We start from the raw sequence: 56402 nt of genomic DNA, 5'->3' as shown, positions 1-56402 counted from the left end.
CGCCGCCGGGGCGGGCGGCGACTGGTCGTGCCCGGCGGTGTAGCGGCGGGTCCCCTCCGCGGCGCCCTGCCGCTGTTGCTGCGGTGTCGTGGTGCGTTGCGGTTCGACCCAGTCGGCCCTGTTCCATCCCCCGCGGAGCCATTTCATGCCGCCAGGGTAAGTGCTCGCGGGCCGCTCGGCCCCCGTCGGTGGCGGATCTCCGGGGCGGCTGGGGGAGGAGTCAGGGCCTCCCCGGAGATCCGCGGACTCCCTCAACCCCGCAGCACGAGGGCGTCGCCCTGGCCGCCGCCCCCGCAGAGCGCGGCCGCGCCGACGCCCCCGCCGCGGCGCTGCAGCTCGAGCGCCAGGTGCAGCGCGAGCCGGGCGCCGGACATGCCGATCGGGTGCCCCAGGGCGATCGCGCCGCCGTTGACGTTCACCCGCTCCTCGTCGAGGCCGAGCGCCCGGCCGGAGACCAGGCCGACGGAGGCGAAGGCCTCGTTGATCTCCACGAGGTCGAGCGCGGACGGGTCCGCACCGCCCTGGCGGGAGCACGCCGCCCTGATCGCGTTGGCCGGCTGCTCGTGCAGGCTCGCGTCCGGGCCGGCGACCACGCCGTGCGGGCCGATCTCGGCGATCCAGGGCAGGCCGAGCGCCTCGGCGCGGTCGCGGCGCATCACCACGACCGCGGCCGCGCCGTCGGAGATCTGCGAGGCCGTGCCCGCGGTGATCGTGCCGTCCGCGCCGAAGGCGGGCGGGAGCTTGGCCAAGCTCTCCTCCGTCGTCTCCGGGCGGATGCCCTCGTCCGCCTCGACCGTTTCGGTGGCGCCCTTGCGCTTGGGCACCTCGACCGGGGTGATCTCGGCGTCGAACAGGCCGTTCTTCGCCGCGGCGGCCGCGCGCTGGTGCGAGCGCGCGGCGAACGCGTCCTGCTCGGCGCGGGTGAGGCCGTGCCGCTCGTTGTACTCGTCGGTGGCCGCGCCCATCGCCTTGTTGTCGAAGGCGCAGAACAGCCCGTCGTAGGCCATGTGGTCGAGCAGCTGGGCCTCGCCGTACTTCACGCCTTCGCGGGACTTCGGCATGAGGTGCGGGGCCTGCGTCATCGACTCCTGGCCCCCCGCGACGACCGTGTCGAACTCGCCCGCGCGGATGAGCTGGTCGGCCAGCGCGATCGAGTCCAGGCCGGACAGGCACACCTTGTTGACGGTCAGCGCGGGCACGTCCATGCCGATGCCCGCTGCCACGGCGGCCTGCCGCGCGGGGATCTGCCCGGCCCCTGCGGTGAGCACCTGCCCCATGATCGTGTACTGCACCTGCTCGGGGGAGACGCCTGCGCGCTCCAGGGCCGAGCGGATGGCGGCGCCGCCGAGCTGCGCGCCGGAGAAGTCCTTGAGGGATCCCAGCAGGCGCCCCATCGGAGTGCGGGCGCCCGCGAGAATCACGGAGGTGCTCACTGCTGCCTCCCGTGTCGGTGTTGCGGGTCGGATGGTCCTGCCGCGGCGCCGCGCGCCGCGCTCGCCGTCCATCCTCGCCGCCCGGGGGCGGTCTTGGCCAGGTTCGGCGGAAGGGAGCGGTGTTCCTCGCCTTCCCCGCGAGAGCCGCGCAGGAGAACCCACCGGTGGTCCCGCCTTGCCCGAGTGGTTCCTGCGACGCTGCAGCGTCGGAATGAGGAAGTTTACGGGTACACCTGCGGCGAGCGGCGGTGGCTGAGCGGAGTCCTCTAGGATGCTCGTATGCGCGAGGAACTGGGCGGCTTGGTCACGGCGGTCGACCACGTCGGCATCGCGGTGCCCGACCTGGACGAGGCGATCGAGTTCCACCGGAGCACGTTCGGGCTGGAACTGGCCCACCGCGAGCTCAACGAGGAGCAGCGGGTGCACGAGGCGATGCTGCGCGCCCCGGGGGACGCCTCCGGCGCCGCGCAGGTGCAGCTGCTGGCTCCGGCCGACGAGACCTCCACCATCGCGAAGTTCCTCGACCGCAGCGGCCCGGGGCTGCAGCAGCTGGCCTACCGGGTCACCGATGTCGCCGAGGCGGCGCGGGTGCTGCGCGACGAGGGGCTGCGCATGCTCTACGACGAGCCGCGCCGCGGCACCGCGGGCAGCCGGGTGAACTTCGTGCACCCGAAGGACGCGGGCGGGGTGCTCGTCGAGCTCGTCCAACCGGCCGGCTGACGACCGCGGACCGACCGCTCACCCCCGCCGACCGGCGTGGGCCGCGGGCACCGCGGGCAGCGCGGCGAGCCCCAGCGCCACGGTGAGCACGCCGATCACCCAGGACGTCCACGCCACCCCGCTGAAGGCCGCGTAACCGAGCGGCCAGGGGGCCACGAACAGGATCACCCCGAGCAGGATGTGGGCGTACTCGCTGGTCATGGACCGCGGATCGGCCAGGGACCACAGGCTGGCCAGGATCAGCAGGATTCCCAGGATGAGCGAGGCGGAGAGGGCCGGCGCCGTCGTCGTCGTCCACAGCGGTGTCAGCACGAGGACGACCCCCAGGAGCACGGCCACCCAGTCCTGCCACCGCACCCACCGCTGCGCGCGGGCGGTTCGGCTCCCCGCGCCGTTCGCACCGGTCATGTCCTTCACCCCCGCTCCCCGTTGCACTCGAACGGACCTCGGTCCGAGGTGCCCGGAATGCGAGTACCCGGTCCCCGGACGTCTCACACAGGTCATCCCACACCCGGTGCGGACCGGCGGCACGCTCGACGCGATCGACCGATCGGCCGAGATGCGGGCGGCCTCCCCCCGCGGGGGCAGGACCAAGATCACCTCGGGAAATTTGGCTCCCGCCGTCGCCACACGTCGCACACGAACCGGGCGTTGCGGGTAGCTTGGAGAGCATGGGCCTTGCCGATGATCGCGATCTGCTGCCGATGGGATCAGGTTTCGACCTGGCGCGGAAGAACGGGTACGACCGTGCGCAGGTGGACGAGCACCTGGAGCGGCTGGACTCGGAGATCAAGCTGCTCACGTCCGACCGCGACGCTGCCGTGTCGCAGGCCAACGATCTGTCCAAGCAGTTGGAGGCGGCTCGCTCCGAAGTGGAGTCCCTGCGCGGTCAGGTGGAGCGGCTCGGGAAGCCGCCGACCACGATGGAGGGGCTCAGCGAGCGGCTGCAGCGCATGCTGCGCCTGGCGCAGGACGAGGCCGCCGACATCCGCTCCCGCGCCGAGCAGGACGCCTCCGCCACCCGCGAGCGCGCGGAGGCCGAGGCGACCGAGCTGCGCAACCGCTACGAGTCGCTGATCAGCGAGACGGACAACCGGCGCACCGAGATGGAAACCGAGCACCGCTCGGTCATGGAGGCGGCCAAGGCCGAGGCCGAGCGCATCACCCGCGAGGCCGAGGAAAACCGGCAGCGGGCGGACGAGGAGTCCGAGGCGCGGCGCACGCAGATCGAAGAGGACTTCGAGATCGCCATGGCCGCCCGGCGCAGCGAGGCGATGCGCGCGCTCGCCGAGCAGGAGGCCGAGAGCAAGGCCGAGGCCGAGCGCCGGGTGCGCGAGGCCAACGACGAGGCCAACCGCCGCCTCCGCGAAGGCACCAACGAGGCCCACCGGCGCGTGCGGGAGGCCACCGACGAGTCGAACCGGATGGTCAACGAGGCCACCGAGAAGGCCCGGGAGCTCGAGCGCGAGTCCACCGCGGCGGCCGAGAAGCGCGAGGCCGACAGCAGGGCCGAGGCCGAGCGGATCGTCTCCGAAGCGCACGAGAAGGCCACCCGCATGGTTCGCGAGGCCACCGAGGAGGCCACGCGGCTCATCGACGACGGCACCCGCGAGCGCAGCCGGCTCATCACCACCGCCCGCGAGGACGCGAACGAGCGGCTGCGCGCCACCTCCGAGGAGGTGCAGCGCCGGCTGGACAAGGCCGACGAGCAGGTGCACGCGGTGACCCGGCTGCGCGACACCGTCGCGGGCAAGCTGCGCGACGTGGCGGATCTGCTCGGCCAGACCACGCCGCTGTTGGAGCGGCTCTCCGACGAGGACACCGAGGAGGAGCAGCTGCAGCAGGCCGCGGCCGAGGCCCGGGAGCAGGCGCACCGGCAGGCCGAGGCCGCCCTGGCCGAGGACCGCTCCGAGGGCACGTCCGCGGAAGCCGCCCGGAGCGCGGAGGCGGACGCGGCCAGTGCGGACGGGGGTGCCGGGGCGAGCGCCGCCGGGGCCGAGGACACCGGGCACGCCGAGGACACCGCGGTGCACGCGCCCGCGGGCGGCCCCGGGATCGACGCCCCGACCGAGCGGATCGCGCGGGCGGACCTCGCCGCGTCGAACGGGCAGTCCGGCCGCTCCGGGCAGTCCGAGCAGGGCACCTCGCAGGAGGAGCACCAGGCCGCGGCCCGCAGCGGTGCCGCGGACGAGGGTGGATCCGAGCGGCCCGCCGCGAGCGGGGCCTCCGCCGACGGGCCCGCCGAGGACGAGCCCGCCGAGGACGGGTACGCCGACGGGTCCGCCGAGGACGGGCCCGCCGCGACGCGGACGAAGCAGTTCAGCGCCACCCGGGCGGACATCGCCGACACCAACTGACCGCGGGGACCGGCCGGCGGTGCCCGCACCCGAGCCGCGCCCTCACCCGAGCCGCTGCAACCAGGGAGCGACGACGTCGGCGAACCCGTCGGGGTCCTCCAGCGGGGACAGGTGCCCCGCGCCGGGGACCGAGCGGAACTCGCCGTTCGGCAGCTGCTCGGCGAGCGCGGCGGTGTCGTCCGGGGGGATGAGCGCGTCCTCGGTCCCGGAGACGAGGAGCACCGGTCCGGTGTGCGCGCGCAGCAGCTCGGTGTTGTCCGGCCGCGCCGCCATGGCCCGCTGCGCCCAGGCGACCCCGGCGCCCGACTGCGAGTCGATGATCGCGCGAGCGCGCTCCACCACGGCCGAGCGCGTTTCGTGCGTCGTCGTCCCCAGCAGGTTCGGCAGCGAGTCCCCCGCGAGCCAGCCGCCGACACCGCTGCTCTCCGCCCGCTCGGCGACGGACAACCGGTTCGCGCGCGCCTGCTCGTCATCGGCGGCGGCCTTGGTGTCCACCAGCAGCAGGCCGCGCACGCGCTCCGGGGCCGCGCGCAGCACGGCCATCGCCGCGTAGCCCCCCATCGAGCAACCGCCGAGCACCACGCGGTCCAGCCCGAGGTCGTCGAGCAGCGCGAGCACGTCGGCGGCCACGGTGTCCAGGCTCGGTCCGGCCCCTGAGGTGTCCGGGTCATCCGCACCGGCCAGCGGGCTCTCACCCAGCCCGCGCTGGTCCGGGGTGATCACGCGCGCCTGATGCTCCAGCCGGGCGCGAGCGCCGTTCCACATCCGGGCGTCCACGGGGAACGCGTGCAGGAGGACCAGCGGTCGGCCCGTTCCCGATTCGACGTAGTGCATCATTTCATCGTGCCGGACCGGCCGGGACCGCGCCGAGCACCGGGTGGCGGTGCCGTGCGGGGCCCGCTCAGCGCAGCTGCGCCCACGCGTAGTGCGTCATCGCGTCCCGCAGGTAGGAGGCCATGCCCTGGGGCTTCTTCCGCTCGATGCGCCTGCGGAACTTCGGCTGGTTGACGTACATCTCGGCCAGCCGCAGGTACGACTCCCGGTCGGGCACCCAGAAGTGGCAGATCCACCGGTAGTGCTCGTGCACGGTCTGCTGGGTCCGCGGGTCGTTCGCGCCGACGCCGGTGGCGAACAGCTCGGCGATCCGCGAGCTGATGCGCTTCCAGTCCTCGCCGATGCGCTGGGCGAGAGCGCGCTGTTCCGGGTCGAGGGCGCGGGTGTCGGACGGCGCGGGCTGTCCGAGCAGCGCGGTGCCGTCCTCAGTGGCCTCGTCGTTGTCGAGTCCGGAGTTCTGGATACCCGTGTCCGGCTGCACAGCCGCCCTTCCTCAGCCGCCGCGGCGAGCTCCGGGAGAACCCCGCATCTCGCCTGATCGTGTCACTTCCGCGGGGACCGTAGCTGAGAGAACCGGCCATCGGGGGCGGTATGGAGCAATTCGCGATCTCGCCGTGATGCGCTGCTGCGGGCAGCGGCCCGCAGCAGCCCGGCGCGGCGCGGACGCGGGTCGGGTGCGCAGGGATCCGGGCTACTCGGCGGCGTCCTCCGCCGCGGTGTCCGTGCCGGAGTCGTGCGGAGGCGCGTCCTCGCGCTCCGGCGGAGCGAGGTAGACCACACCGCTGTCGAGGTCCAGCGGGCCGCCCGGGTCGTGCTTCCGGCCGGCGCCGTCCTGATCCCCCTCGTGCTGCAGCTTGCGACCGGGGAAGAGTTCGCCAAGTCGGGCCATGCCGCCACCGTAGTCGTTCACGAGGCCCGTGTCCGTTGAGGCCGCGCGGGTGCGTCCCGCGGACCTCCGGAGCGTCGCGCGGGCCGCTCAGTTCAGCGTGCGCAGCACGTAGCCGACGCGTCCCCAGAAGGTGGGGTCGGGCGAGTCGCTGCGCTCCAGCAGCCTCCGGCGCATCGCCCAGCGTTCGAACCACACGGTCGCCAGCGGCGGCACCGAGGCGATCAACGCCAGCACGAGCACGCTGAACTTCCAGCGCAGCGGGCTGAACACGACGAGGCAGCAGAGGACGTAGGCGGTGAAGACCAACCCGTGGATCCAACCGAACACGGTCACGCCCTGCGGCATGTCCAGGCCGTACTTGAACGCCATCGACACCAGCAGGCCGAGCCACGAGAACGCCTCGGCGATCGCCACGATGCGGAACCAGCCGCCGTAGGTGCGCAGCACGGCACCCCACCTCCTCACGTCGTCCCACCCGAGTCTGCCCATGTGACCGGGAGCACAGATGCGCAGGGTGTCTCCTGCGGGAAGGGCCGCGGGTGGCGGCGCAGCGTGCGGGCACCGCGCTCAGTCCCCAGCGCTCAGCTCCCAGCCCCTCGACCGGCCGGTGCTGCCGGACCCGGCGCGGGTGCTCATCCGGTCTCCTCGTCGACCCAGGCGAGGTAGTCCTCGCTGCCACCGGTGACGGGCAGCGCGATGATCTCCGGCACGTCGTAGTTGTGCTCGGAGCGCAGGTGCGCGACCAGGTCGTCCAGCCGCTTGGCGGAGGTCTTGACCTGCAGCTGCCACTCGGGGTCGTCCTGGGCTTCGCCGTCCCAGACGTAGAAGCTGCGCACCGGGACGACCTGCACGCACGCGCCCAGACCGGCCCGCACGACGCCGCGCGCGAGCTCCGCCGCGGTCTCCTCGGAGTCGGTGGTGGTCACTACCTGAAGGTGATCGGCCATGCCCGCAGCCTATCGGGGGCGCCCACCGCTCAGGTTCCGGCGCCGGGGCCGTTCAGAAGTCCCCGCTGGAGTGCCGGACCTTGCCCAGCAGCGCGGCGAGCTGCTCGGTCTCCTCCTGGTCGAGCCCGTGCAGCCCGAAGTCGATGTCGATGACCGCCTCGGTCGCCTGCTTCATCCGGTCCTGGCCCTCCTCGGTGATCTCGACCAGGGTGGTGCGCCGGTCCGTCGGGTGCGGCAGCCGGCGCACCAGGCCGTCCTGCTCCAGCCGGTCCACGATGTTGGTGACGCTCGTGGGGTGCAGCTGCAGCCGATCGCCCATGACCCGCATCGGCAGGCTCCCCCGGCTGGAGAAGGTCAGCAGCACCAGGGCCTCGTACCGGGCGAACGTGAGGTTGTGCGGGCGCAGCGCGGTGTCCACGGCGGACTGGAGGATCTGCTGCACGCGCATCACGCTGGTGACCGCTGCCATCGTCGAGGACGGTCCTATCCGCTCGGCCCAGTTCTCGGCCGCGCGGGCGATGGGGTCGAACGGCAGCGGGCGGTGCGGGCTCATGACAGTCGACGCTAGCAGCGCGCACGACCGCGGGGGGTTGCCGAGGTGGTCGAAGCTGGGGAAGGCGTACCCCACGGTGCGGAGCGGACGAGGAGAGGAGCACTGACGATGCTGGTCGCGTTCAGCGTGGCGCCGAGCGGCGCCGGGGAGACGGACAGCGTCAGCGAGGCCGTCGCGGCGGCGGTGCGGATCGTGCGCGAGTCCGGCCTGCCGCACGAGACGACGGCGATGTTCACCACGATCGAAGGCGAGTGGGAGGAGGTCATGGACGTCGTCAAGCGCGCGACGGAAGCGGTCTCGGCGGTGGCACCGCGGACGAGCCTCGTGCTCAAGGCCGACATCCGGCGCGGCCACGACACCGGTCAGCTGGAGGAGAAGGTGCGGCGCGTCGAGGAGCACCTCGACGAGCAGTGACGGCGCGCGGGTGCCGGACGCGGTTCGGGGGCGACCACGGCAGCCGTGGTCGCCCCCGAGAGCGCTCGGTCCGCTGCGGACCCGGTGGTGCGGGAGTCCCGATCCGCCGCTCCGGGCGGCCGGGGCGGGGCCGGCACCACCGTGCGCGGGGCTTCCCGCCGGGTTCCCGGGCGGCAGGTCAGCCCTGCTGCGAGGGGTGGTCCACCACCGGCGCGTTGGTGCAGCTGGCGGTCTGCGGCGAGAGGATCGGCGCGGTGACGCCGATCGCGGCGGCAACGTTGTTGTTGCACAGGTTGACCGGAACCGCGCTGATGTTGTCGTCGTTGAGCAGGCCGACGCCGTCGTTGTCGGCACTGTCGGCGAACGCGGTCGCACCGAAGGCCATCACGCCGAGGGCTGTGGCGCCGGCGACACCGGCAACACGAGTAGCGATACGCACTGTTGTACCTCTCATCGGTTCGGGTCCGGAGGCCGCGGAGGGCCTCGTCTCAGGCCGCGTGGAGACAGTTGCCCCCTCGCGGATCCGTTGTTGTTTTCGTCGGGGTGATCGCGGGAACTGAAGAGTGCTCGGCATGTGCCACCTGATCGAGTGCGCTGAGATCGCACCTTCCGGAGTTGTTCGAGCCGCTCTCGGCGTGTCGCGTTGTTCGTGCCGACCGCGGGGGCTCGTCGGTGCGGCCGTGCGGCTCGGCGGGCCTGCGGTGGAGCTCGTCGGACCGGGGGGAATCGGCGCTCGCCCGGGCGGCCAACACGGGGCGCCGGCGTGTCACGATGGGGGTGTGACGAGCCCGGAGCAGAACGCAGGGATGCCCGCCGCCATGGCGGGCGCGGTTGATCTGTCGAACCTGAAGAACAGGGCCGAGTCCGCCGGGAGCGCCCAGGCGCGCGGCGGGGAGGCCGCGGGCGGGCAGGGCGGCCCGAGCGCGGCGGTCGTGGACGTCACCGAGTCCACCTTCCAGGACGAGGTGGTCGAGCGGTCCAAGCAGGTCCCGGTGATCGTGGACCTGTGGGCCGAGTGGTGCGGTCCGTGCAAGCAGCTCTCGCCCGTGCTGGAGAAGCTCGCCGGCGAGTACGGCGGCGCGTGGGTGCTGGCCAAGATCGACGTGGACCAGAACCAGCGCATCGCGCAGCTCTTCCAGGCCCAGTCGATCCCCATGGTCATCGCGATCGCCGGCGGGCAGCCCGTCGACGCCTTCCAGGGGGTCCAGCCCGAGCCGCAGCTGCGCCAGTGGATCGACCAGCTGCTCGACCAGCTGCGCGAGCAGCTGCCCGGCATCGCCGCGGCCGAGCAGGGCGGCGGTGCCGCCGAGGAGGCGGAGGACACCCGCTTCACCGCTGCCGAGGACGCGCTGGAACGCGGCGACTACCAGCAGGCGGCCCAGGCCTACCAGGCGATCCTGGACGCCGAGCCGAACAACGAGCAGGCCCAGGCCGCGCTGGCGCAGGTGTGGTTCCTCGAGCGCGCCGAGTCGGCCGACCCGTCCGCCATCGAACGCGCGGACGCCTCCCCGGACGACGTGGACCTCCAGCTGTCCGCGGCCGACGCCGAGCTCGCCGCGGGCAAGGTCCCCGAGGGCTTCGACCGGCTGATCGGCACCGTGCGCCGCACCTCGGGCGACGAGCGGGACCGGGTGCGCCGGTACCTGCTGGAGATGTTCGACCTGTTCCCGGAGTCCGACGAGCGGGTGCTCAAGGCGCGGCGCTCGCTGGCCAGCGCGCTGTTCTGACTGACCAGCGCTCTGCTCTGAAGCCGCGCGCCGACCCGAGCACGGGTGGCCCGGCGGTTCCCGCGGCCCGGTGCGCCTCGCGCACCGGGCCGCTTCCGCGCGGAGGCCCCCTCAGGCGCGGTACTTGGCGCCGCAGGCGCTGAACCCGCCCTGGAAACCGGTGCGGAAGGCCTCCACGCGGGCGAAACCCGCCGTGGCCTGCTCCCCGTCGGCGTCCGCGGCGATCAGGCCGTCGCGGCTGAGCAGCGCCGCCACGCCCTCGTCGATGTCACCGGGAGCCACGCGCAGCCGTCCGACCGGGTTGCGCTGCCCGATCGGGTCCTCCATGAGCAGACCGCTCCAGCCGCCCACGAAGCAGGCCGTGCGCAGCCCGGCCCGCTCGCCGCGCACCGGCATCCCGGCGGCCTGCTGCACGGACAGCGCGTACCGGGAGGCCACTTGGGCGTAGGCGGCGAAATCGCCGTAGCCGGCGGTCCCGGCGTTCCCGTCGGGCTGCTGGGCGAGCGCGCCGAGGCGCTCGAGGTCCACCGCGACGACGTCGTCACCCGGGCAGTACGCGGCGGCTGCGTCGGAGGTGGCCGGGGCGCACTCGGCCAGGTCCGTGGTCAGCTGCGGCGGGCGGGCGGCCGTGTCGTGGAAGACCGCCTGCAGGCTGTCCCAGACGCGCTGCAGGGACCTGCGGTCGACCGGCAGGTCCTCGTCCTGGCCGTCCTTCCAGTTCGCGAACTGCGTGGTGCGCTCGCGGACGCTCCGCTCGTCCATCGCGGCGCACCGCTCGGGCCCGCCGGTGAAGCCCTGCTGGAAAGCCGTGATGCGGTCGAACGCGCTGCCGTGCGCCTGTCCGTCGGTGAAGTTCCGCTGCCCCGGGGCGTCGCGGATGTAGTTCAGCACCCCGAGCACCTGGTTGAGGCCGTCCCCCGTGGACATCCGGAAGCGGCGGGAGTCCCCCTCGGCGACCCAGCGGAAGTACGAACCGGTGAAGCAGTCGGCCTGCTGCTCCCGCACGATCATCGGGGTGCCGCGTTCGGTCGTGCCCGCGCGCCGCTGCACCGCGTGCCCGGTCTCGTGCGCGAGCACGGCCACCACGCCCATCGGTCCGAAGCTGTTGCGCAACCCGGGCAGCAGTTCACCGCGGTCCCAGGCGATGCGGTCCTCGGCGGCGCAGTAGAAGGCGTTGGGGGTGCGCATGTGCTTGCCGCAGAACGGGACGCCGCGCCCGGTCGCGTCGAAGGAGACGAACCCGCGCATGGGGGTGAACCCCGCCCCGTCGAACGTCTCGGGGAACTGCTCGGCCCAGTACTCCTGCACGTCCTCCACGGCCCGCGCGGCCAGGCGGTCCGCCGGTCTCCCGTCCGCGCCGCGCACCGGCACCGTCGGCTCGGGGGCCTCCGCGCGGGTACCGCTCGGGCCGTCGACCGCGGGCAAGCCCGCCACCTCCGCGCTCGGGTCGCCGCCGGACACGGTGGGGACTCCGCTGATCGGCGGCGCGCACCCGGCCAGCGTGACGCAGGTGAGCGCGGCGCCGACGGCGCTCAGCAGCCGCCGCGGTCCCGGCCTGCCGGCGCGCGCCGGTCCGCTCCGGTCCGGTCCGGCCGGACGTGAACGTGGCAACCCCAACACTGGCGTCATCCCCACAAGTGCCGCAGCGGTCGTGTGCCCGCGCGTGCGCGGACCGGGGAAAGCCTAACGGTTCGGATCAGGGGCGTTGCGCGAGATCGGCGAGCCGGTGCGGGGGCGGGGAGCAGGACCTCAGCGGCACGCGGACTCCCCGCCGCGCACGCCGGCGCGGAAGGCGTCGAAACGCGCGGAGGCGGTGAGACCTCCCCCCTGCTGCGCGCGGCCGAACACCTCCGCGTCGAGCACCGCCTCGACCGCCTCGTCGGCGTCCGAACGGGTGAGCTCGCCGCGCTCGGCCAGGCCAGCGGTGTACGCCCCGGTCAGGCACATCTCCGGCCGGGTGGGGGAGGCCGGTCCCGGCGCGTCCGCCTCCGGGCCGGACTTCGCCCCCGGCTCGGCGGCCCGCAGCGCGCCCCGCGCGTAGCGGGCGGCGAGCACGGTCTCCACGGCCTGGTCGCCGATGTCGTAGTGCAGGCGCTCCAGCATCGGCCGCCGCATCACCACGTGCGGGGCCTCGGTGCAGTAGCCGCTGGGGCCGGGGGCGACGCAGTCGGACCGGTCCGCGGACAGCGGCCGCGGCGGCGCGGCCCGGTACCGCCCGCCGGTCACCTCGCCGAAGAACTCCGCGAGGCGCGAGGCCCGCAGCACCTCGCGCAGCGGGCGCGGCGGGCGCTCCCCGCTGCCGAGATCGCGCGGTTGCGGACCGCCGCAGGCGTCCGGCCCCTGCCGGTACCCCGTGCGCAGCGCCGCGACCCGGGTGAAGGAGTCCCCGTGCAGGTTCTCCTCGGCGGGCTGCGCGCCCGTGGAGTCGCGGAACACCAGCAGCGCGCGCGGCGCGGCGTCCAGCTGCTCGTCGGTGAGGCGCAGTCGAGAGCTGCCGCCGTCGTGCACCCACCGCAGGAACGCCCCGGCCTGGCAGTCGGCCATGGTCTCCAGCGAGCTGCGCGGCAGGTCGGCCCCGTCGAGGTCCAGGCCCGCGCGCCGCTGCACCGCGTGCCCCACCTCGTGGGCGAGCACGACCGCCACGGCCGCCTCGCCGTAGCGCTCGCGCAGCACCGGCAGCAGCGCCGAGCGGTCCCACACCACCGTGTCGGCATCGGCGCAGTAGTAGGCGTTGCCCTCCACCTGGCCCAGGTCCCCGGCGCACGGCGGGAGCTGCTGGCCGCTGCCGGTGGTGGTGACCGCGCGGAAACCGCGCAGGTCGCGCCACGGTCCGCCGTGGACCTCGCCGAACCGCTGCGACCAGTACCGCTGGGCCTCGGCCGCGACCGTGGCCGCCAGCGCATCGGTGTCCCCGGCCTCGCCGGGCCCGCTGCGCACGAAACCCGGGTCGACCGGATCGGTGACCATCGAGTCCGGTTGCGGGCCCCGGGCGCACGCGCTCAGCAGCCCGAGCACCGTCAGCAGCACCAGCAGTCCGCGCACCCGGGCAGCTTCTCAGAGGCGCCGGGCGGGCGCGTGCGCGGCCTCGCGGACGGGGCTTCCGAGCTCGCGGGGACGAGATATGGTCCCCTCGCGTGAGAGCAGTCCACCGATTCACCGTGCGCGCCCACCTGCCCGAGGCGCTGCGCGCCCTGCGCACGTTGGCGACGAACTTCCGCTGGACCTGGCACCCGCCCACGCAGGACCTGTTCGCCGCGGTCGACCCGCGGGTGTGGAACGAGGTGGGCGGCGACCCGCTGCGGCTGCTGGCGGAGGTGCCGGCCGAGCGGCTCATCCAGCTCTCGCACGACGAGGACTTCCTCGCGCGCACCCGCGCGGTCGACGACGACCTGCGCCGGTACCTGTCGGTGCCGCGCTGGTACCAGCAGCGCCTCGACGAGGGCGCGGCGCTGCCCCGGTCGGTGGCCTACTTCTCGATGGAGTTCGGCCTGCACGAGACGCTGCCGAACTACTCCGGCGGGCTCGGCGTGCTCGCCGCCGACCACCTCAAGTCGGCCTCGGACCTCGGCGTGCCGCTGATCGGGGTGGGGCTGCTCTACCGCTCCGGGTACTTCCGGCAGACCCTCTCGGCGGAGGGCTGGCAGGTCGAGCACTACCCGGTGATCGACCCGCGCGGGCTGCCGCTGGAGCCGCTGACCGCCGAGGACGGCGAGCCGATGCGCGTGCGCGTGGCCATCCCCGCCGGGCGGGTGCTGCACGCGCGCGTGTGGAAGGCCAGCGTCGGGCGGGTCCCGCTGCTGCTGCTGGACAGCGACGTCCCGGAGAACGACGAGGACCTGCGCGGCACCACCGACCGGCTCTACGGAGGGGACGCCGAGCACCGCATCCGGCAGCAGATCCTCGCGGGCATCGGCGGTGTGCGCGCCGTGCGGGAGTACTGCGCCGCCACCGGGCACCCGCACCCCGAGGTGTTTCACACCAACGAGGGGCACGCCGGGTTCCTCGGCCTGGAGCGCGTCCGGGAGCTCGCCGGCGACCCGGGGCTCCGGTTCGACGAGGCGGTCGCAGCCGTGCGCGCGGGGACCGTGTTCACCACGCACACCCCCGTCGCCGCGGGCATCGACCGGTTCCCCGTGGAGCTGGTGCGCCGCTACTTCGACGACCGGGCGGAGGACCCGCTGCTGCCCGGGGTGTCCACCGACCGCGTGCTGCAGCTCGGTGCGGAGGAGAAGGAGGGCATGTTCAACATGGCGCACATGGGCCTGCGGCTGGCCCAGCGCGCCAACGGCGTGTCCGAACTGCACGGCCAGGTCACGCGGAAGATGTTCCACGGCCTGTGGCCGGGCTTCGGCGTGGAGGAGATCCCGATCCGCTCGGTGACCAACGGGGTGCACGGTCCGACCTGGTCCGCGCGGGAGCTCGGCAAGCTCCTCGGCGAGTCCGAAATGGACAGCGGTGCGGGGCTGCGCGGCGTGGAACCGGTCAGCGACTCGCTGCTGTGGGAGCTGCGGTGCTCGCTGCGCCAGCGCATGATCGAGGAGGTGCGCCGCAGGCTGCGCCAGTCGTGGCTGGAGCGGGGCGCCTCGCACCTGGAACTGGGCTGGTGCGACTCGGTCTTCGACCCGGACGTGCTCACCATCGGCTTCGCCCGCCGCGTGCCGACGTACAAGCGCCTGACGCTGATGCTGCGCGACACCGACCGGCTGCGGCGGCTGCTGCTCGATCAGCAGCGCCCGGTGCAGGTCGTCGTCGCCGGCAAGTCGCACCCCGCGGACGAGGGCGGCAAGGCGATGATCCAGAAGATCGCCCGGTTCGCCGACGAGGCCGACGTGCGCCACCGCATCGTGTTCCTGCCCGACTACGACATGTCGCTGGCCCGCTACCTCGTGTCCGGCTGCGACGTCTGGCTGAACAACCCCGTGCGCCCGCTGGAGGCCTGCGGCACCTCCGGCATGAAAGCAGCGCTGAACGGGGTGCTCAACCTGTCCGTGCGCGACGGGTGGTGGGACGAGATGTTCGACGGGCACAACGGCTGGGCCATCCCGAACGCCGACGGGGTCACCGACCCCAACCGGCGCGACGACCTCGAGGCCGAGGCGCTGTACGAACTCGTCTCCGAGCACGTGGCCCCGATGTTCTACGAGCGCAACTCCGACGGCGTGCCCGGCAAGTGGATGTCGATGGTGCGGCACACGCTCGGTTCGCTCGGCCCGCGCGTGCAGTCCTCCCGGATGGTGCGCGAGTACGTCGACCACCACTACGGGCCGGCGATCCGCTCCGTGCGCGCGATGTCGGCCGACGGCTACCGCGGGGCGAAGGAGCTCGCGGAGTACCGCGCGAAGCTCGCCCGCTCCTGGGAGTCCGTGCGGGTGCGCGACACCGAGATGATCCTCGCCGACGGCGAAGCGCCCCTGCTCGGCGGCCAGGTGACCGTGCGCGCCCAGGTGGACCTCGCGGGGCTCGAGCCCTCCGACGTGGACGTCGAGGTCGTCGTCGGCAGGGTCGACGACGAGGACGGGCTGCACGACTTCGTCACCGAATCCATGCGCTGCACCGGGGATGGCCGCTACGAGGCGGAGGTGACGCTGCCGCACGCCGGCCCCGCCGGGTACACGGTGCGGGTGCTGCCGAAGCACGAACTGCTGTCCGGCTCCGCCGAGCTCGGCAAGGTCGTCCTCGCCTAGCGCGGTGCGCATTTCGCGCGAAATGCGCACCGCGCCGCTCGCTCAGGTGATGTCGAGGCGTTCGCGGGTGCGCCGCACGCGCGGCCACCAGGCGGCGCTCTCCTCGGCCAGCCGCAGCGCTTCCCGCGCTGCCGCGTGGTCGCGCCGCGCCATGCGGGCGCGCGCCAGCGTGGCGCAGTCGTCGGCGCGGGTCAGCGGCGAGGTCGTGAACTCGGCGCCGATCCGGGCCAGCCGCTCCGCCTCGTCGGGGTCCCCGTCGAGCAGCGCGAACACCGCGCGCGTGCCGCACAGCTGCAACTCCGGGTAGCCCAGGCGGACCGCGTCGCGCAGCGCCTCCCGCGCGGTCGGCAGCAGCTGCTCGGCCGGGACCGCCCCGGCCTCCACCGCCGATGCGCCGGCGCCCGCGAGCCCGGCCAGCAGCTGCGACATCTCCCGCGGCGGTTTGTCCTCTTCGGACAGGCGGCCGAGCAGGAGCATCGCGGCCCGGGCCGGTTCACCGCGCGCCTCGGCGAGCGCGACGCGGCACCACAGGGCGGTGTCGAGGTCCGGGTGCTCCGCGGCGAGCCGTTCCACCTGCCGCTGCGCCTCGTCGAGCTCGCCGGACTGCAGCGCGTCGTGCACCGCAGCCGCCAGCGGGGAGGCGCGGAACTCGGAACGCCGGGGCTCGGGCATCCGCGGCAGGCCGACGAGCAGCCACCCGGTGGACGTGACGAGGGCACCGCGCCGCGGGACGAGCTTCGCCACCATCATCGCCGCGCCCGCCACCGCGAACCCGCGTCCGAGCGGCGCGCCGAGGCCCCACCAGGACGCGACCACCACGGCAGCACCGGCCAGCGCCGACAGCAACCCCGCCAACCAGCTGCGCAGGACGACCGGTGGGCGCCACGGCCCGATCTCGGACTCCACGGAGACCGGCAGCGCCCGCACGGTCAGCGTCGTGCGTCCGATCCGGCGCCGCAGCAGGGCGCGCCGCGCGCCGATCGCGACGTGCCGCACGCGCAGCCCGAACAGCCCGGCGCCGAGCAGCAGGCCGAGCTGCGCGGCGAGCGGAACGGCGAGCACGCCGAGCAGCGCACCGGCCAGCGTCGTGGCCACGCCCGCGGCCCCGGTGCCCAGCACGAGCTCAGCGCAGGACAGCGCGGCCGCTGTGAGCAGTGGCACGGTCGCTCGGAGTGGTGCTCGCAATCGCAGGAGGCGCACGGAACGGGGACGGTACGCGACCGCCGCGCCGCCGTGTGCTGGTTCCGGCGAACGGCCGGCGGCGCCTCCGGGGGCGCGGCCCCGTGGACGCCGTGCCGGCACCGGAAGCGACAATGGCCCGCGGGAATGCGGCGGCGGTCGGGCACCGGCCGAGACCGAGGACGCGTCGGCACGGGCGCCGCGTGGCCGAGCACACGGGGAGGTTGACGTGGACGACCTGGTCATCCGAATGGACGGCGTCGGCGTGCGCCGGGGTGGTGCCGATCTGCTGTCGGACGTGAACTGGTCGGTGGAGCTGGACGAGCGCTGGGTCGTGCTCGGTCCGAACGGCGCCGGCAAGACCACGCTGCTGAACCTGGCCAGCGCCGGGACGCATCCGAGCACCGGCACCGTGGACCTGCTCGACGAGCGGCTCGGTCGCACCAACGTCTTCGAGCTGCGCCCGCGCATCGGACTGTCCTCGGCCGCGCTGGCGGGGCGCATCCCCACCGACGAGGTGGTGCGCGACGTGGTGCAGAGCGCCGGCTACGCGGTGATCGGGCGCTGGCGCGAGGAGTACGAGGACGTCGACACCGGACGCGCCCGCGAGCTGCTGGAGATGCTCGGCATCGGGCACCTGGCCGAGCGCACCTTCGGCACCCTCTCGGAGGGGGAGCGCAAGCGCGCCAGCATCGCGCGGGCGCTGATGACCGACCCGGAGGTGCTGCTGCTCGACGAGCCGACGGCCGGGCTCGACCTCGGCGGCCGCGAGGACCTCGTGGCCCGGTTGAGCGCGCTCGCCCAGGACCCGGACGCCCCCGCCTCGGTGCTGGTCACGCACCACGTCGAGGAGATCCCGCCCGGTTTCACGCACGCCCTGCTGCTGCGCGAGGGCGGCGTCGTCGCCCAGGGCCTGCTCGACGACGTGCTCACCGAGGACAACCTCTCGAAGGCCTTCGACCAGGACCTGCGGCTGCAGCGCGCCGGGGACCGGTTCTTCGCCTGGCGCCGGTGAGCGGCGTTCTCCTGCGCACGGTTCTGCTCGGGTCGTTTGGCGGAACCTCCTGCACTCCCAGCTGCCCCCGACCACCCTCCCCGGGCAGCGGGGCAGGCGCTCTGCCTCGCCTTCCTCGCGAGATCTGCCCAGGAGAAACCGCGGGTGGGCCGGTGACGCAGGTGGTATTCGGCACGTCACGTCAGAACGACTCCCTTCGCTGGAGCCGGGGCGGAGGACGGGAGCGCCGACCGCGCGAGGCCTCCCGGAGGCGTGGCTCGCGCGGTAGCGTTCCGCCGGAACTGTGTCACGGCGACGAGGAGGAAACCCCGTGGGCGAGCTCGTCAACCTCGAGGTGGAGGGCGCGGTCGCGACGCTGCGCCTGAACCGCCCCCCGATGAACGCGCTGAACCGGCAGATCGAAGGGGAGCTCCGCGAGGCAGCGGAGGAAGCCGCCGAGCGCGCGGACGTGCGCTCGGTCGTCGTCTACGGCGGGGAGAAGGTGTTCGCCGCCGGCGCCGACATCAAGGAGATGGCCGCCATGTCCTACGCGGACATGGCGGAGAAGGAGACCTCCGGCCTCTCGCGCGCGGTCGCGGCCGTGGCGCGGATCCCGAAGCCGACGGTGGCCGCGCTGACCGGCTACGCCCTGGGCGGCGGTCTCGAACTGGCGCTGGCCTGCGACCGCCGCGTCGCGGCCGACGACGTCCAAGTCGGACAGCCCGAGATCCTGCTCGGGGTGATCCCCGGCGCCGGCGGGACGCAGCGCCTCGCGCGGCTGATCGGACCGAGCAAGGCCAAGGACATCATCTACACTGGACGCTTCGTCGGGGCGGACGAGGCGCTGTCGCTGGGCGTGGTGGACCAGCTGGTCCCCTCCGGGGAGGTGCACAGCACCGCGCACGCGTGGGCCGGGCAGTTCGGCAACGGGCCCGCGCGCGCGTTGGCCGCGGCGAAGCAGGCCGTCGACGGGGGCCTCGACGTCGACCTGGACAACGGCCTGCGACTGGAAACGCAGTTGTTCGCCGGGACGTTCGCGACCGAGGACCAGAGCATCGGGATGCGCTCGTTCCTGGAGCACGGTCCGGGCAAGGCCGAGTTCCGCGGGCGGTGACGAGAACGTGCGGGTGAGTGGGCAGTGGCGTACGAGTTCGACCTGAGCGATGTGCACTACCTGCGCACCGCCGAGGGGCGGCGTGCCGTCGCCGGACTCGACGCCCGCCCGCTGACCGCCGCCTCCCGCATGGACGACGTGGCCGCCGCGCGGCAGCTGGCCGGCGAACACGCCGGGGCGGCGCTGGAAACGGCCGTGCTGCGGCGCCGCGCCGCCGACAAGCTCGACCACCCGCAGCGCTGGCTGCTCACCGACGCCGCGCTGCAGCAGGCCACGCCGAGCGCGGTGGCGCGGCACCGCGCCCGGCGGCTGGCCGGGCGGGACGTGCACGACGTGACCTGCTCGGTCGGCGCCGACCTGGTGGAGGTGGCGGCCGCGGCGCGGCGCTGCCTCGGCTCCGACCTCGACCCGGTGCGGTTGGCCATGGCCGCGCACAACCTGGCCGCGCACGAACAGACCGGGCACGATCCGGCCGCGCACGAACAGACCGGGCACGATCCGGCCGGGCACGACCCGGTCGGGCGCGGTGCCACCGCCGGCCTCGCCCGCGCCGACGCGCTGCGCCCGGTCAGCACCGGCACCACGGTCCTCGCCGATCCGGGACGCCGGGACGGCGCCGGGCGGCGCACCTGGGACCCGGCCGCGCTGCAACCACCGCTGGACGAGCTGCTGTCCGCTTATGCGGGACGTGACCTGGTCGTCAAGGCGTCGCCCGGCATGGATTTCGCCGCCGTGCCGGGAACGGCGGAGATCGAGGTCGTCTCCTGGCGCGGTCAGGCGCGCGAAGCGACCGTGTGGCTGGGCGGTGCGGCCGAGACCGGTGTGCGCCGCCGCGCGAGCGTGCTCGCGCCGAAGACCGCCGCGGGCACCGGTGCGGACTGGGAGATCACCGACGCCGAGGACGACGACTGCCCGGTGCGCGAGGTGGGCGAGTGGATCGTCGAGCCCGATCCGGCCGTGGTGCGCGCCGGACTGGTCCGCCAGTACGCCGCACGCGCGGGGATGGGCCAGTTGGATCCGCGGATCGCCTTCCTCACCGGCGACGCCCCCGCCCGGGCCACGCGCGCGTTCCGCGTGCTCGACCACGGCCCGTACCGGGAGAAGAGCCTGCGCTCCGCGTTGCGCGAGCACGGGGTGGGCAGCTTGGAGATCCTCGTGCGCGGGGTGGACGTGGACCCCGACGCGCTGCGAAAACGCTTGAAACCGCGGGGCGACCGCCCCGCGACGGTGGTGCTCGCGCGCATCGGGGACGCCGCCACGGCTTACGTCTGCCGGGCCGAGTGGACGTGAGAGCTGCGCCGCGAGTGGCGCGCGGGTGCTCGGCGGCTGGGGCGGAGGAGTGCCCGAGCACCTGCGGCGCTGCCGCCAGGCAGGTCCGCGGTCCGTGGTCGCCGCGGACTGTGGCGCCCGCCACGCCGGTGCCCGTGCGCTCGGCCGGGTGCCCGGTGTCCGTGGGCACGCGGTTGCGGTACGCCTATCCTGGGGCCCGGTATGGAAACCTCGGCTGCCACCACCCCCTCCCTGCCCGAGCTGCGCGAACGCGTCGGCGAACTGATGACGCGGGACCAGCAGCGGTTGCGCAAGCGGTTGGACGGCGCGCGCAAGATCCGCGACGAGCGGAAGCTGCGCGCCGTCCTCGACGAGATCGCCGCGGACGTGGCCGAGTCGGAGCAGCGGCTGGCGCAGCGGCGGGCGCGCGTGCCCGAGCCGGACTACCCGGAGGAGCTGCCGGTCAGCCACCGCCGGGAGGACCTGCTCGAGGCGATCCGGGACAACCAGGTCGTCATCGTCGCCGGTGAGACCGGTTCGGGCAAGACGACGCAACTGCCGAAGATGTGCCTGGAGCTCGGGCGCGGCGTGCACGGGATGATCGGGCACACCCAGCCGCGGCGGATCGCCGCGCGCACCGTGGCGCAGCGCGTGGCCGATGAGGTGGGCAGCGACCTCGGCGACGCCGTCGGGTACCAGGTGCGGTTCACCGAGCGCGCCGACGAGGGCACGCTGGTCAAGCTCATGACCGACGGGATCCTGCTGGCCGAGATCCAGCACGACCGCATGCTGCGCCGCTACGACACGATCATCATCGACGAGGCGCACGAGCGCGGGCTCAACGTCGACTTCCTGCTCGGCTACCTCAAGCAGCTGCTGCCGAAGCGTCCCGACCTGAAGGTCATCATCACCTCGGCGACGATCGACCCGGAGCGATTCTCCCGCCACTTCGGTGACGCCCCGGTCGTCGAGGTGTCCGGGCGCACCTACCCGGTGGAGGTGCGCTACCGGCCGCTGGTGGACGACTCGGACGCCGACGAGGACGTCATGCGGGACCAGGCGCAGGCGATCAGCGACGCCGTCGACGAGCTCACCGCCGAAGGCCCCGGCGACATCCTGGTGTTCCTCAGCGGCGAGCGGGAGATCCGCGACACGGCGGAAGTGCTGCGCGGTCGGGAACTGCCGAACACCGAGGTCCTGCCGCTGTACGCGCGGTTGTCGATGGACGAGCAGCGCCGGGCTTTCGCCCCGCACTCCGGGCGGCGCATCGTGCTGGCGACCAACGTGGCCGAGACCTCGCTGACCGTCCCGGGGATCAAGTACGTCATCGACCCCGGAACGGCGCGGATCTCCCGCTACAGCCACCGCACCAAGGTGCAGCGCCTGCCGGTGGAACCGATCTCGCAGGCCTCGGCGAACCAGCGCAAGGGGCGCTGCGGCCGCGTCTCCGAAGGCGTCTGCATCCGGCTGTACTCGGAGGAGGACTTCCTGGCCCGGCCGGAGTTCACCGACCCGGAGATCCTGCGCACCAACCTCGCGTCGGTGATCCTGCGCATGACGTCGCTGGGGCTGGGCGATGTGGAGTCCTTCCCGTTCGTCGAACCGCCGGACCGGCGGCAGATCGCCGACGGCGTGCAGCTGCTCAACGAGCTGGGCGCGCTGCGGCAGACCAACAGCGGCGGTCGGAAGCTCACCGACGTGGGCCGCCGGGTCGCCGAACTGCCCGTGGACCCGCGGCTGGCGCGGATGGTGCTCGAGGGCGAGAGCAACGGGTGCCTGCACGAGGTCCTCGTCATCACCACCGCTCTGTCCATTCAGGATCCGCGGGAGCGCCCGGCGGAACAGCAGGAGGCCGCCGACTCCCAGCACGGGCGGTTCAACGACGCGGAGTCCGACTTCCTGTCCTACGTGCACCTGTGGCGGTACCTGCGCCAGCGGCAGCGGGAGCTGTCCGGCAACCAGTTCCGCAAGCGGTGCCAGGCGGAGTTCCTCAACCACCTGCGCGTGCGCGAGTGGCAGGACCTGTACGGGCAGCTGCGCCAGCTGGTCAAGGGCATGGACATGTCGCTGAACGACCAGGCCGCCGATGCCGACCGGGTGCACCAGTCGCTGCTGGCCGGTCTGCTCTCGCACGTCGGCGTGCAGGACGTGGAGAAGAAGGGCGCGCAGCGCAAGCGCGGTCCCCGCGAGTTCCAGGGTGCGCGCAACACGCGGTTCGCGATCTTCCCCGGATCGGTGCTGGCGAAGAAACCGCCGCAGTGGGTGATGGCGGCGGAACTGGTCGAGACCACGCGGCTGTGGGCGCGCACGTGCGCGCGCATCGAACCGGAGTGGGTCGAGCGGATCGCCGGGCACCTGGTCAAGCGCAACTACAGCGAGCCGCACTGGGAGAAGAGCCAGGCCGCGGTCCTCGCCTACGAGAAGGTCACGCTGTTCGGACTGCCGCTCGTCGTCGACCGCAAGGTGAACTACGGCAGGATCGACCCGCCCGTGGCGCGGGAGCTGTTCATCCGGCACGCCTTGGTGGAGGGCGACTGGGACACCCGGCACGAGTTCTTCCGCCGCAACCGGGAGACCCTGCGGTCCGTGGCGGAGCTGGAGGATCGCGCGCGGCGCCGCGACATCGTCGTCGACGACGAGACGCTGTTCGAGTTCTACGACCGCCGCGTCGGTGCGGAGGTCGTCTCGGGGAGGCACTTCGACACATGGTGGAAGAAGACCCGGCGCAGCCAGCCGGACCTGCTCACCTTCGACAGGTCGATGCTCATCAACGCCGGCTCGCCGGAGATCACCGAGTACGAGTACCCCAGCGCGTGGCGGCGGGACGGGCACGAGTTCCGGCTGACCTACCAGTTCGAACCGGGCGCCGACGCCGACGGCGTCACCGCGCACATCCCGCTGGCCGCGTTGAACCAGGTCGACGGCAGCGGGTTCGACTGGCAGATCCCGGGTCTGCGCGAGGATCTCGTGGTCGCGCTGCTCAAGGCGCTGCCGAAGGAGCTGCGCCGCAACTTCGTCCCGGCGTCGGACTACGCGCGGGCGCTGCTGGACCGGATGCGCCCGTTCGACGGTGCGCTGGTGGATGCGCTGAGCTCGTGGCTGCGGCAGATGACCGGGGTGCTCGTGCCGCGCGAGGCGTGGGACTTCGACCGCGTGCCGGACCACCTGAAGATGACCTTCCGCATCGTCGACGAGAACGGCGCGGCCGTCGTCGAGGGCGGGGACCTCGCCGCACTGCGGCGGGAACTGGCCCCCGCGGTCTCCGCCGAGTTGTCCGCGGCCGCCGACGAGGTCCAGCGCAGCGGACTGTCCAGTTGGGACTTCGGAGAACTGCCGGGAACTTTCGAGCAGCAGCGGGACGGGCACCGGGTGCGGGCCTACCCGGCACTGGTCGACGAGGGCGAGACCGTCGGGGTGCGCACGTTCGGCACGGAGGCCGAGCAGCGGCGGGCGCACGCCCTGGGGCTGCGCAGGCTCGTTCTGCTGAACGTGCCCTCACCGGTGAAGTCCCTGCAGAAGGGGATGTCGCCCGCGCAGCGGTTGGCGCTCTCCGGCGGTCCGCACGACGGCCTCGGCGAACTGCTCGCCGACTGCGTGCGCTGCGCGGCCGACCGGATCGTCGCCGAGCACCGCGAGCCCGTTGCCGACGAGGAGTCGTTCAACCGCCTCGTCGGCGTGGCGCGCTCCCAGCTCGGCCCCGTCACCGCGGGCATCATGTCCACAGTGGAGAAGGTGCTGACCGTTTTCGGCCGGGTTTCCTCGCAGTTGGACAGCGCTCCGGCGGGGGCGCGGCGGGAATCGCTGGACGACGTCCGGGAGCAGCTGGACTCGTTGGTCCACCCGGGATTCATCGCCGAAACCGGTGCGGCGCGGTTGAACGACCTGGTGCGGTACCTGCTCGCGGTGGAGCAGCGGTTGGAGAAGCTGCGCCACCACCCGCTGCGCGATCTGGAGCGGATGGACGAGATCGACCCGGTCCGCGAGCGGTACGAGGACCTGCTGGACGCGGCGCAGCGCGGGGAGCAGGTGTGGGAGTCCGTGGTGCCGATCGGCTGGATGCTGCAGGAACTGCGGGTGGGCGTGTTCGCGCAGAACCTCGGCACGGCGCACTCGGTGTCGGTCAAGCGGTTGCACCGGGCCATGGACGGGCTCGCGGGATGAGCTGAGCGGTGCGGGTGGTGCGCTGCGCCGGTCGCAGGGCTTCCGGAGCGGGACCTCCCGCCAGCTGCTGCGCGGCGGAGATGGTGGCTGGACGTCGACCGGTCAGCGTTCGGCGGGGGAGACGGTCACGCCGATGGCACCCGGCCCGGTGTGGGCTCCGAGCACAGCGCTGGTCTCGGCGATGCTGACGCGGCGCGCGAGCGGGATCTCCCGCTGGATCCGGTGCAGCAGTTCCTGGGCGTCCTCCGGGCTGGTGAAGTGCTCGACGCCGATGTCGACCGGGCGCCCGCCCGCGTGCTCCACGGCCGTGCGCACCATCTTGCGCAGCGCGCGGTCGCGGCCCATGGCCTGGAGGTGCTTGTCGATCACGCCCTCGTTGACGGCGAGCACCGGTTTCACCGACAGGGCCCCGCCCAGCCAGGCCTGGGCGCGCCCGATGCGGCCGCCGCGCCGGAGGTGCTCGAGCGTGTCGACGTACAGCAGCTGCATCGAGTTGCGCATCCGGTGGTCGAGCACGTCCATGACCTGCGCTGCGCCGCAACCGCTGTGGGCAGCCTCGGCGGCGGCGATGACGCTGCAGCCGAGGCTCATGCCGACCAGCTGCGAGTCGACCACGTACACCGGCACGCCCACCTCCTCGGCCGCGACGCGGGCGGACGCGCAGGTGCGTGAGAGCTGTTCGGAGATGTGCACCGACAGCACCGCTTCGGCGCCGGCGGCCTGGGCGTCCGAGTAGTTCCAGAAGAACGCGGGCGGCGGGGGTTCCGACGTGTCCACGGGAACGCCGTCGGTCATGGCGCGCGCGAGGTCGGCGTGCGGCACGCGGCGCTCGTCGTTGGTTTCCCCGCCCACCGTGAGTTCCAGCTGCACCGGGAAGATGCCGAGCTGCTCGGACACTTTCGGCGGGATGGAGGCGGTCGAGTCGGTGACGACGGCGACGCGGTGGTTCATACCAACAGGTTAGACGTGCGCGGGCGCTCCCGTGCTGGGCCGGGTGGAGGCACTTCCGCGAGCGCGGCGCGGTGAGGTAGGAAACGGGGTGAACGATCGTTAGCCGGGGTGCGGTGCCGGCCTTTTCCCTGGGAGGGTGAGTACCGTCACTCCCGCCACCTGCTGGCGGATGTGCTACTGGTAAGTAACATCCGGGGTGGTTGACAGCACCGGCGCTTCGCCCCGGCGGAGCGGCGGTTCATCGTCCCGGCCGCGTCGCCGGGACCACGCAGAGCAGCGTCGGTAGTCCGCGGGAGGTCGAAGAGGGCCCATGAACATTGTTGTCCTGGTCAAGCAGGTGCCCGACACGTATTCCGAGCGGAGGCTGTCCGCGGATCACACGTTGGATCGGGAGTCCGCGGACGCCGTTCTGGACGAGATCAACGAGCGCGCCGTCGAGGAGGCCCTGCAGGTGAAGGAGGCGCACGGCGGGGAGGTCACCGCGGTGTGCATGGGGCCGGATCGGGCCACCGACGCGATCCGCAAGGCGTTGTCGATGGGTGCGGACAAGGCGGTGCACGTCTCGGACGAGGCGCTGCACGGCAGCGACGCGCCGGCCACGGCGCGGGTGCTGGCCGCGGCGGTCGGCACGGTCGAGGGCGTGGACATGGTCATCGCGGGCAACGAGGCCACCGACGGTCGCGTGGGCGCGGTGCCGGCGATGCTGGCCGAGCTGCTGGGCTGGCCGCAGCTGACGTTCGCGCGGTCGGTGGCCATCGACGGTGCGCAGGCCACCATCGAGCGCGAGACCGACGCCGGGGTGAGCACGGTGCGGGCGAACCTGCCGGCCGTGGTGTCGGTGACGGAGAAGATCAACGAGCCGCGGTACCCGTCGTTCAAGGGGATCATGGCGGCGAAGAAGAAGCCGGTGCAGACCCTGTCGCTGGCCGAGGTGGGCATCGACGCCGGTGCGGTCGGACTGGCCGGGGCGGCCTCGACGGTGGTCTCCTCCGCGCCGAAGCCGCCGAAGCAGGCGGGGGAGAAGGTCACCGACGAGGGCGACGGCGGTGTGCGGCTGGTCGAGTTCCTGGCCGGTCAGAAGCTGGTCTGAGTCGTCCGCGGGTTGTGTGAGGAGGCAGTGATTCATGGCTGAGGTGTTGGTCCTCGTCGACCACGTGGACGGTGAGGTCAAGAAGTCCACGGCGGAGTTGCTGAGCGCTGCGCGGCGCATCGGCACGCCGGCGGCGGTGGTCGTCGGCGAGTCGGGCGCGGCCGGCAAGGTGCAGGGCGCGCTGGCGGAGTTCGGTGCGGAGAAGGTTTACGTCGGCGAGTCCGCGGAGGCGAACCAGTACCTGGTCACCCCGCAGGTGGACGTGCTGGCCGCGCTGGTCGAGCGCATCAGCCCGGCGGCGGTGCTGCTGCCGGCGTCGATCGACGGCAAGGAGATCGCCGGCCGGCTGGCGATCCGCACCGGCTCGGGGCTGGTCTCCGAGGCGGTCGACCTGGACGGCCAGGGCGTGGCCGCGCACTCGCTGTTCGGCGGCACCTACGACGCGACCTCGCAGGTCGCGGTGGGCACGCCGATCGTGACGCTGCAGCCGGGCGCCGTCGACCCCGACGGTGTGGCCGGTGCGGCGACCGAGGAGCCGGTGGAGGTGCCGGCGCAGGAGGCGGGCGCCGCCGCGGAGATCACCGGGCGGCAGCCGGTCGAGGCCGGTGACCGGCCGGAGCTGACCGAGGCGAACGTCGTCGTCTCCGGCGGGCGCGGTGTCGGCTCGTCCGAGAGCTTCGCCGTGGTGGAGCAGCTGGCCGACGCGCTCGGTGCCGCGGTGGGCGCCTCGCGCGCGGCGGTGGACTCGGGCTACTACCCGCACCAGTTCCAGGTGGGCCAGACCGGCAAGACGGTCTCGCCGCAGCTGTACGTCGCGCTGGGCATCTCGGGTGCGATCCAGCACCGCGCGGGCATGCAGACGTCGAAGACGATCGTGGCGGTCAACAAGGACGCAGAGGCGCCGATCTTCGAGGTCGCCGATTACGGCGTCGTCGGCGACCTGTTCAAGGTCGCACCGCAGCTGGCCGAGGAGGTCACCAAGCGCAAGGGCTGACGCTCCCCGCGCGGTTCCGCCGGCGCTCCGGCGGAACCGCGCGGGGCCGGCGGTCGTACCGCCGTGACCCCCGCGCGAACGGGCGGGTGCCGCGCGCACCCGCCCGTTTTCGCGTGTCGTGCCGGGGCGCGGCTCGGGCGTCCGCGGCCGGTCCTCGTTGCGCCTCCGCGGTTCTGTCGGTGACTGCTGGCAGACTCCGCCTCGTGGAAGGTGCGGATCAGCACGCGGTTCCCCGCGACGACGACAGCGACGAAGTCCTGGTCGACTGCGACTTCTCCGGGCGCGACCTGCGGGAGATGTTCGACCGCGGGGCGGAAGTGCCGCGGCGTGCGGAGGCCGCGTCCCGCCCTGCTCGGGTGTTCCGCCGGTGCGATCTCTCGGTGGCGGACCTGCGCGGCGCGGAACTCGCGGACGTGGTGTTCGAGCAGTGCACCCTCGCGGAAGCACGCCTGCGCGGAGCGAGGCTCGACGGTGCGCGCCTCGCGGGCGCCCGGTGCGCCGGCGTCGATCTCACCGATGCGGACCTGACCGATGCCGTCTTCGACAGCACCGACCTCGCCCACGCCCGGCTGCGCGGAGCCCTGCTGGCGGACGTGCGTTTCCGTGGTTGCCGCATGATCGGGGTCGACCTGACGGCGGCGCGCGGGATCGCGGTCTCGTTCGACATCGCCGACTGCAATCTGCAGTTGGCGAACCTGTCCGAACTCCCGCTGCGGGGGGTCCACGTGACCGGCAGCGACCTCAGCGAGGCCGACCTGCGGGGGACCGATCTGCGCGACGCCGTGTTCGCCGGTTGCCGTCTCCGCGACCTCGACCTGTCCACCACCCGGTTGGACGGTGCCGACCTGCGCGGCAGCGACCTCGGCGAACTCACCGCCGACGCGCCGCGGCAGTTGCGCGGCGCGGTCGTCTCGTCGGCGCAGGCAGCGGAGATCTGCGCCGCCCTGGGCATCACCGTGCTCGAATGAGCGGTTTCCGCGGCGCGACGCCGCGCGCCCGTCCGCAGGCGGGGCGGCACGTCGGGAGGGGGGCGGTCCGGAGGCTGGACTTCCACCTGGGGTGAAGTTGCAGTGTGGAGCGCGTGAGTTCTTCGGAGCCCGAGCCGCACCCCGCGCAGGAGAGCCCCGACGCAGGCTTCCCGAGCGGGCCGGAACCCCCGCGCCGGCCGGCCGGCGCCGAGGACGCTGCCGCCGAGGCGGTTCCCGCCGATCCGCGGCGCGACAGCGCCCTGTTCAGCCCCGAGCGGCGCACCTTCACCTTCGGCCTGGTGCTGGTGATCACCCTCATCGCCTTCGAAGCGATGGGGCTGGCCACGGCGCTGCCCACGATCGTGGCCGACCTGGACGCGCAGCGCTGGTACTCCTGGCCCTACACCGTGTTCATGGCCACCAGCGCGCTCGGCACCGTCCTCGGCGGGCGCCAGGCCGACCGCGCCGGCCCGGGCGCGCCGCTGCTGGCGGCGCTGCCCCTGTTCGCCGCGGGTCTGCTGCTCGCGGGCGCCGCCCCGAACATGGGGGTGCTGCTCGTGGCGCGGGCGCTGCAGGGCATCGGCGGCGGGGCGGTCATCGTCGCGTTGTACGTGCTGATCGCCCGCGTCTACCCCGAGCGGCACCGGCCGGCCGCGTTCGGCGCGCTGTCCTCGGCGTGGATCGTGCCGTCGCTGCTCGGCCCGGTCATCGCCGGCTTCCTCACCGAGCACGTCAGCTGGCGCTGGGTGTTCCTCGGGCTCGCCCCGTTCGTGGTGCTGGGCGCGCTGCTGCTGGTGCCCTCGCTGCGGCGGTTCGGGTCCGGCGCGGGAACGGGTGCGACACCCCCGCGGCGCGGCATGCCGTGGGCCGCGGCCGGTGCCGCGGGCGGGGTGATCGCGGTGAACTGGGCCGCGCAGAACCCCTCGCCGGCGGCGCTCGTGCTCGGCGCGGCCGGGCTCGCCGCGCTCGTGCCCTCGCTGCTGGTGCTGCTGCCGCGCGGCACCTTCCGCGTGGGCGCGGGCATCCCGGCCATGGTGGCCTCCCGCGGCATGCTCGCCGGGGTGTTCTTCACCGCCCAGGCGTTCGTGCCGCTGGTGCTGTCGGTGGCGCACGGCTACTCGCCGACCGCGGCCGGGATTCCGCTGACCGTCGGTTCGCTGGGGTGGGCCGCCGGGGCGCTGCTGCAGGGGCGCGCTCGGTCGGTGCGGCGCGAGCCCGTGGTCGCCGCCGGGTTCGGCATGGTCGCCCTGGGGGTCGCGGGGCTCGCGCTGGCCGCGCCGTCCTGGGGACCGGCCTGGCTGGTGTTCGCCGCCTGGGCCGTGGCGGGCGCCGGCATGGGCGTCGGGATCGCGAGCACCTCGGTGCGGGTGCTGGCCCTGTCGCCGGAGTTCGAGCGGGGGTTCCACTCCTCGGCGCTGCAGCTGTCGGACATGCTGGGGCAGGCCGTGCTGGTGGGCCTCGGCGGTGTCGTCGTCAGCGCGCTCGCGACGCCGGGCGGTCCGGCGCGCGGGGTGGTTCCGGTGGACCTGGTCATGGTGGGCACGGCCGCGCTGCTGGCCGTGCTCGTGCTGCGCTCCGCCCGCTTCTCCCCCGATGCCCCCACACGCGAGTGAGCTTCGGTACGCGTGCAGTACCCTGGGAAAACGATGACCTACCTGGACCACGCCGCCACGACCCCGATGCGGCCGAACGCGATCGCGGTGACCAGCGAGGCGCTGAGCCGGCTGGGCAACGCGTCCTCGCTGCACAGCTCGGGGCGGCGGGCCCGGCGTGCGGTGGAGGAATCCCGGGAGGACATCGCCGCCGCGCTCGGTGCGCGCCCCTCGGAGGTCCTGTTCACGGGCGGCGGCACGGAGAGCGACAACCTGGCGATCAAGGGCATCTACTGGTCGCGGCGAGCCGCCGACCCGCGGCGCTGCCGGATCGTCGCCTCCGGCGTGGAGCACCACGCCGTGCTCGACGCGGTCGAGTGGCTGGTCAAGCACGAGCAGGCCGAGGTGAGCTGGCTGGAGGTGGACGCCGCCGGCCGGGTGCTCCCGGACGAGCTGGAGCGGGTGCTGTCCGAGCACGCCGACGAGGTGGCGCTGGCCACGGTCATGTGGGCGAACAACGAGGTCGGCACGGTCAACCCGGTCCGCGAGCTGGCCGCCGTCGCCGAGCGCCACGGGGTGCCGCTGCACACCGACGCGGTGCAGGCGGTCGAAACGGTGCCGGTGGACTTCGCCGCGTCCGGCGCGGCGGCGATGACGCTCACCGGGCACAAGATCGGCGGCCCCTACGGCGTGGGGGTGCTGCTGCTGTCGCGGGACGTGGACTGCACTCCGGTGCTGCACGGCGGCGGGCAGGAGCGCGAGGTGCGTTCCGGCACGCTGGACACCCCCGGGATCATGGGGCTGGCCAGCGCGCTGCGCGAGGCGGTGGACGAACGGGGCCGGCGCGGCCCGGAGCTGGCCGCGCTGCGGGACGAGCTGATCGCCGGGGTGCGCGCGGTGGTGCCGGACGTGGTGCTCAACGGCGACCCCGGCGGCGAGTTGGACGGCGGCCCCGCCCGACTGGCGGGGAACGCGCACTTCACGTTCCCCGACTGCGAGGGGGACAGTTTGTTGATGTTGTTGGATGCCCAGGGCATCGAGTGCTCCACCGGATCGGCCTGCACCGCGGGGGTGGCCGAGCCGAGCCACGTGCTGCTGGCGATGGGGGCACCGGCGCGGACCGCGCGGGGATCGCTGCGGTTCTCCCTGGGGCACACCTCGACCGCGGACGACGTGCGGGCGCTGACCGGGGCCATCGGCCCGGTCGTGGAACGCGCCCGCAACGCCGGGCTTCCCGGCCTGCGTCGGGCCGCGGAGGGGACGACCGCCGCTACGGAGGTGTGAGGCGTGCGAGTTCTGGCCGCGATGAGCGGCGGTGTTGATTCGGCTGTCGCTGCCGCGCGGGCCGTGGAGGCCGGACACGAGGTGGTCGGGGTGCACCTGGCGCTGTCGGCCGAGCCCGGCACGCTGCGCAGCGGGGCGCGCGGGTGCTGCACGGTGGAGGACTCCCGCGACGCGCGGCGGGCCGCGGACCTGCTCGGCATCCCGTTCTACGTGTGGGACTTCGCCGAGCGGTTCACCGAGGACGTCATCGAGAACTTCGTCGGCGAGTACGCCGCGGGGCGCACTCCGAACCCGTGCCTGACCTGCAACGAGAAGATCAAGTTCCAGGCCGTGCTGGAGAAGGGCATGGCGCTGGGCTTCGACGCGGTGTGCACCGGGCACTACGCGCAGCTGTCCGTTGTGGACGGTCAGCCGGTGCTGCGGCGCAGCCGGGACGGGGGCAAGGACCAGTCGTACGTGCTCGCCTCGCTGACGGCCGAGCAGCTGCGCCACTCGATGTTCCCGCTCGGCCACTCGCTCAAGTCCGAGGTGCGCGACGAGGCCGCCCGCCGCGACCTGGCCGTGGCGTCCAAACCGGACAGCCACGACATCTGCTTCATCCCGGACGGCGACACCAAGAAGTTCCTCGACGAGCAGATCGGCCACAACCCCGGCGAGCTCGTCGACTCCGAGAGCGGTGCCGTGCTCGGGCACCACACCGGTGTGCACGGGTTCACCGTGGGGCAGCGCAAGGGCCTGGGCATCGACGCGCCCGCGCCGGACGGGCGCCCGCGGTACGTGCTCTCGCTGGAGCCGGTCTCCGGCACGGTCGAGGTCGGTTCGGCCGAGCAGCTCGACGTCACCGAGATCGACGCCGACCGGCCGATCTGGCCGTCGGAGCAGCCGCTGGAGGGGCCCACCGAGTGCGCCGTGCAGGTGCGCGCGCACGGGGAGGCCGTCGACGCCGTGGCCGAGGCGGACGAGGACGGCATCCGGGTCCAGCTGCGCCGGCCGATGCGCGGCGTCGCACCGGGCCAGGCGATGGTGCTGTACCGGCCGGACTCCGAGGCGGACGATCTCGTCCTCGGCAGCGGGATCATCGCCGGGACGCGCTGACGTCCCGCGTCCGGGGCGACCGCCGGGCCGGGCGCCGGCCTCCCCGCGCGGTTCCGCCGCGAGCTGGAATCCTCCGCTCACCGCCGGTAGTGTTCCGGGTCACAACCGGCGAACGGAGGCGGTCATGGAGGCTCTTCGGTCCAGCGCGGTGGCGGACGTGCTGCGGCGCAGCGCCGCGCGCCACCCCGAGCGGACCGCGCTGCGGTTCACCGACGACACCGGGGCGACGCGCAGCTGGACCTACGCGGCCCTCGACGACGCGGTCAGCCGGGTGGCCGCGTGGCTGACCGGGACCGGTGCGCGCGCCGGGGAACGGGTGGCGGCCTACGGCAAGAACTCGGACGCCTACCTGATCGGCTACCTGGCGTGCGCCCGGGCGGGGCTGATCCACGTGCCGGTGAACAACAGCCTCGCCGGGGCAGAGCTGTCCTACCTGCTGAGCCACTCCGGCAGCACGCTGGCACTGGTCGACCCCGACCTGACCGAGGCGGTCGCCGAGGTGCGCGCGGACACCGCGCTGCAGCGCACCCTGCCGCTGCGGGACCGCGAGGGGTCCCTGCTGGAGCGGGCCTGCTCCGGACCGGTTCCCGAACCGGGCGAGCCGCCGGACGAGAACGACGTCGTGCAGCTGCTGTACACCTCGGGCACCACGTCGCGGCCGAAGGGCGCGATGATGACCCACCGCGCGCTGCTGCACGAGTACGTCTCGTGCATCCAGGCGCTGGACCTCGATCCCGACGACCGCCCGCTGCACGTGATGCCGCTGTACCACTCGGCGCAGATGCACGTGTTCCTGCTGCCGTACCTGATGATCGGGGCGACCAACCACCTGCGCGAGTCCCCGGAGCCGGCGGACCTGCTGCGGCGCATCGAGGAGGAGCGCATCGGGGCGTTCTTCGCCGTGCCCACGCTGTGGGTGGCGCTGGCCAACCACGCCGAGTTCGGCACGCGCGACCTGCGCTCCCTGCGCAAGGCCTTCTACGGTGCTTCGGTCATGCCGGTGCCCGTGCTGCGGCGCCTGCAGGGGGCGCTGCCGCAGCTGGCGTTCTACAACTGCTTCGGCCAGTCCGAGATCGGTCCACTCGCGACGGTGCTGCGGCCCGAGGAGCACGAGGAGCGGCCGGATTCCGCGGGGAGGCCGGTGATGTTCGTGGAAACGCGCATCGTCGACGAGGCCGGCGAGGAGGTCGCGCCCGGCGACCCGGGGGAGATCGTGTACCGCTCGCCGCAGCTGTGCACCGGCTACTGGGACGACCCGGAGGAGACACGGCAGGCCTTCCGGGACGGGTGGTTCCACTCCGGCGACCTGGTGCGCGCCGACGAGGAGGGCTACGTCCACGTCGTCGACCGGATCAAGGACGTGATCAACACCGGCGGGGTGCTGGTGGCCTCGCGGGAGGTCGAGGACGTGCTCTACACCCACCCCGCGGTGCGCGAGGTCGCGGTCGTGGCCGTGCCCGACGAGCAGTGGGGCGAGGCGATCAACGCCGTCGTCGTGCTGAACTCCGCAGTGGACGGACGGGAAGTGGACGAGCAGGAGATCCTCGCGCACGTCCGCGGGAACCTCGCCGCCTTCAAAGTGCCCAAGCGGGTGCACGTGGTCGACGACCTGCCGCGCAACGGTGCCGGCAAGCTGCTCAAGCGCACCCTGCGGGAGGCCATCCGGGAGCACGGAACCCCCGCCCTCGACGGTTAGGGCGCCTGCGGATCGGCTGGTGAGGGGGCAGCTGGGGAAGCCGGGGCCGTCCCGCGGCAGCGGTCCTCACTCCTGCGACTCCGCGTCGGTGCCGCCCTTCCGCGCGGCCGCGTGCAGGCGCGCCTTGGCCGGGTCGCGGGGCCGCACGCCCGCGCGCGGCTGCCTCCCGGGCGGCACGTCCGGCGCGTGCCGGATGAACATGGTGACGGTGACGCTGTCGGTGAACCCGTTGCGGTGCATCACCTTGGCCGAGGCCGTGTTGCTGCGCTCCACGTCCGTGACGATGCGGGTGGCGCCCGCGGCGAACAGGGCGGCGCACGAGCGCTCCAGCAGCGCGTCGGCCAGTCCCCGCCCGCGGTGCGCGGGATCGACCGCGATCCACTCCACGTAGCCCCAGTCCGCCCGCTCGTCGTAGGACATCGAGGCGAGCACGAACCCGACGACCGCCCCCTCCTCCTCGACGACCCAGCAGGCCTCCGGCTGGGTGTCGAGGTGCGTGGCCGCGCTCGACAACGACCAGGAGGTGTACGGCATCGTGTGCACGTCGAACAACCGGAACCCCAGGTCCAGCACGCCGGAGAGGTGGTCCAACCGCATCGGGACGGGTACGGGGGTCTCGGCGTCGGTCATGCCTGTCAGCGTGCCGGACGAGCGGCGGCCGCGCACACCCCCCGGGGCCACCGGCATGTCGATCGTCCGGGGGGACAATGGGGTCGTGAGTGAAGCACCTTGGGGGGCAGGTACGGCCACCGCGCTCGGCTCGATGCCGGGAACCGACGCGGTGGAGAGCGCGCGCACCGTCATCGCGCAGCTGCCCGATCTGACGCCGTTCCCGGAGTTGCCCGAACGCGGCGTGGGCGCCGATGCCGTGGGGCGCACCGCGGGCATGCTCGTCGACCTCGCGGTGGAGGTGGTGCCCTCCGGCTACCGCGTGGCGCAGCGCCCGGGCCGCGACCACCGGCGCGCGGTGGACCTGCTGCGCTGGGACCTGGACGCGATGGAGCAGGCCGCCACCGAGCTCGGCGCGCCGCGCGCGGTGAAGGTGCAGGCCGTCGGACCGTGGACCCTCGGCGCGGGGGTGGAACTGGCCAGCGGCCACCGCGTGCTCACCGACCACGGTGCGCTGCGGGACTTCACGAGCTCCGCGCTGGAGGGGCTGGCCCGCCACATCGACGAGGTCGTCGCCCGCACCGGCGCGCCCGCGCTCGTCCAGCTGGACGAGCCGGTGCTGCCGCAGGTGCTGGCCGGTGACCTGCCCACCCCCTCGGGCTACGGCACGGTTCCGGCCGTGCCGGAGCCGGAAGCGCGGGCGCTGCTGTCCGATGTGCTCGACCGCGTGCGCGGGATGACGCAGCGGCCGGTGATCGTGCACTGCTCCGCTCCGCGCCCGCCGGTGACGATGCTGCGGCGGGCCGGAGCGGACGCCGTCGCGCTGGACCTCCTGCGGCTCGGTGAGGTCAGCGGGGAACTCGCCGACGCGTTCGGCGAGGCGTGGCAGGAGGGCACCACGTTCCTGCTCGGGCTGGTCCCCAGCGGGGGCGACCCGGCCTCGGACCAGGTGCGCGAACTCGCCATGCCCGCGTTCGACCTGATCGCGCGGCTCGGCTTCCCGAACGCGGTGCTGCGCGACCACGCCGTGCCGACCCCGTGCGGCGGGCTGGTGCGGGCGACCCCGTCGCGGGCGCAGCGCGCGTTGAAGCTCTCCGCCGCGCTGGCGCGCATGTTCGCCGAGGAAGCCGCCGCCTGACGGGCTCCCCGCTGCGCTGACCGGACCCCTCCGCTGCGCCGCAGCAGGGCGCGCTGCGCCACCGGGCGGCGCGCCGCTCCTCGGAGCACTTGTCGCGGGACGCCAGCACTGCCAGAGTCGGAACCGAGGCACGACAAGCCTTGGGAGGTGGCTCCGATGCGCGTGGTGCGAACCCACGTGGTGAGCCAGCGTTCCTGCCCGTGCGGCGGTGAGCGCCCCGGGCCCCGGAACGCCCGGCAGGCGGCCGAGACCGGATCGGCCGCAGCGGGACTCGTTCCGACACCGCACCTGCCGCCCGCGGAACGCGGGGGCGCGGCGGTGCACGACGCCGCCGGCGGTTGACTCACCCCTCCTGCTCGCTCCGACACCCGCACGCGTCCGGCGTCGCGGGCCTCCCGGTGCGCGCCCGGAGCCGCGCGCACCCGCATCCGCTCGAGCAACGACGAAGCACGGTGTCCGTCATGCGCTCTTCCCTGTGGCGACGACGTAGCTCCCGCCCGCACCGGCACGCGGCCGCGCTGGCCGACGCGCACCCCGGATCCCTGTGGCTGGACGCTTCGGAGCGTCCCGCACCCGCCTCGGCCCTGACCCGACCGACCTCGACCGACCTGCTCGTCATCGGCGGCGGCTACACCGGGCTGTGGGCCGCGTTGCGCGCGAAGGAACGCGACCCCGCCCGGGACGTGGTGCTCGTCGACGCCCGCGAGTGCGGCTGGGCCGCGTCCGGGCGCAACGGCGGGTTCTGCGCAGCCAGCCTCACCCACGGGCTGCACAACGGGCTGCGCCGGTTCCCGCGGGAGCTGGCGCGGCTGGAACGGCTGGGCCTGCGCAACCTCGACGAGATCGAGAAGGCCGTGCACGCCCACGGCATCGACTGCGACTTCGAACGCACCGGGGAGCTCGAGGTCGCCGTGGCCGACTGGCAGTTGCCCCAGCTGCGCTCGGCGGCGCGGCTGGCCGCCGAGCACGGCCACGACGCCCGGCTGCTCGACGCCGAGCAGGCGCGCGGCGAGGTGGACTCGCCGACCTACCGCGGGGCGCTGTGGATGCGGGATTCGGTCGCCCTGGTGGACCCGGCGCGGCTGGCCCGGGGGCTGCGCGCGGCCTGCCTGCGGGCGGGGGTGCGGCTGCACGAGCGCACCCCGGTGCGCGCGCTCGAGGACGAGCGCACCGGGGTGACCGCACGGACCCCGTACGCCGCGGTGCGCGCGCGGAGAGCGCTGCTGGCCACGAACGCGTTCCGCCCGCTGCTGCCCGGGCTGCGCCGGTACGTGCTGCCGATGTACGACCACGTGCTGGCCACCGAACCGCTCACCGACCGGCAGCTGGCCGAGGTCGGCTGGAACCGCCGGCAGGGCGTCAGCGACTCGGGCAACCAGTTCCACTACTACCGGCTCACCGCTGACAACCGGGTCCTGTGGGGCGGGTACGACGCCGTGTACCACTTCGGCGGGGCGGTGCGCGACGAGCTGGACCAGCGGCCGGAGACCTTCGCCGCGCTCGCCGACCACTTCTTCGCCACGTTCCCGCAGCTGGAAGGGGTGCGGTTCACGCACGCCTGGGGCGGTGCGATCGACATGTGCCCCCGGCTGTGCCCGTTCGTCGGCACGGCGCGCCGCGGGCGCGTCGGCTACGCCCTCGGCTACAGCGGCCTGGGGGTGGGGGCCAGCCGGTTCACCGCCGGCGCGGTGCTCGACCTGCTGGACGGGCGGCGCGGCGAGAACGCCGATCTGGAGCTGGTGCGCACGCACCCGCGCCCGCTGCCGCCGGAACCGCTGCGGTGGGCGGGCACGCAGCTGACGCGGTGGTCGCTGGCCGCGGCCGACCGGGACCGGGGGCGGCCGAACTGGTGGCTGCGCGCGTTGCGCAGCGCCGGCATCGGGTGAGCGGCCGTCGTCACCCGAACCGGCCCCGCCGCGGCGGTCGGAGCGGCACAATGGGGTCCATGCTGAACTTCTTCCGCCGCCGCGGTGCCGCGGCCGAGGCCGAGCGAGCGGACCCGGACGCGCGTGCGGCGGCGTTCTGGCAGCGCTGGGACGAGCTGCTGCCCGAGATCACCTCGGCGCTGGCCGACGGCCACCCGCAGCACGTCGAGCCGCTGGTGTCCGACCTGGTGCAGCGGGTGCACCCGAAGCTGGGCTTCTCGCTCGAGCACGGCTCCCGCGCCACCTACGCGCTGGTCGTCAGCGGCGAGGCCGATCCGGAGCTGCGCCCCTACACCGACGCGTGGATGCGGGCCGCTCCCGAACCGGACCAGGCGTGGGAGTACCACGACGCGATCCCGCCGGTGCCCGATCCGATGCAGGTGACGGTGCACGTGCGCGAGACCCCGTACGCGCTGGCGGACGTGCGGGTCGTCACCCAGGTCGACAGCGCTGCCGGCGTGATCGACGTCGCCGTGCACCACCCGGGGTTCGCCGAGGCCGAGGAGCGCTCGCGCACGGCGCTGGCGCTGATGGCGCTCGACGCCGCGCTCGGGGAGCGCCTCGCCGCCGACCGGCTCGGCCGCATCGAGACGGCCGAGCTCCCACCGGAGTCCACGGTCGACCTCGCACGATTGCGTGAACTCGCCGAGGGGATGGAGCGCACCGGTGCCGATCCCGGCCACGGCGGGGCGGCCACCTCCTGACGGTGTCGGACGCGCTCGCTACTCTCGGGGTGACCAGGGCGGAACCGTGCGATCCGGGGAGTGCGCGTGAGCGAGCAGACGGCCAACGGCGCGGAGCGGGGCGAGGGGGAGGACGTCCCGCGCGACGCGGCGGCGGGCCAGAGCGCCGAAGGCGTGGAGGACGTTCCCGCCGCCGTGCGCGAGCAGCACGCCGAGCTGGCCGACGAGGTCCGCGCGCACCAGTTCCGGTACTACGTGCTGGACTCGCCGGTCATCACCGACGGCGAGTTCGACGAGCTGTTCACCCGGCTGCAGCGCGTGGAGCGGGAACACCCGGGGCTGGCGGTGGCGGACTCGCCGACGCGCGTGGTCGGCGGCACCTTCTCCACCGAGTTCACCGCGGTGGAGCACCTCGAGCGGATGCTCAGCCTGGACAACGCGTTCAACGTGGACGAACTGCGCGCCTGGGTGGACCGCGTGCAGCGCGAGATCGGCGGGGGTGCGCACTACCTGTGCGAGCTCAAGATCGACGGCCTGGCGGTCAACCTGCTCTACCGCGGCGGCAAGCTGGAGCGCGCGCTCACCCGCGGCGACGGCCGCACCGGCGAGGACGTGACGCTGAACGTCCGCACCATGGGCGATGTCCCGGAGCAGCTCACCGGCAGCGAGGACTACCCGGTCCCGGACCTGGTCGAGGTGCGGGGGGAGGTGTTCTTCCGCACCGACGAGTTCGACGGGCTGAACGACTCCCTGGTGCAGGCGGGCAAGGCGCCCTTCGCGAACCCGCGCAACGCCGCCGCGGGCTCGCTGCGGCAGAAGGACCCGCGGGTGACGCGCAACCGCCCGCTGCACCTGATCTGCCACGGCCTCGGCCGCCGGGAGGGGTTCGAACCGCAGCGGCAGTCCCACTCCTACGAGGCGCTGCGCGCCTGGGGGCTGCCGGTCTCCGAGCACACCGTCGTTCTGTCCAGTGTGGATGACGTCGTCGAGCACGTGCGGTACTGGGGCGAGCACCGGCACGACGCGGAGCACGAGATCGACGGCGTCGTGGTCAAGGTGGACGAGGTGCCGCTGCAGCGGCGGTTGGGCACCACCTCGCGGACCCCGCGCTGGTCCGTCGCGTACAAGTACCCGCCGGAGCAGGCGACGACGACGCTGCGCGACATCCAGGTGAACGTGGGGCGCACCGGGCGGGTCACGCCGTTCGCCGTGATGGAGCCGGTCAAGGTCGCCGGTTCCACGGTCGCGATGGCGACGCTGCACAACGCCGACGAGGTGCGGCGCAAGTCCGTGCTCATCGGGGACCGCGTGGTGATCCGCAAGGCCGGCGACGTCATCCCGGAAGTGCTCGGGCCCGTGGTGGACGTGCGCTCGGGCGGCGAACGCGAGTTCACCATGCCCGCGCACTGCCCGGAGTGCGGCGCGGAGCTGCACCGCGAGAAGGAGAGCGACGTGGACATCCGGTGTCCCAACGCGCGCTCCTGCCCCGCGCAGCTGCGCGAACGGCTGTTCCACCTCGCCGGGCGCGGTGCCTTCGACATCGAGGTGATGGGCTACGAGGCCGCCGGGGCGCTGCTGGAAGCGGGAGTGCTCACCGACGAGGGCGACGTGTTCGACCTCGACGAGGACGAGCTGCTGGGGGTGCCGCTGTTCCGCACCAAGGACGGCGGGTTGTCGGCCAACGGCACCAAGCTGCTGCAGAACCTCCAGGTGGCGAAGGAGAAGCCGCTGTGGCGGGTGCTCGTGGCCCTGTCCATCCGGCACGTGGGTCCCACGGCCGCGCAGGCGCTGGCGCGGGAGTTCGGTTCGCTGGACGCGATCGAGGAGGCCTCCGAGGAGCAGCTGGCCGCGACCGACGGCGTCGGGCCGGCGATCGCCGAATCGGTGCGCGAGTGGTTCACCGAGCCGTGGCACCGCGAAGTGGTGCAGAAGTGGCGCGACGCGGGCGTGCGGATGGCCGACGAGCGGGACGAGTCGGTTCCCCGCAACCTCGAAGGCCTGTCCATCGTGGTGACCGGAACGTTGCCGACGTACTCGCGCGACGAGGCGAAGGAGGCCGTCATGGCGCGCGGTGGCCGCGCCGCCGGCTCGGTGTCGAAGAAGACCGCGTTCGTCGTCGTGGGGGACTCCCCCGGCTCGAAGCACGACAAGGCGGTGCAGCTGGGGGTGCCGGTGCTCGACGAGGACGGTTTCCGCGTGCTGCTCTCCGAGGGGCCCGAGGAGGCGCGCGAGCGCGGCCTGTAGCCCCCTCCTGATGCCCGGGCCCCTCCTGATTCCCGGCCGTCCGGGGATCGCCAGGAGGGCTCCGCGCTTTCTGGAACCATTCCAGGGAGCGCAATTTTCATGAAAATTGGAAGCCATCCCCACACGTCCGGGCGATCAATTGTCCCCACCCGATCGGTGGTGCATCAGGCCGCGGGCCTGCGGGCGACCCGCAGGCCTCGGGCGCAGCAGGCGTTGGTCGTGCTCGCGGGCTCAGCTGTCGAGGACGACGGCGACGATCCCGGCCAAGTGGGCCAGCCGGGCGACCTCGGAGGCGCGGAACATCGGCCCGCCCGGGCGTCCCGCCAGCAGCACCCGGTCGGGCTTGCCGATCGGCGTGGCGGCGAGTTCCGTGCCGAGCTCCTGCCACGTCTCCGGCACCCAGTCCTCGTCGCCGTCGAGCACCGTGGCGCGCGGCAGCGGCAACCACGGCAGCTCGAGATACCCCTCCTGGGGGGCGGAGGTGCTCGCGGACAGCTGTTCGGCCCCTCCGGAGTGGTGCCCGAACACGAGAGCCCACCCCGATCGGATGATCTTCGGCACGCCCTCGGCGAAGATCTCCAGACCCCGCGCCGGTTCGGCCGCGATCTCCTCGACGAGCTCGAGTTCGCGGTGCGTGTCCAGCACCCCCGCGTAGGGGCGGACCGCGTCGACCTCGACGCCCTCGACGGACTCCGCCGCGGTGATGAGCACGTCGGGCAGGCGTCCCGCCTCCATCTCCACGACCATGTCGTCGATCGCGACACCGCTGCCGCGCTCCACGACGTTGACGCCGAGGATGTCGGCGCCGATCTCGCCGAGCGCCGTCGCCACCGATCCGAGCGTGCCCGGTCGGTCCGGTATCTGAACCCGGATCAGGAAGGACACCGGACTCAACGCCTCCAGTTTCGTGCGCGGAACCTCGCCGTCCGCGCGTCTTCGCAGGCACGGGGCGGGCCCCGTGCGAACAACCGGCGCCGGAATTGTGGCAGATCCCGGCGTGTCGTGGTCAGCCCGCCGTCCGCGCAGTGGAACGATCGCCGCCTCCGGCGCCGCGGCGCCCGCCGGGGCGAACCCGGCGAACCGCTCGCGCTCCCGCCGGCGGACCGTACCCGCTCGACCCCGCCGCGGCCGGGTCCGCGGCGGCGCCCCCCACGGGTCGTGGGCCGGTAGCGCCATAGACTGGGAGCGTCGAACGGTTTCGCCGCGTGCCGTCGGCCTGCGCCGGAAGTGGAGCGGCGTCGACGACCGGGACGACCGGATCGGGTGGCGCTCGGCAGCGCGAACGGCCGCGGAGCGTTCCGGAAGGATCGGTTTCGCGCCCTCCGCGAGGTGCCGGGGCCGCCCGGGCGTGTACAACCGGACTGCGATCGGAGCGAGGAGCCCGCACAGTGTCCAAGATCTCCCGCGACGAGGTCGAGCACCTCGCCGGCCTGGCCAGGCTGGCCGTGAGTGCCGAAGAGCTCGACACGTTCGCCGGTCAGCTCGACGTGATCCTGGAGTCGGTGGCCAGGATCGGCGAGGTGGCCGCGGACGACATCCCGCCCACGTCGCACGCGGTGCCCACGACCAACGTGTTCCGCCCGGACGAGGTGCGGCCCGGCCTGACCCAGCAGCAAGCGCTGTCCGGTGCGCCGGCCGCAGAGCAAGACCGGTTCCGCGTTCCGCGGATTCTCAGCGAGGAGGCTTGATGACGTCGACCGCATCCGGTGGCGGTGAGCTGACCGGGCTCACCGCATCCGAACTCGCGGGCAAGCTCGGCAGCGGCGAGGTCTCGGCGGTCGAGGTCACCCGGGCGCACCTGGACCGCGTCGCCGCCGTCGACACCGGCGTGCACGCGTTCCTGCACGTCGACGCCGAGGGCGCGCTGGACGCGGCGCGGCGGGTGGACGAGCGCCGCGCCGCCGGTGAGCAGCTGCCGCCGCTGGCCGGGGTGCCGCTGGCGCTGAAGGACGTGCTCACCACCAGCGACATGCCCACCACCTGCGGCTCGAAGATGCTCGAGGGGTGGACCCCGCCGTACGACGCGACGGTGACCGGCAAGCTGCGCGAGGCGGGCGTGGTCGTGCTGGGCAAGACGAACATGGACGAGTTCGCGATGGGCTCGTCCACGGAGAACTCGGCCTTCGGCCCGACCCGCAACCCGTGGGACCTGCACCGCATCCCCGGCGGATCCGGGGGCGGCTCCGCGGCGGCGCTGGCCGCGTTCGAAGCGCCGCTGGCGATCGGCACCGACACGGGCGGCTCGATCCGCCAGCCCGGCGCGGTGACCGGCACGGTCGGCGTCAAGCCCACCTACGGCGGCGTGTCCCGCCACGGCCTCGTCGCCTTCTCCTCGTCGCTGGACCAGGTGGGCCCGTGCGCGCGCACGGTGACCGACGCGGCGCTGCTGCACGAGACCATCGCCGGGCACGACCCGGCCGACGCCACCTCGATCGACCAGCCGGTGCCGCCGGTGGTGCGGGCCGCGCGCGAGGGCTCCGCGGCCGACCTCAGCGGCGTGCGGGTCGGCGTGGTGCGCGAGCTCTCCGGCGAGGGCTACCAGGGCGGCGTGCTGCGCTCGTTCCAGGCGGCGGTGGACCAGCTGACCGCGCTGGGCGCCGAGGTCGTCGAGGTCTCCTGCCCGCACTTCGACTACGCCCTCGCGGCCTACTACCTCATCGCGCCGAGCGAGTGCTCGTCCAACCTCGCCCGGTTCGACGCGATGCGCTACGGGCTGCGCGTCGGCGACGACGGCCAGCGCAGCGCCGAGCAGGTCATGTCCGCCACCCGCGAGGCCGGCTTCGGCGACGAGGTCAAGCGCCGCGTCATGCTCGGCACCTACGCGCTGTCGGCCGGCTACTACGAGGCCTACTACGGCCAGGCCCAGAAGGTGCGCACGCTGATCAGCCGCGACTTCGAGGCGGCCTTCGGCTCGGTGGACGTGCTGGTCTCGCCGACCGCGCCGACCACCGCCTTCCCGCTCGGCGAGCGCGTGGACGACCCGATGGCGATGTACCTCGGCGACGTGTGCACGCTGCCCGTCAACCTGGCCGGCAACCCCGCGATGAGCGTTCCCTCCGGCGTCTCCGACGAGGACGGCCTCCCGGTGGGGCTGCAGATCATGGCGCCGGCGATGGCCGACGACCGGCTCTACCGCGTCGGCGCGGCGTACGAGGCCGCCCGGGACGCCGCGCTGGGCGGCGCCTTCACCGATCGAATCCCCCGCCTGGAGGTCGCCTGATGAACCCCAAACTCAAAGCCGTGTTCCAGCTCGCTTCGACCGTCGGCGGCGTGGTGACCCTGCAGCGGCGGCTGCGGGAGGCCAAGGCCGACAGGGACAAGCTCGTGTTCGTCGACGTGGTCGTCACCGGACTCAGCTTGATCACGGGCACCGCGCTGGCCCTGCGGGAACTGCGCAAGGGGGAGGACAAGTGACCACGGCTACCGAGATCATGGACTTCGACGAGGTCCTCGCCCGGTTCGACCCGGTGCTGGGCCTCGAGGTGCACGTGGAGCTGTCCACGGCCACGAAGATGTTCTGCTCCTGCGCCAACGCGTTCGGCGCCGAGCCGAACACGCAGGTCTGCCCGGTGTGCCTCGGCCTGCCGGGGGCGCTGCCGGTGGTGAACGGCAAGGCGGTGGAATCCGCCGTCCGCATCGGCCTGGCCCTGAACTGCGAGGTCGCCGACTGGTGCCGGTTCGCCCGGAAGAACTACTTCTACCCGGACATGCCGAAGAACTTCCAGACCTCGCAGTACGACGAGCCGATCGTGCACGACGGCCACCTGGACGTGGTGCTCGACGACGGCGAGACGTTCCGCGTGGGCATCGAACGCGCCCACATGGAGGAGGACACCGGCAAGTCGGTGCACATGGGCGGGGCCGACGGCCGCATCCACGGGGCGGACTACTCGCTGCTGGACTACAACCGCGCCGGCGTGCCGCTCATCGAGATCGTCACCAAGCCGATCACCGGTGCGGGCGAGCGGGCCCCGGAGGTCGCCCGCCAGTACGTGACCGCGCTGCGCGACCTGCTGCGCTCGCTCGACGTGTCCGACGTGCGCATGGACCAGGGGTCGCTGCGCTGCGACGCCAACGTGTCGCTGGGCCCGCGGGGCACCGGCGAGTTCGGCACGCGCACCGAGACGAAGAACGTCAACTCGCTGCGCAGCATCGAACGCGCCGTCCGCTACGAGATGCAGCGCCAAGCCGCCGCGATCACCGAAGGCGTGGAGATCGTGCAGGAGACGCGGCACTTCGACGAGTCCACCGGCAGCACGGCCGCGGGGCGGCGCAAGGAGACCTCCGAGGACTACCGGTACTTCCCGGAGCCCGACCTGGTGCCGATCGCCCCGTCGCGCGAGTGGGTCGAACAGCTGCAGCAGACCCTGCCCGAGCTGCCGTGGGAGCGGCGCAAGCGCGTGCAGGAGGAGTGGCAGCTCTCCGACGAGCAGCTGCGCGACCTGGTCAACGCCGGGGCGCTCGACGTCATCGCCGAAACGGTCGACGCGGGCGCCTCCTCCGACCAGGCCCGCTCCTGGTGGGTCGCCTACCTGACCCAGCAGGCCAACGAGCGCGGTGTGGAGCTGCGGGACCTGCCGATCACCCCGGCGCAGGTGGCGCGGGTGATCGCGATGGAGAACGAGGGCACGCTGACGAACAAGCTCGCCCGGCAGGTCGTCGACGGCGTGATCGCCGGGGAGGGCGAACCGGACGAGGTGGTCAAGGCGCGCGGCCTCGAGGTCGTCTCCGACGAGTCGGAGCTGAAGCAGGCCGTGGACGAGGCCCTGGCCGCCCAGCCGGACGTGGCCGAGAAGATCCGCGGCGGCAAGGTCCAGGCCGCCGGTGCGGTCGTCGGCGCGGTCATGAAGGCCACCGGCGGGAAGGCCGACGCCAAGCGGGTCCGCGAGCTGATCCTGGAGGCCTGCCAGTAACGAGCGACCGTGCAGGTTTGCCGGCAGCGAACGCCCTGCGGCAAACGCGCTGCGGCAAACGCGCTGCGGCAAACGCGCTGCGGCAAACGCGCTGCGCTTATCGACAAGAAGGCCGGAGGCCCGCGAGGTCTCCGGCCTTCTTCGTGCGTTTCGGGACACGGCGCGGGATTCGCGTCATAGCATGCCGGTGATCAACAGATTGGGGAGACACCATGGCGAACACGGGCAAGGAGTTCGGCGTCGACCTGTACGGGCTGAAACGCGTCGCCAAATCCGACCTGCCCACGGTGGCCGGAGCGTACGGCACGGCAGTCGGCAACTGCGAGAGCGCGCAGGGCGTGGTCGACGGGATTCCGGCCGTTCCGCAGGAGTTGGTGGCCGATGAGGGCGCTGTGTTCGGCAAGTACCAGCAGGCCCACGAGGCCGTCATCGAGCTGTTGCGCAACACCCGGAACAACCTCGACGACACCGCCGAGACGTTGAACCAGGCAGCGGAGCAGTACGAGGAGGACGACCGGGCCGCCGCGGCGGAGCTGCAGCGGATCATCGACGAGCGCGGCGAACCGAAACCGGAGTGAACACGTGAGTTCCGAACAGCTGGTGGCGCAGGCGAAGCAGATCGAGCAGCGTGCCGCTGAGGTGGAGTACCAGCAGATGATGCAGCGGCAGGCCGATTCCAAGGCGCCACCACCGATCCGCTACGAGGACATCCAGCAGAAGTACGAGGGAGCGGCCGTGCCGCTCTTCGAGCCGTTCACGCGCATCCCCGATCCCAGTTCCTACGACGCACCGATCGAGGATCTGGCCGCGGCGATGGAGCAGTTGTCCTCCGGGGAGATGAAGGATCCGATCGGGGACAAACCGATCCCGGCGAATCCGGACCTGAACCGGATCGACGGCGCGGGGGACACGTTGGAGGGATGGACCGGTGAGGCCGCGGACAACTTCAAGAAGAACTTCCTCGACCCGTTCCCCTCGGTGTCCAAGAACCAGTTCCTGCTGCTCGGGGTGCTGAAGGGTGCGCTCGAAGCGGATCAGGCGCGATGGCAAAACACGGATCAGGACATTAGGACTCTCGCGCAGGAGACGCTCGACGGTTTGGACAACGTCGCCAGCTGCGGCAAGAACGAGCTGAAGTTCGTCTTTTCGGTCGCCTCTGCTGTGGCGGCGATCGGTGCGGTCCCGTTCAGCGCCGGGGCCTCGGCCGGGATCGCGGCGGTGGGCGCGGCCGGTGCTATGGGGGCCGCCGGGATGGACGCGGCGAAGATGACCAGGGAAGGCGGCTCGGTCGAGCAGGTCATGCGCTCCATGAAGGACGGGATCGACAAGCTCACCAAGGAGACCCGGGAGTCCGGGAGCAAAGTCGCCCGGGCGCTGAACGGCGTTCCCGGGGAGGTCCAGTCGGATCGGAGCGCGTTCGTCTCGGCGCGGCCGGCACTGGCGGGGATGGAAGGCGATGCGGTGACCGGGCGCGGCGGGCTCGGTGGGGTCAACTAGGCAGGAGCAGCGCAGTGGGTGAATTGGCGGAACGACTGGACAACATTCGGGTGCGCGCGAGCGCTCCCGGTGTGGAACTCGACGCCGAGCTCCGGAACCAGCGGGAGGTCGCGCTCACCTTCGGCGAGAGCGTGTACGAGTTCATCGATGAGCGCTACCTGGAACGCGCCTTGGCGGGCCTCGCCCGCCGGCTCTACACGGGCTGGCTGCGGCAGTACAAGGAAGCGATCAGCACGACGAACCTGAACGTCGAACCGAACGACCAGCACGACTTCAACTTCGAGGAGGACGTGCGCGCGGTCGAGGCGAGCGCGGAGTCCAGCGACGGCCGCATCACGCTGGCCACCGTGGGGATGCAGGAGTTCACCGCGTCACTGCGCCCCGGTACCGTGCGGCAGCTGAGCGAGCGGGAGTTCGTCGCGCGGGTCGCCGAGGTGGCCCCGTTGTTGATCGAGCGTTATCAAGCGCACGTCGCCGAGCTGAAGGTGCGGTATTACGGATGAGTGGTCGTGGGGCGCGGTTAGTGTCCACAGTGTTGGTGCTGGCGGGGTTGGCGACGGCGTGTGGTTCCTCGGATCGCCCGCGGGAGTTGTCCTTGGACGAGGTAAAGCCGTGCGACCTGATTTCGCAGTCGAAGCTGGCTGAGCTGCGGGTGAAGTCCCCGCCACAACCGGTTTCGGTTGTGTCAGGCGCGAATGAGGAAGGTACGAGTTGCTACTATTCACCCACTTATGGGGGTACGGTATCACTGGGCGTCGTGACGAACCATGGAATCGATCGGTGGACGGGCGGGTCCATGGAGTCCTCGCGTCCGGTTGATTTGCCTCGGGTTGAGGGGTACCGCGCGATCAGACTTGAATACGGTGATAACACAAGTGGGCCGCACGATATGTGTACAGCGTACGTGGATGTTGCTGGCGGCCAATCGTTGAAGCTCAGAACTGGGCCCAATTCGCAAGATGAGCCGCCCGCTTGTGAGACCGCGCGTCAGTTCGCGGGGGCGGCGATCCGCACGTTGTCCGCGAACCAAGCGTGATGCGCCGCGCGGTGCGGTCGTCACGTGTGACGACCGCACCGCGCGGCTGGGAACGCGGATGCGGAGGCCGCCGCCCGCTGCGCCCGGTCAGTCCTTGCCGGCGGCGCCGCCCTTCGGCGGTTGGATGCGCAGCACCCGGTCGTCGCTGGAGACCGGATCGCCCGCGTGGCGGTTGGCCGTGCCCGCCCACACGAGGCCGTCGCTGCCCAGCGTGGCCGCGGAGAACCGGCCGTAGGTGTCGTGCATGACCTGCGTGGGTTCGCCGGTGAACGTGCCGCCGCCCGCCGGGGTGAGCGTGTACAGCGCGCGGGCGTCCTGCAGCGCCACGACGACCGTGGAGGCGTCGGCGGCGCAGCCGCTCACCCCCGGGGCGTTGCGCCAGGTCCACTCGGGCGCGTCCAGGGGGCGGCCGAAGCGCACCTGCTGCAGCGCGTCCTGCGGGCCCCCGCGGTCGGTGACCCACAGGCCGCCCGAGTCGGCCGACCCGCACATCCCGCCGGGCTCCGCCAGGCCGGAGGTCACCACGGCTGAGCGCGGGTCCGGGTTGTCCTCCGGCGGTGCGCCGAGCCCGTCGATGCGCAGCACCTTGCCCGCCAGCGAGGAGCGGTCGGCGGCCCGACCCGGATCGCCGGCGTCGCCGGTGGCCACGAGCAGGGCTCCGAGCCCGTCGGTGCCGATCGCGCCCGCGTTGTGCTCGGGGCCCTTCGGGATGCCGGTGAGCACCGGTTCGGGCGGTTCACCCGGGGCGATGCGCAGCACCCGGTTGTCGGTGGGGGTGCTCGCGTAGGCGTAGACGAGCTCGTCCTCGGCGTAGCTCGGGGACAGCGTCAGGCCGGTCAGGCCACCGCCACCGGAGGTGTCCACGGGGACGCGGGCGATCTCGACGGGTTCGGTGCCGCGCTGCACGCGCAGCACGCGGCCGGTGGCGCGTTCGGCGACGAGGGCGCTGTTCCCGTCCGGCAGCGTCGTCACGGCGCCGACGGGTTCGAGGCACGTGGCCTGCACCGCCGGGTCCGGGTCGTGGCAGCCCACGGGCTCGGCCGGTCGCCCGCCGTCCCCCGCGGACGGCGGGGGCGGTTGCGCGGTGAGCGGTGGGGCCTCGCCCTCGTAGGACGGTTCCGGACCGGCCTGCGGGTCGAGCCGGGGCTGCTCGCTCCACTGGCGCGGGTGCTCGTCCGGGAACTGGGCGCACCCCGCCAGGGCGAGGCCCAGCGCTGCCGCTGCGGCGAGCAGGGCGCGTCGCGTTCGGAACGGAACCGCCATACCGGTCGAGGATACTGGTGCCGGCCGCCCGTGCGGACCCGATGCGCGCTGGTGGTTCCGTGTCGGGAGGGGCCGCTCCTTCTACTGCTGCTGGTTGACCGGGGCGTTCGCCGGTTGCCCCCTGCGCTTCTTCCCGTCCGGCTTCGGCGGTTTGAGGAAGACCAAGCCGCTGACGATGAAGAGGCCGGTGATCAGGAAGAGCGGAATCGAGAGCACCCAACCGAGCCAGGCCCAGGGGCGGTCGACGTCGCGGGCCACAACATCCCGCGTCGTGCCGCCCTGCCCGTTGGAAACCTCGTGCAGGGTCGCACGCACGCGTTGTCCGATGTCCTCGCTGGCGAAGTCGCCCACTTCACTGGTCGCGGTGGTGCTTGTGCCGTCGTCCCGGGTGACCTCGAGGCGACACTGTTCCTTCAGGTCGAGGTAGAGCAGGCCGGTCGACGAGCAGTGCGTGGCGGTGGCGTGGCCGGAGCGCAAGGTGTCGCCTTGAACGGTGGCACCAGTCCCGGGAGAAGTCGTGATGACCGCGATCAGCGCCCAACAGCACGCCGCGGGGAAGAAGCAGACCGCGGCGCCCAGGAAGCGCGGCACGAGGGAGTTGTTTCCGGTGCGGGACTTGCTCATGGCGGGCTTGCTCCTCCGTGCCCGCGACGCCGAAGAGGTTCTCGCTCACCCCGTGAAACCTTCCTCGGAGCGGAGCTGCGCAACCGCACGACGACCGCGGGGGCGGCCTGTCGCGCTGAGCGTATTCGATCGCGGATCTCGCCGGTGCAGGTATGCGAATTGCCGGATGTGCCCGGATGTGGGCGGAGGTGCGCGCGTTCGCGGTTGTGCCGGCTGCGGAACGCCTGTCGCGGCCAGGTGCGGGTGCGGATCGGCGCAAGACCTCCGCGGGGTGCAGGGGTGGCCGTCAGCGCACGCTGGCGACTGCGCATCACCGGGGAGGTGCTCCATCCACGCGGGGAAGCTTCGCGCGAGCTCCGGCGTGCCGCTGCCGGCAGTGGTGGAGGAGTGCTGATTTTCCCGCAGGGGTCGCACGAACGGGCGACATCACCTAACCTCTGCGCGCGTGAGGACGCGAGATGATCGCCCCGAGGATGCGGACTTCAGCGACCACGGTCCCGGTGCGTCCGGGGCGCAGACCCGGGTCGTGCCGGGCGGCGGAGCCCGCGGAACGCAGCCCGCGCCCACCGCGGAACCCGGTGGCCCTTCCGGTTACGACTACTACGACGACGACGGGTACACCGACGGCGAACCGCCCCTGCTGCGCGGGCGGGACGAGGACTTCTACGCGGAGGTGCCGCACCGGCCGGCGCCGTGGACCGCCGGCGCCGACCTCGGCCTGCTCGTGCTGCGGCTCGGTCTCGGCGCGGTGTTCGCGGTGCACGGCGCGCAGAAGCTCTTCGGCGCGTTCGGCGGTCCCGGCCGCGCGGGGTTCGCCGACGCGCTGCGCAGCATGGGATTCGCCGAGCCGGAGACGCTCTCGCTGGTCACGGGGATCACCGAAGTGGCGGCGGGAGCGCTGCTCGTCCTGGGCTTGTTCACGCCGCTGGCGGCGGCCGGTGTGCTCGGCGTCATGGCTTCGGCCGTCATCGCGAACCGCGGTTCCGGCTTCTTCGCGCCGGAGGGCGTGGAGTTCCCGGCCGTGCTCGGCGTCGCGGCGCTGGCCCTGATGTTCACCGGGCCCGGTCGGGTGGCGGTCGACAAGGGCCGGGTGTGGTTCCGCCGCCCGGTGCTCTTCGGCGCGCTGGGCCTGCTCGTCGCCGCCGGCGCCACGGCTGCCGTGTTCGTCCTGCTGTATCAGGGTTTGTGACCGAAAATCCCCGCCGACCTGCGGTTTCTTTTCTGGAACTCTTCCAGTGTGCGCAATTTTCATGAAAATTGCGCACACTGGAACGAGTCCAATGTGGCGGCCGCGGCCGCTGAGCGTCACAGCGTGACGTCGCGCACGGCGCCGTAGGAGGCGGAGGTGGCGAACCGGGCGTAGGCCTGCAATGCGCGGGTGACCGGCCGCTCCCGGTCGACCGGTTGCCACGGGGCCTCGCTGGCCTGCATCTTCGCGCGCCGCTCGGTGAGCACCTCGTCGGGGACGAGCAGCTCCAGCTCGCGGTCGTGGGCGTCGATGCGCACGCGGTCGCCGTCCTCGATCAGCCCGATCGCGCCGCCGCTGGCCGCCTCCGGGGAGACGTGCCCGATCGACAGCCCGGACGTGCCGCCGGAGAAGCGCCCGTCGGTGATCAGCGCGCACTTCTCACCGAGGCCGGCGCCCTTGAGGAACGCCGTGGGGTGCAGCATCTCCTGCATCCCGGGCCCGCCCGAGGGGCCTTCGTAGCGGATCACCAGCACGTCGCCCGGCTGCACCTCGCGGTTGAGGATGACCGAGACGGCCTGCTCCTGGCTCTCCACCACGCGCGCCGGGCCCTCGAACCGCCACAGCGCCTCGTCCACGCCCGCGGTCTTGACCACCGCGCCCTCCTCGGCGATGTTCCCGCGCAGCACGGCCAGGCCGCCGTCGACGGTGTAGGCGTGCTCGTAGTCGCGGATGCACCCGGACTCGCCGTCGGTGTCGAGCGAGGACCACCGGTTGCTCTGGGAGAACGCCTCGGTGGTGCGCTGCCCGCCGGGAGCGGCGTGGAACAGCTCCCGGGCCTGCTCGGACGGCTCGGCCGCGCGGATGTCCCAGGCCGCCAGCCAGGAGTCGAGATCGGGGCTGTGCACCGAGCGCACGTCGCGGTGCAGCAGGCCGGCGCGGTCCAGCTCGCCGAGGATGGCGGAGATGCCGCCGGCGCGGTGCACGTCCTCCATGTGGTAGTTGGAGTTCGGGCTCACCTTGCACAGGCAGGGCACGCGCCGGCTGGTGTCCTCGATGTCCTCGAGGGCGAAGTCGATCTCGCCCTCCTGCGCGCCGGCGAGCGTGTGCAGCACCGTGTTCGTCGAGCCGCCCATGGCCATGTCCAGCGCCATCGCGTTCTGGAAGGCGTGGCCGTTCGCGATCGACCGCGGCAGGACGGAGTCGTCGTCCTCGCCGTAGTACTGCTTGGCCAGCTCCACCACCGTGCTGCCGGCCTGCTGGAACAGCGCGCGGCGCGCGGAGTGCGTGGCCAGGGTCGAACCGTTGCCGGGCAGCGCGAGCCCGAGCGCCTCGGTCAGGCAGTTCATCGAGTTGGCGGTGAACATGCCCGAGCAGGAACCGCAGGTGGGGCAGGCCGAGCGTTCGACCTCGGTCAGCCCCTCGTCGTCCACCTGGTCGCTGGCAGAGGCGGCGATCGTGGTGATCAGGTCGGTGGGCGCCTGCGCCACCCCGTCGACCACCACGGCCTTGCCGGCCTCCATCGGCCCGCCGGAGACGAACACCGTCGGTATGTTCAGCCGCATCGCCGCGTTGAACATGCCCGGGGTGATCTTGTCGCAGTTGGAGATGCACACCAGCGCGTCGGCCTTGTGCCCGTTGACCATGTACTCCACGGAGTCGGAGATGATCTCCCGCGAGGGCAGGGAGTACAGCATGCCGCTGTGCCCCATCGCGATGCCGTCGTCGACGGCGATGGTGTGGAACTCGCGCGGCACGCCTCCGGCTTCGCGGACGGACTCGGCCACGACGTCCCCCAGGTCGCGAAGGTGCACGTGGCCGGGCACGAATTGGGTGTACGAGTTGGCGATCGCGACGATCGGCTTGCCGAAGTCGTCATCGCCCATCCCGGTGGCGCGCCAGAGCGCGCGGGCCCCGGCGGCGTTCCGGCCGTGTGTCGTGGTGCGTGAGCGCAACTGGGGCATTGCCACACCAGCCTTTCCGAATGCGCTAGTCGTCGGCCGCCCGGTGCCCGGCCACCGCCACGCCGCCGTGTTCGACATCCGGCGGACGGGGAAACGCGCGGCCCGAGGTGCAGGTCCGCGTCCGACCGGTAGGGGCCACCGACCGGCGTGTGCGAGGTTCGCGCCTTGTGGGCGCACAACGTCGGCGGTGCCAGAAACACTACTCCTGCTGTTCAGGGTTGGGCAGCCGCCCACCGCTCATCAGCGCGAGCTTCGGCACGTCCCGCGTCCGCACGCCCGACAACCGCACCTGCCGCTCCGAGTCGAGCACGGCGCTGATCCAGCCGTGCTCGCGCAGCCGCAGCGAGCGCAGCTGCTCCCACGCGATCCGCCGGGTGCGCAGCGGGGTGCGCACGGTCAGACCGCCGGCGTCGACGAGGGTTTCGCTGCGCACGATCCACACCGCCAGCGCGATGGGGACGAGGTAGAGCAGCGGTGCGGGGCCTCCCGCGAGGGTGGCCACGGGCGTCGCGCACACGGCGATGGCCAGCGGCGCCAGCAGCGAGTCCCGGCTGACCCGGATCGCGAGGGATGCGGGGAGGTCCTCCGCCGGTGCGGCGCTCGTCTGCTGGTCCCGCTCGTTCCCGCCTGCGGATCCGGTCTCGGCGGCCTCACCGCTCGCACCTGCGGACCCGTCCTCCGCGGCCGAACCGCTCGCGCTCCGGTCGCGCGTCCCCTCGGCGCCGGGGCGCGCTGCGGGGGCGTCCGCGCCGCCGTCGGCGCCGGCCGTCCCGGTGGCACCGGACTCGTCAGCCCCGGCGGTTGCGCTGGCCGCGTCGGCACCGCTCGCGGGAGCGCCGGTCTCGCCGGTGTCCGCGGCGGAGGTGTCGTGCTCGTCGCTCACGCCTCCATGGTCTCACCCCGGGCGGGTGGGTCGCGGAGAGCGTGCGGGCGGGCTGCCGCAGGTGCGCTCGTACCCGCTGCGCTGAGACCTCGCGTCCCGCGATGCGGGAGCTTTCTCCCGCAGGTTTGACCGCGTGCAGTGGATCCGACTAATGTTCGCGGCATGCTGCGACCGAACGACATTCTCGTACTTCCGGGGCGCGTCGACGCCTAGGGAGTTCGCAGCGTCGACGCGCCCAACCCTCGCAAGGCCATGTCTCGGCCGGCGGGGGTTTTTTCGTGTTCCGGCCCACTCCTGATCGCGAGGCAGAGTCCATGACCAGCGCCAACACCCGACAGAAAGAGGACTCGGCGGCGTCGCCGAGCCCCCGTCCGAAACCCGCTCCTCCCGAAGGTGCTCCCGTGCGCACGACCGGGGCGCGTGCCCTCGTGCGCTCGCTGGAGGCCGTGGGCTGCGAGATGGTCTTCGGGTTGCCGGGCGGAACGATCCTGCCTGCCTACGACCCGCTGCTGGACTCCGGGAGCCTGCGCCACGTCCTCGTGCGGCACGAGCAGGGCGCCGGGCACGCGGCGACCGGATACGCCCAGGCCACGGGCAAGGTGGGGGTCTGCATGGCCACCTCCGGCCCCGGTGCGACGAACCTCGTCACGGCCCTCGCGGACGCGAACATGGACTCGGTCCCGCTCGTGGCCATCACCGGTCAGCAGAGCACCGGGATGATCGGTACCGACGCCTTCCAGGAAGCCGACATCTGCGGCATCACCCTGCCGGTGACCAAGCACAACTTCCTGGTCACCGACCCCGACGACATCCCGCGCGTGATCGCCGAGGCGTTCTACCTGGCCTCGACCGGCCGTCCCGGCCCGGTGCTGGTGGACATCCCGAAGGACGTGCAGCAGGCGAGCGCGTCCTACTCCTGGCCGCCGGAGATGCGCCTGCCCGGTTACCGCCCGACGAGCAAGCCGCACAACAAGCAGGTGCGGGAGGCCGCGCGTCTCATGGGCCAGGCGCGCAGGCCGGTGTTCTACGTGGGCGGCGGCGTCATCAAGGCCGGGGCGCACGAGGAACTGCGGGCCGTCGCGGAACGCACCGGGATCCCGGTCGTGACCACGCTGATGGCGCGCGGCGCGTTCCCGGACTCGCACCCCCAGCACCTGGGCATGCCCGGCATGCACGGCACGGTCGCCGCGGTCGCGGCGATGCAGCGGGCGGACCTGCTCGTCGCGCTCGGCACCCGGTTCGACGACCGGGTCACCGGGCAGCTCTCCTCGTTCGCCCCGGACGCCACGGTCGTGCACGCCGACATCGATCCGGCCGAGATCTCCAAGAACCGGCACGCCGACGTGCCCATCGTCGGGGACTGCGCCGAGGTGCTCACCGAGCTCGACGAGGCCGTGGCCGAGCACCGGGCGGAGAACGGCAGCAGCGACCTGTCCGCCTGGTGGGAGCAGCTCGACGACTGGCGCTCCCGCTTCCCGCTGGGCTACCAGCAGCCGGCCGACGGCAGCCTCTCCCCGGAGCACGTGATCGAGCGGCTCGGCGCGCTCGGGGGTGACGACGCGGTCTACGTCGCGGGCGTCGGCCAGCACCAGATGTGGGCCGCGCAGTTCATCGGCTACGACGCCCCCCGCACCTGGTTGAACTCCGGCGGGCTGGGAACGATGGGCTACGCCGTTCCCGCCGCGATGGGGGCCCGGGCGGGGCGCCCGGACGCGCCGGTCTGGGCGGTCGACGGCGACGGGTGCTTCCAGATGACCAACCAGGAGCTGGCCACCTGCGCCATCGAGGGCATCCCCATCAAGGTGGCGATCATCAACAACGGCAACCTCGGTATGGTCCGGCAGTGGCAGAACCTCTTCTACGCCGAGCGTTACTCGAACAGTGACCTCGGCAGCCACCAGCACCGGATCCCGGACTTCAAGCTGCTGGCCGAGGCGCACGGGTGCGTCGGCCTGCGGTGCGAGTCCGAAGAGGACGTCGACAGCGTCATCAAGCGTGCGATGGAGATCGACGACCAACCGGTCGTGATCGACTTCGTGGTGGGCAAGGACGCCCAGGTGTGGCCGATGGTGGCGGCTGGTACGAGCAACGACGAGATCATGGCGGCGCGTGGTATTCGCCCGCTGTTCGACGAGGACAAGGGGTGAGCGCGCCGATGAGCCGACACACGTTGAGCGTGCTGGTGGAGAACGTGCCCGGGGTGCTGGCCCGCGTGTCCGGGCTGTTCTCCCGGCGCAACTTCAACATCGAGTCGCTGGCGGTGGGGCCGACGGAGCACCCGGAGATCTCCCGGATGACCATCGTCGTCTCGGTCGACGAGCAACCGCTGGAACAGGTCACCAAACAACTCAACAAACTGGTCAACGTGATCAAGATCGTCGAGCTCGAGGAGGACTCGGCGGTGCGTCGCGAGCTGCTGCTGGTCAAGGTCCGGGGTGACGCCTCGGTGCGCAGCCAGGTCCTGGAGACCGTGCAGCTGTTCCGCGCCAAGG

The 56402-nt window shown here is 72.9% G+C and carries 52 protein-coding genes (2 of these 52 only partly in view); 32 read left to right on the top strand and 20 right to left on the bottom strand.

What is annotated here, in order from left to right; translation table 11 throughout:
* Together ACYVJE_RS09000 and ACYVJE_RS08995 are read right to left on the bottom strand one after the other, a co-directional pair.
* Window positions 1-147, bottom strand: partial view of a hypothetical protein gene (locus ACYVJE_RS09000; RefSeq protein ID WP_461144108.1) — the start only. Its footprint begins 615 nt before the window's first position; only the first 147 of its 762 coding nucleotides appear in the window; it begins with the start codon at window positions 145-147; the stop codon falls past the left edge of the window.
* Between the two features lie 104 nt (window positions 148-251).
* The gene (locus tag ACYVJE_RS08995; protein ID WP_461144107.1) at window positions 252-1433 is read right to left on the bottom strand and encodes an acetyl-CoA C-acetyltransferase; all 1182 of its coding nucleotides are present in this window, start codon (window positions 1431-1433) and stop codon (window positions 252-254) included.
* Between the two features lie 279 nt (window positions 1434-1712).
* On the opposite strand from ACYVJE_RS08995, the gene mce reads away from it, so the two are divergent.
* On the top strand, window positions 1713-2153 hold the full coding sequence (gene mce, locus ACYVJE_RS08990; protein WP_461144106.1) for a methylmalonyl-CoA epimerase: 441 nt from the start codon (window positions 1713-1715) through the stop codon (window positions 2151-2153).
* Between the two features lie 18 nt (window positions 2154-2171).
* Here the strand turns inward: mce and ACYVJE_RS08985 are convergent, their stop codons facing one another.
* Complete coding sequence (locus ACYVJE_RS08985) at window positions 2172-2561, bottom strand: SPW repeat protein (RefSeq protein ID WP_461144105.1); 390 nt, start codon at window positions 2559-2561, stop codon at window positions 2172-2174.
* Between the two features lie 263 nt (window positions 2562-2824).
* On the opposite strand from ACYVJE_RS08985, the gene ACYVJE_RS08980 reads away from it, so the two are divergent.
* The gene (locus ACYVJE_RS08980; protein WP_461144104.1) at window positions 2825-4510 is read left to right on the top strand and encodes a M protein; all 1686 of its coding nucleotides are present in this window, start codon (window positions 2825-2827) and stop codon (window positions 4508-4510) included.
* 42 nt (window positions 4511-4552) lie between these two features.
* Here ACYVJE_RS08980 and ACYVJE_RS08975 read toward each other — a convergent pair whose 3' ends face one another.
* The 6 genes from ACYVJE_RS08975 to ACYVJE_RS08950 form a co-directional block, all read right to left on the bottom strand.
* Window positions 4553-5344 carry an alpha/beta fold hydrolase gene (locus ACYVJE_RS08975; RefSeq protein ID WP_461144103.1) on the bottom strand — a complete coding sequence of 264 codons (792 nt, stop codon included), beginning with the start codon at window positions 5342-5344 and terminating at the stop codon, window positions 4553-4555.
* 67 nt (window positions 5345-5411) lie between these two features.
* Window positions 5412-5825, bottom strand: a complete 414-nt coding sequence (locus ACYVJE_RS08970; RefSeq protein ID WP_459157006.1) for a TipAS antibiotic-recognition domain-containing protein — start codon at window positions 5823-5825, stop codon at window positions 5412-5414.
* A gap of 210 nt (window positions 5826-6035) precedes the next feature.
* Complete coding sequence (locus tag ACYVJE_RS08965; RefSeq protein WP_461144102.1) at window positions 6036-6233, bottom strand: hypothetical protein; 198 nt, start codon at window positions 6231-6233, stop codon at window positions 6036-6038.
* An 87-nt stretch (window positions 6234-6320) separates the two neighbouring features.
* Window positions 6321-6680 carry a DUF3817 domain-containing protein gene (locus ACYVJE_RS08960; protein ID WP_459157004.1) on the bottom strand — a complete coding sequence of 120 codons (360 nt, stop codon included), beginning with the start codon at window positions 6678-6680 and terminating at the stop codon, window positions 6321-6323.
* A 185-nt stretch (window positions 6681-6865) separates the two neighbouring features.
* Window positions 6866-7180 (bottom strand): divalent-cation tolerance protein CutA, encoded by a 315-nt coding sequence (gene cutA / locus ACYVJE_RS08955; protein ID WP_459157003.1) that lies wholly within the window; start codon window positions 7178-7180, stop codon window positions 6866-6868.
* Window positions 7181-7232: 52 nt separating this feature from the next.
* A complete protein-coding gene (locus ACYVJE_RS08950) occupies window positions 7233-7733 on the bottom strand; it encodes a MarR family winged helix-turn-helix transcriptional regulator (protein ID WP_459157002.1) in 501 nt (166 codons plus the stop codon).
* A gap of 108 nt (window positions 7734-7841) precedes the next feature.
* On the opposite strand from ACYVJE_RS08950, the gene ACYVJE_RS08945 reads away from it, so the two are divergent.
* The gene (locus tag ACYVJE_RS08945; RefSeq protein ID WP_459157001.1) at window positions 7842-8147 is read left to right on the top strand and encodes an MTH1187 family thiamine-binding protein; all 306 of its coding nucleotides are present in this window, start codon (window positions 7842-7844) and stop codon (window positions 8145-8147) included.
* 178 nt (window positions 8148-8325) lie between these two features.
* On the opposite strand, the gene ACYVJE_RS08940 is transcribed toward ACYVJE_RS08945, so the two are convergent.
* Window positions 8326-8586, bottom strand: a complete 261-nt coding sequence (locus tag ACYVJE_RS08940) for a hypothetical protein (protein ID WP_459157000.1) — start codon at window positions 8584-8586, stop codon at window positions 8326-8328.
* A gap of 367 nt (window positions 8587-8953) precedes the next feature.
* Here ACYVJE_RS08940 and ACYVJE_RS08935 point away from each other — a divergent pair, with 367 nt between their 5' ends.
* The gene (locus ACYVJE_RS08935; protein ID WP_461144215.1) at window positions 8954-9874 is read left to right on the top strand and encodes a tetratricopeptide repeat protein; all 921 of its coding nucleotides are present in this window, start codon (window positions 8954-8956) and stop codon (window positions 9872-9874) included.
* A gap of 111 nt (window positions 9875-9985) precedes the next feature.
* On the opposite strand, the gene ACYVJE_RS08930 is transcribed toward ACYVJE_RS08935, so the two are convergent.
* Together ACYVJE_RS08930 and ACYVJE_RS08925 are read right to left on the bottom strand one after the other, a co-directional pair.
* Window positions 9986-11503, bottom strand: a complete 1518-nt coding sequence (locus ACYVJE_RS08930; protein ID WP_461144101.1) for a neutral zinc metallopeptidase — start codon at window positions 11501-11503, stop codon at window positions 9986-9988.
* A 120-nt stretch (window positions 11504-11623) separates the two neighbouring features.
* A complete protein-coding gene (locus tag ACYVJE_RS08925; RefSeq protein WP_461144100.1) occupies window positions 11624-12916 on the bottom strand; it encodes a neutral zinc metallopeptidase in 1293 nt (430 codons plus the stop codon).
* A 92-nt stretch (window positions 12917-13008) separates the two neighbouring features.
* Between ACYVJE_RS08925 and glgP the strand changes: the two genes are divergently transcribed.
* Window positions 13009-15558 (top strand): alpha-glucan family phosphorylase, encoded by a 2550-nt coding sequence (gene glgP, locus ACYVJE_RS08920; RefSeq protein WP_459156997.1) that lies wholly within the window; start codon window positions 13009-13011, stop codon window positions 15556-15558.
* Window positions 15559-15600: 42 nt separating this feature from the next.
* On the opposite strand, the gene ACYVJE_RS08915 is transcribed toward glgP, so the two are convergent.
* Window positions 15601-16719 carry a hypothetical protein gene (locus ACYVJE_RS08915; protein ID WP_461144099.1) on the bottom strand — a complete coding sequence of 373 codons (1119 nt, stop codon included), beginning with the start codon at window positions 16717-16719 and terminating at the stop codon, window positions 15601-15603.
* 268 nt (window positions 16720-16987) lie between these two features.
* On the opposite strand from ACYVJE_RS08915, the gene ACYVJE_RS08910 reads away from it, so the two are divergent.
* The 4 genes from ACYVJE_RS08910 to hrpA all read left to right on the top strand — a co-directional run bounded on the left by ACYVJE_RS08910 (window position 16988) and on the right by hrpA (window position 24275).
* Window positions 16988-17752 carry an ABC transporter ATP-binding protein gene (locus tag ACYVJE_RS08910; protein WP_459160058.1) on the top strand — a complete coding sequence of 255 codons (765 nt, stop codon included), beginning with the start codon at window positions 16988-16990 and terminating at the stop codon, window positions 17750-17752.
* A gap of 310 nt (window positions 17753-18062) precedes the next feature.
* Window positions 18063-18845 carry an enoyl-CoA hydratase/isomerase family protein gene (locus tag ACYVJE_RS08905; RefSeq protein ID WP_461144098.1) on the top strand — a complete coding sequence of 261 codons (783 nt, stop codon included), beginning with the start codon at window positions 18063-18065 and terminating at the stop codon, window positions 18843-18845.
* A 24-nt stretch (window positions 18846-18869) separates the two neighbouring features.
* A complete protein-coding gene (locus ACYVJE_RS08900; RefSeq protein ID WP_461144097.1) occupies window positions 18870-20135 on the top strand; it encodes a THUMP-like domain-containing protein in 1266 nt (421 codons plus the stop codon).
* A 201-nt stretch (window positions 20136-20336) separates the two neighbouring features.
* Entirely contained in the window at window positions 20337-24275 is a 3939-nt protein-coding gene (gene hrpA, locus ACYVJE_RS08895) for an ATP-dependent RNA helicase HrpA (protein WP_461144096.1), read from the top strand.
* Between the two features lie 102 nt (window positions 24276-24377).
* Here the strand turns inward: hrpA and ACYVJE_RS08890 are convergent, their stop codons facing one another.
* Window positions 24378-25226, bottom strand: coding sequence for a DegV family protein (locus tag ACYVJE_RS08890; protein WP_461144095.1), 849 nt, complete (start codon window positions 25224-25226; stop codon window positions 24378-24380).
* A 310-nt stretch (window positions 25227-25536) separates the two neighbouring features.
* On the opposite strand from ACYVJE_RS08890, the gene ACYVJE_RS08885 reads away from it, so the two are divergent.
* From ACYVJE_RS08885 to ACYVJE_RS08855, 7 genes are all read left to right on the top strand, one after another.
* A complete protein-coding gene (locus tag ACYVJE_RS08885; protein WP_459156991.1) occupies window positions 25537-26316 on the top strand; it encodes an electron transfer flavoprotein subunit beta/FixA family protein in 780 nt (259 codons plus the stop codon).
* Between the two features lie 34 nt (window positions 26317-26350).
* Entirely contained in the window at window positions 26351-27310 is a 960-nt protein-coding gene (locus ACYVJE_RS08880) for an electron transfer flavoprotein subunit alpha/FixB family protein (protein ID WP_461144094.1), read from the top strand.
* Window positions 27311-27513: 203 nt separating this feature from the next.
* Window positions 27514-28278 carry a pentapeptide repeat-containing protein gene (locus ACYVJE_RS08875; RefSeq protein ID WP_461144093.1) on the top strand — a complete coding sequence of 255 codons (765 nt, stop codon included), beginning with the start codon at window positions 27514-27516 and terminating at the stop codon, window positions 28276-28278.
* A 113-nt stretch (window positions 28279-28391) separates the two neighbouring features.
* The gene (locus tag ACYVJE_RS08870; protein ID WP_461144092.1) at window positions 28392-29891 is read left to right on the top strand and encodes an MFS transporter; all 1500 of its coding nucleotides are present in this window, start codon (window positions 28392-28394) and stop codon (window positions 29889-29891) included.
* Window positions 29892-29924: 33 nt separating this feature from the next.
* Entirely contained in the window at window positions 29925-31154 is a 1230-nt protein-coding gene (locus tag ACYVJE_RS08865) for a cysteine desulfurase family protein (protein ID WP_461144091.1), read from the top strand.
* 3 nt (window positions 31155-31157) lie between these two features.
* Window positions 31158-32249 (top strand): tRNA 2-thiouridine(34) synthase MnmA, encoded by a 1092-nt coding sequence (mnmA, locus tag ACYVJE_RS08860; RefSeq protein WP_459156986.1) that lies wholly within the window; start codon window positions 31158-31160, stop codon window positions 32247-32249.
* Window positions 32250-32373: 124 nt separating this feature from the next.
* Window positions 32374-33945 carry a fatty acyl-CoA synthetase gene (locus ACYVJE_RS08855; protein WP_461144090.1) on the top strand — a complete coding sequence of 524 codons (1572 nt, stop codon included), beginning with the start codon at window positions 32374-32376 and terminating at the stop codon, window positions 33943-33945.
* 66 nt (window positions 33946-34011) lie between these two features.
* On the opposite strand, the gene ACYVJE_RS08850 is transcribed toward ACYVJE_RS08855, so the two are convergent.
* Window positions 34012-34575, bottom strand: a complete 564-nt coding sequence (locus ACYVJE_RS08850) for a GNAT family N-acetyltransferase (RefSeq protein WP_461144089.1) — start codon at window positions 34573-34575, stop codon at window positions 34012-34014.
* Between the two features lie 85 nt (window positions 34576-34660).
* Between ACYVJE_RS08850 and ACYVJE_RS08845 the strand changes: the two genes are divergently transcribed.
* The 5 genes from ACYVJE_RS08845 to ligA all read left to right on the top strand — a co-directional run bounded on the left by ACYVJE_RS08845 (window position 34661) and on the right by ligA (window position 40544).
* Window positions 34661-35692 (top strand): uroporphyrinogen decarboxylase/cobalamine-independent methonine synthase family protein, encoded by a 1032-nt coding sequence (locus ACYVJE_RS08845; protein ID WP_461144088.1) that lies wholly within the window; start codon window positions 34661-34663, stop codon window positions 35690-35692.
* Between the two features lie 156 nt (window positions 35693-35848).
* Complete coding sequence (locus ACYVJE_RS08840) at window positions 35849-36034, top strand: hypothetical protein (RefSeq protein ID WP_459156982.1); 186 nt, start codon at window positions 35849-35851, stop codon at window positions 36032-36034.
* Window positions 36035-36153: 119 nt separating this feature from the next.
* Entirely contained in the window at window positions 36154-37578 is a 1425-nt protein-coding gene (locus tag ACYVJE_RS08835; RefSeq protein WP_461144087.1) for an NAD(P)/FAD-dependent oxidoreductase, read from the top strand.
* Between the two features lie 59 nt (window positions 37579-37637).
* A complete protein-coding gene (locus ACYVJE_RS08830; protein WP_461144086.1) occupies window positions 37638-38321 on the top strand; it encodes a hypothetical protein in 684 nt (227 codons plus the stop codon).
* A 66-nt stretch (window positions 38322-38387) separates the two neighbouring features.
* Entirely contained in the window at window positions 38388-40544 is a 2157-nt protein-coding gene (gene ligA, locus ACYVJE_RS08825; protein ID WP_461144085.1) for an NAD-dependent DNA ligase LigA, read from the top strand.
* A 231-nt stretch (window positions 40545-40775) separates the two neighbouring features.
* On the opposite strand, the gene ACYVJE_RS08820 is transcribed toward ligA, so the two are convergent.
* On the bottom strand, window positions 40776-41429 hold the full coding sequence (locus ACYVJE_RS08820) for an ACT domain-containing protein (RefSeq protein ID WP_459160057.1): 654 nt from the start codon (window positions 41427-41429) through the stop codon (window positions 40776-40778).
* A 503-nt stretch (window positions 41430-41932) separates the two neighbouring features.
* On the opposite strand from ACYVJE_RS08820, the gene gatC reads away from it, so the two are divergent.
* From gatC to ACYVJE_RS08780, 8 genes are all read left to right on the top strand, one after another.
* A complete protein-coding gene (gatC, locus tag ACYVJE_RS08815) occupies window positions 41933-42232 on the top strand; it encodes an Asp-tRNA(Asn)/Glu-tRNA(Gln) amidotransferase subunit GatC (RefSeq protein WP_459156978.1) in 300 nt (99 codons plus the stop codon).
* Window positions 42232-43764 (top strand): Asp-tRNA(Asn)/Glu-tRNA(Gln) amidotransferase subunit GatA, encoded by a 1533-nt coding sequence (gatA, locus tag ACYVJE_RS08810; RefSeq protein WP_459156977.1) that lies wholly within the window; start codon window positions 42232-42234, stop codon window positions 43762-43764. The genes gatC and gatA overlap by 1 nt, the downstream gene beginning before the upstream one ends.
* Entirely contained in the window at window positions 43764-43958 is a 195-nt protein-coding gene (locus ACYVJE_RS08805; protein ID WP_459156976.1) for a hypothetical protein, read from the top strand. Before gatA ends, ACYVJE_RS08805 begins: the two co-directional genes overlap by 1 nt.
* The gene (gene gatB, locus ACYVJE_RS08800; RefSeq protein WP_459156975.1) at window positions 43955-45457 is read left to right on the top strand and encodes an Asp-tRNA(Asn)/Glu-tRNA(Gln) amidotransferase subunit GatB; all 1503 of its coding nucleotides are present in this window, start codon (window positions 43955-43957) and stop codon (window positions 45455-45457) included. Before ACYVJE_RS08805 ends, gatB begins: the two co-directional genes overlap by 4 nt.
* Before the next feature lie 212 nt (window positions 45458-45669).
* Window positions 45670-46035 (top strand): hypothetical protein, encoded by a 366-nt coding sequence (locus ACYVJE_RS08795; RefSeq protein ID WP_461144084.1) that lies wholly within the window; start codon window positions 45670-45672, stop codon window positions 46033-46035.
* 4 nt (window positions 46036-46039) lie between these two features.
* Window positions 46040-46954, top strand: a complete 915-nt coding sequence (locus tag ACYVJE_RS08790; protein ID WP_461144083.1) for a hypothetical protein — start codon at window positions 46040-46042, stop codon at window positions 46952-46954.
* Between the two features lie 14 nt (window positions 46955-46968).
* Window positions 46969-47457 carry a hypothetical protein gene (locus ACYVJE_RS08785; RefSeq protein ID WP_461144082.1) on the top strand — a complete coding sequence of 163 codons (489 nt, stop codon included), beginning with the start codon at window positions 46969-46971 and terminating at the stop codon, window positions 47455-47457.
* Window positions 47454-47990, top strand: coding sequence for a DUF3558 family protein (locus ACYVJE_RS08780; protein ID WP_461144081.1), 537 nt, complete (start codon window positions 47454-47456; stop codon window positions 47988-47990). Before ACYVJE_RS08785 ends, ACYVJE_RS08780 begins: the two co-directional genes overlap by 4 nt.
* Window positions 47991-48077: 87 nt before the next feature.
* Here the strand turns inward: ACYVJE_RS08780 and ACYVJE_RS08775 are convergent, their stop codons facing one another.
* Both ACYVJE_RS08775 and ACYVJE_RS08770 read right to left on the bottom strand, forming a co-directional pair.
* Window positions 48078-49253 (bottom strand): PQQ-dependent sugar dehydrogenase, encoded by a 1176-nt coding sequence (locus tag ACYVJE_RS08775; protein ID WP_461144080.1) that lies wholly within the window; start codon window positions 49251-49253, stop codon window positions 48078-48080.
* 81 nt (window positions 49254-49334) lie between these two features.
* The gene (locus tag ACYVJE_RS08770; RefSeq protein WP_461144079.1) at window positions 49335-49877 is read right to left on the bottom strand and encodes a DUF6346 domain-containing protein; all 543 of its coding nucleotides are present in this window, start codon (window positions 49875-49877) and stop codon (window positions 49335-49337) included.
* Between the two features lie 445 nt (window positions 49878-50322).
* Between ACYVJE_RS08770 and ACYVJE_RS08765 the strand changes: the two genes are divergently transcribed.
* A complete protein-coding gene (locus ACYVJE_RS08765) occupies window positions 50323-51066 on the top strand; it encodes a DoxX family protein (protein ID WP_459156970.1) in 744 nt (247 codons plus the stop codon).
* Window positions 51067-51182: 116 nt separating this feature from the next.
* On the opposite strand, the gene ilvD is transcribed toward ACYVJE_RS08765, so the two are convergent.
* The gene (gene ilvD / locus ACYVJE_RS08760; protein ID WP_461144078.1) at window positions 51183-53027 is read right to left on the bottom strand and encodes a dihydroxy-acid dehydratase; all 1845 of its coding nucleotides are present in this window, start codon (window positions 53025-53027) and stop codon (window positions 51183-51185) included.
* Window positions 53028-53226: 199 nt separating this feature from the next.
* Complete coding sequence (locus tag ACYVJE_RS08755; RefSeq protein ID WP_461144077.1) at window positions 53227-53910, bottom strand: PH domain-containing protein; 684 nt, start codon at window positions 53908-53910, stop codon at window positions 53227-53229.
* Window positions 53911-54224: 314 nt separating this feature from the next.
* On the opposite strand from ACYVJE_RS08755, the gene ACYVJE_RS08750 reads away from it, so the two are divergent.
* Window positions 54225-56057 (top strand): acetolactate synthase large subunit, encoded by a 1833-nt coding sequence (locus ACYVJE_RS08750; RefSeq protein WP_461144076.1) that lies wholly within the window; start codon window positions 54225-54227, stop codon window positions 56055-56057.
* An 8-nt stretch (window positions 56058-56065) separates the two neighbouring features.
* Window positions 56066-56402 carry the 5' portion of an acetolactate synthase small subunit gene (gene ilvN / locus ACYVJE_RS08745; RefSeq protein WP_461144075.1) on the top strand. 173 nt of this gene lie beyond the right edge of the window, so the window shows 337 of its 510 coding nt (coding positions 1-337); it begins with the start codon at window positions 56066-56068; its stop codon lies beyond the right edge, outside the window.

Source organism: Salinifilum aidingensis (assembly GCF_054782015.1).
The sequence above is the reverse complement of the archived record's forward strand: the minus strand, read 5'-3'. Positions and strand labels throughout refer to the sequence as shown.

Excerpts from the sequence above, each read along its gene's own strand:
- mce (WP_461144106.1), top strand. The coding sequence starts at position 1,713 with ATGCGCGAGGAACTGGGCGGCTTGGTCACGGCGGTCGACCACGTCGGC.
- ACYVJE_RS08985 (WP_461144105.1), bottom strand. The coding sequence starts at position 2,561 with ATGACCGGTGCGAACGGCGCGGGGAGCCGAACCGCCCGCGCGCAGCGG.
- ACYVJE_RS08980 (WP_461144104.1), top strand. The coding sequence starts at position 2,825 with ATGGGCCTTGCCGATGATCGCGATCTGCTGCCGATGGGATCAGGTTTC.
- ACYVJE_RS08975 (WP_461144103.1), bottom strand. The coding sequence starts at position 5,344 with ATGCACTACGTCGAATCGGGAACGGGCCGACCGCTGGTCCTCCTGCAC.
- ACYVJE_RS08965 (WP_461144102.1), bottom strand. The coding sequence starts at position 6,233 with ATGGCCCGACTTGGCGAACTCTTCCCCGGTCGCAAGCTGCAGCACGAG.
- cutA (WP_459157003.1), bottom strand. The coding sequence starts at position 7,180 with ATGGCCGATCACCTTCAGGTAGTGACCACCACCGACTCCGAGGAGACC.
- ACYVJE_RS08950 (WP_459157002.1), bottom strand. The coding sequence starts at position 7,733 with ATGAGCCCGCACCGCCCGCTGCCGTTCGACCCCATCGCCCGCGCGGCC.
- ACYVJE_RS08945 (WP_459157001.1), top strand. The coding sequence starts at position 7,842 with ATGCTGGTCGCGTTCAGCGTGGCGCCGAGCGGCGCCGGGGAGACGGAC.
- ACYVJE_RS08935 (WP_461144215.1), top strand. The coding sequence starts at position 8,954 with ATGCCCGCCGCCATGGCGGGCGCGGTTGATCTGTCGAACCTGAAGAAC.
- ACYVJE_RS08930 (WP_461144101.1), bottom strand. The coding sequence starts at position 11,503 with ATGACGCCAGTGTTGGGGTTGCCACGTTCACGTCCGGCCGGACCGGAC.
- ACYVJE_RS08910 (WP_459160058.1), top strand. The coding sequence starts at position 16,988 with ATGGACGGCGTCGGCGTGCGCCGGGGTGGTGCCGATCTGCTGTCGGAC.
- hrpA (WP_461144096.1), top strand. The coding sequence starts at position 20,337 with ATGGAAACCTCGGCTGCCACCACCCCCTCCCTGCCCGAGCTGCGCGAA.
- ACYVJE_RS08890 (WP_461144095.1), bottom strand. The coding sequence starts at position 25,226 with ATGAACCACCGCGTCGCCGTCGTCACCGACTCGACCGCCTCCATCCCG.
- ACYVJE_RS08885 (WP_459156991.1), top strand. The coding sequence starts at position 25,537 with ATGAACATTGTTGTCCTGGTCAAGCAGGTGCCCGACACGTATTCCGAG.
- ACYVJE_RS08880 (WP_461144094.1), top strand. The coding sequence starts at position 26,351 with ATGGCTGAGGTGTTGGTCCTCGTCGACCACGTGGACGGTGAGGTCAAG.
- ACYVJE_RS08865 (WP_461144091.1), top strand. The coding sequence starts at position 29,925 with ATGACCTACCTGGACCACGCCGCCACGACCCCGATGCGGCCGAACGCG.
- ACYVJE_RS08855 (WP_461144090.1), top strand. The coding sequence starts at position 32,374 with ATGGAGGCTCTTCGGTCCAGCGCGGTGGCGGACGTGCTGCGGCGCAGC.
- ACYVJE_RS08850 (WP_461144089.1), bottom strand. The coding sequence starts at position 34,575 with ATGACCGACGCCGAGACCCCCGTACCCGTCCCGATGCGGTTGGACCAC.
- ACYVJE_RS08840 (WP_459156982.1), top strand. The coding sequence starts at position 35,849 with ATGCGCGTGGTGCGAACCCACGTGGTGAGCCAGCGTTCCTGCCCGTGC.
- ACYVJE_RS08835 (WP_461144087.1), top strand. The coding sequence starts at position 36,154 with ATGCGCTCTTCCCTGTGGCGACGACGTAGCTCCCGCCCGCACCGGCAC.
- ACYVJE_RS08830 (WP_461144086.1), top strand. The coding sequence starts at position 37,638 with ATGCTGAACTTCTTCCGCCGCCGCGGTGCCGCGGCCGAGGCCGAGCGA.
- gatA (WP_459156977.1), top strand. The coding sequence starts at position 42,232 with ATGACGTCGACCGCATCCGGTGGCGGTGAGCTGACCGGGCTCACCGCA.
- ACYVJE_RS08805 (WP_459156976.1), top strand. The coding sequence starts at position 43,764 with ATGAACCCCAAACTCAAAGCCGTGTTCCAGCTCGCTTCGACCGTCGGC.
- ACYVJE_RS08795 (WP_461144084.1), top strand. The coding sequence starts at position 45,670 with ATGGCGAACACGGGCAAGGAGTTCGGCGTCGACCTGTACGGGCTGAAA.
- ACYVJE_RS08780 (WP_461144081.1), top strand. The coding sequence starts at position 47,454 with ATGAGTGGTCGTGGGGCGCGGTTAGTGTCCACAGTGTTGGTGCTGGCG.
- ACYVJE_RS08775 (WP_461144080.1), bottom strand. The coding sequence starts at position 49,253 with ATGGCGGTTCCGTTCCGAACGCGACGCGCCCTGCTCGCCGCAGCGGCA.
- ACYVJE_RS08770 (WP_461144079.1), bottom strand. The coding sequence starts at position 49,877 with ATGAGCAAGTCCCGCACCGGAAACAACTCCCTCGTGCCGCGCTTCCTG.
- ilvD (WP_461144078.1), bottom strand. The coding sequence starts at position 53,027 with ATGCCCCAGTTGCGCTCACGCACCACGACACACGGCCGGAACGCCGCC.
- ACYVJE_RS08750 (WP_461144076.1), top strand. The coding sequence starts at position 54,225 with ATGACCAGCGCCAACACCCGACAGAAAGAGGACTCGGCGGCGTCGCCG.